Consider the following 55,406-nt stretch of genomic DNA (forward strand, 5'->3'; position numbering starts at 1 on the left):
GAGACCCTGCTCGTCGAGGACGACCACGGGCATCGCATCGTCGACCTGCCCCTGCATCCGCTGGCGGGCGTGACCCGGCACTGGGCGTTCCTGCGCTCGGTCGCCAAGGCGTACGGGCCCGATCTGCGGCTTGCCGTGCTCACCGGGGACCCCGTCACCCTGGACCGTGTCCAGGGGCGGCAGCGGCTGGGGCCGGGATGGGTGAGCCGGCTGTTGCAACGAGCCGTTGCCGGGCTGCTGGCCGAAGGCGCGGTGGACGCGCGGACCGTGGCCGCGGCCTACGGGCGACGGCGGGACGCGTTGATCGGGGCGCTCGCGGAGCGGGGCGTCGAGGCGTACGGGCGCAGTGGGATGAACGTGTGGGTGCCCGTGCCGGACGAGACCGGGGCCGTCGCGCGGCTGCTGCACGCGGGTTGGGCCGTCGCACCGGGGGCCCGCTTCCGGATGAACGCGCCACCGGGGCTGCGCATCACCGTCTCGACCCTCGCGCCGGACGAGTTCGAGGTGGTGGCGGACGCGGTCGCCGCGGCGGTCGGGCCGGCACCCGAGCGGCGCTACGTCTGAGTCCGGGACGCGGTGACGTGGTGACCAGGTGGCCTGGTGACGGGTGGCCTGGTGGCGGGGTGAAGGGGTCGCGCGGTGGGCTCAGGGCTTGGTCTGGATGGACCGGGACCGAGTCGGCCTGGCCTTGGTGGGCCGGGACTGGGTGAGTGCCGCGCCCGCCAGCACGATGACCGCGCCCACCGGTGTCGACCAGGCCAGCGACTCGCCGAGGATCGCGACGCCCGCGGCGGTGGCGATGACCGGGATGAAGTACGTGACCATCTGGGCCGTCGTCGGGCCGACCTCGGCGACCAGGCCGTACTGGATGAGAAGGGCGAGGCCCGTACCGAGCGTGCCCAGCGCGATGATCGCGAGCAGCGGTATGAGCGGGAAGTGGGTCGGCAGTGTCGTGAACAGCGGGGTGACGACTGCCAGTTGGGCCGTCGCGAGCAGCAGTTGTGCACCGGTCAGCGAGAGGTTGGAGTGGCTGGAGCCGGCCAGCGTGCGGCGGATGTAGATCCAGCCGATCGGGTAACTCAGCGATGCCAGCAGGGCCATCGTGGTGCCCGCTGCGTCCAGACCGTGGAAGCCCTGCCAGGCGCCGAGCACCGTCAGTACGCCGAGGAAACCGATGCCTAGGCCCGCGACCCGGCGACGGGTGGGCCGGTCCTCGGAGAGCGCGACCATCGACAGGGCCATGCCCCACAGAGGTGAGGTCGCGTTGCAGATGCCCGCCAGCGTGGACGGAATCGTCAGCTCGGAGTACGCGAACAGCGAGAACGGCAGCGCGTTGAGGAGCAGCGCCGAGACCGCCAAGTGCCCCCAGGTGCGCGCTCCGCGTGGCAGCCGGTCCCGCTTCCAGGCGATTGCGACCGAGAGCACCAACGTGCCGAACAGCAGGCGGCCGAAAGTCACTTGGAAGGGTGCGTAGCCATTCGTGCCGACCTTGATGAGGAGGAAGCTGAAACCCCAGACCAGCGACAGAACGGCGAAGCGGAGGCGCCAGTCGAGGGCTCGGCGGGGGCGGGAAGGGGTGGTGCGGAGCGAGCCCGGAGGTGCGGTGGACAAGGGGGCGGGAGATGTCTGGGGCTCGGTCGCGGCGCTCATGCCGACCACGATGACGGATCACGATCTCGTAGCACAAGCGAGATTTTTCTCGTGGTACCTCGTAGTATTGCTTACATGTTGAACCTGGAGCGCCTGCGTACCCTCGACGCCCTGGCCCGGCACGGCTCGGTCAGTGGCGCGGCCGAGGGGCTGCATGTGACGACCTCGGCGGTGTCCCAGCAGATGTCCAAGCTGGAGCGGGAGGTGGGGCAGCAACTGCTCGCCAAGAACGGGCGGGGGGTGCGGCTCACCGACGCGGGGCGGCTGCTCGCCGACCATGCCGCGCGCATCCTGTCCCAGGTCGAGCTCGCGCAGTCCGATCTGGAGGCGCAGCGCGGGCAGGTGGTGGGGGAGTTGAGACTCGCCGCGTTCCCCACGGCGGCGCGCGGGCTGTTCCCCACGGCTCTTGCCGCGCTGCGTGCCGAGCATCCCGGGCTCCGGGTTCGCTCGCGTGAGCTGGAGCCGGAGATCGGGGTCGCCTGGGTGACACGCGGCGATCTCGATCTGGCGGTCGTTCTCGACTGGTACAACAAGCCGTTGCCGCTGCCGGACGGTCTGGTCAAGGCCTCGCTCCTCGACGACCCCACCGATCTGGCGCTGCCCGTGGGGCATCGCCTCGCCGATCGCTCCGAGGTGGACCTTGAGGACTTCGTCGACGACGAGTGGATCGCCTGGGACGAGGGGGAGTTCTGCCACGAGTGGCTGCTCTTCACGTTGCGCGGCAAGGGGATCGAGCCGGTCATCGCGCATCGGGCGGAGGAGCATCACACGCAGCTCGCGATGGTCGCGGCGGGGCTCGGGGTGTGCGTGGCGCCCCGCCTCGGGCGGGATCCTGTTCCGGTGGGTGTGCGGACCGTGCCGGTTCGGCCGCGTGTCACGCGGCACGTGTATGCGGTGTGGAGGGCGGATGCGGATCGGCGGCCGGCGATCCGGGCCGCCGTGGATGCGTTGCGCTCCGCGGGGGTGCGGGTTTCTTAGGCCGGTTCGTTGGGTGCGGGTTGGTTGTGGCTGGTCGCGCAGTTCCCCGCGCCCCTTAAGGGCGCGGCCCCGCCCTCGCCAAACGGCGCCCGCGCCCCTTACGGGGCCAAGCCCCTGCCTCAGCCTGCGGCCAGTTTTCGGAAGTCCCATGAGGTTGTTGCTGTTGGGGTCAGGCGGAGCCAGGCGTGTCTGCCGTCGTGGGGCATTTCGGGGAGGTTGAAGTTCTTGCGGGCGAACAGGGGCTCCACGGAGTCGAGTTCGGGGTGGGGCTCGCCCGTGCGGGGGGCCTCGCCGATGAACTCGACGGTGCCTGAGAGTTCGACGCCCCGCAGTTCGTCGTACTCCTCGCCCGTGTCGACGACCACGGCGACGCGGGGGTCGCGGCGCAGGTCGGCCCATCGCTTGCTGCGTGTGATCGAGTACAGCCAGAGGGACTTGCCGTCCCAGGCGAACCAGAGCGTGCTGACGTGCGGCGCGCCGTCGGCCGACACGGTCGCCACCCGGCAGGTGCGCTGGGTGGTCAGGAACTCGTCCAGCTCGCCGGGTGTCATCATGATCCTTCGGCCCCGGCGCTGAGTGACGGCCATACGGTTCCCTCATTTCTGACGTGACGTCAGAAAAGCATGGGCCGTCTTCCGTCCGTACGCAATGGTGGCTACGCTCGCCCGCCACCGCAGACCAGGTCGACCGGACCGCACCGGGCCCGGGGACCACCCGTGACAGGGGGAGCCCATGCCGTCGTACGAGCAGCTCAGCGAACTCCTCGACCCCGCGACCACGGTCCTGCTGACCGTCGAGTGCCAGCAGGGTGTCGTCGGACCGGACAGCGCGCTGCCCGAACTGGCCAAGGAGTTCCGTGCCTCGGGCGCGCTGGCCCAGGTCGCCCGGCTGGTCGCGGCGGCCCACGAGAGCGGGGTACAGGTCATGCACGCGATCGCGGAGCGCCGCCCCGACGGACGGGGGGCCAACCACAACGCCCGGCTGTTCCGCGCGGCCGAGCGCCTGCCGGTACGGCAGTTGTCGGGAACCACCGCGGTACGTGTCGCGCCGCCCATCGAGGTCGCCGAGGAGGACCTCGTCGTACGCCGGCTGCACGGTCTGTCGCCGCTCGCCGGTACCGACGTCGACGCGCTGCTGCGCAACCTCGGCTGCCGGGCGCTGATCGTGACCGGCGTGTCCGCCAACGTGGCCGTGCCCAACGCCGTGTTCGACGCGGTGAACCGCGGCTACACCGTCGTCGTCCCCAGCGACGCCATCGCGGGGGTGCCTGCCGACTACACCCCCGCGATGATCCGCAACACGCTCGCCCTGGTGGCCACCGTCGCCACCACGGACGAGGTACTGGCCTGTCTCAAGCGACCTCGCAGGGTCAGCCGAGCGTGATCGAGTCCCCGCTCACGGTGATCTTGGCGGCGGTGAGGCCACTGGTCGCGGGCCCCTTCTTGACGCTGCCGTCCGCGGCGTTGAACTGGCTGCCGTGGGCGGGGCAGGTGATGGTGCCGTCGGCGACGCTGTTCACCCGCTGTTTCTGGTGCGGGCACACCGTCGAGTAGGCCTTGAACTCACCGGCCGTCGGCTGTGTGACGACCACACCCTCGTCGGCGAACACCTTGCCGCCGCCCTCCGGGATGTCGGTGGTCTTGGCCAGCGCCGCACCTCCGCCGGAGCCCGACGACTTGGAGGCGTCGGAGGAGCCGGACGAACTGTCGTCGGAGCCTCCGCAGGCGGTCAGCGTGGCGGCGATGCCCGCCCCGCCTAGCGCCGCCAGGAGGGTGCGACGACAGAGCGCCGGCGCAGGCTTGAGCGATTCGCTGGACATAGTGGCGGTCCCTTCCACAGATGTGCAGATGCGCGTTTGTAAAGTTGTGTGTTGATCCAACAGGGGGTACGGGTACGTCACCCGCGCAGTTCAGGCGGTTCAGGAATTGAGCGACTTCTTGATGAAATCGAGATCCAGCCTGAGCAGGGTGTCTATCACGCCCTCCTGTGTCACCAGGTGGGTGGCTCCCGGCAGCGGAAGCACTGTGTGCGGCCGGCCGGCGGCGAGCAGCGCCGCCGAGAACCGCAGCATGTGTGCGGGCGCCACATTGTCGTCGGCCATCCCATGGACGAGCATCAAGGGGCGCGTGAGCTTGTGTGCGTGTGCCACCAGGGAGCAGCGTTCGTAGTTCTCCGGCTGGACGTCCGGGTGGCCCATGAACCGCTCCTTCCAGTGCGTGTCGTACAGCCGCAGATCGGTCGGGGCCGCGCCCGCGACCGCCGCGTGGAACATGTCCGGCCGGTGCAGCACGGCCCCCGCCGCCAGATAGCCGCCGAAGGACCAGCCCCGGATGGCCACGCGTCCCGTGTCCAGTTCGGGGAAGAGCTCCGCGGCCGCGCGTACGGCGTCCGCCTGGTCCTCGATCACGGGCATGAGCTGGTCCCCGTGGATGGCGGTCTCCCAGGCCCGGTCGCGCCCCGGGGTGCCCCGTCCGTCGACGCACAGCACCGCGAAGCCCTGGTCGGCGAACCACTGGTTCACGGCGTGGTGCCAGGCGGCGGCCCTCACGACCTTCTGTGCGCCGGGCCCCGAGTACGAGTGCACGATCACGGGCAGTCGGCCCGCCCCCGGTTCGTACGACGTCGGCAGGTACAGCGCCGCCCGCAGCTCGCGCTCGCCGAGGGTCAGGAAGCGGGGGCGCGGTTCGGTCATGGGCCGCTCGGCCAGCACCCGGATCCGCCCGGCCGGTCCGCCGTCCCGCAGCACCTTCACCGTCTGCCCGTCGAGGGTCGTGCTGTCCAGGACGACGGTGTCGCCCCCGACGGTGGCCCTGTGCACACCCGGTTCGTCGGTCAGCCGCTCGAAGCCCTTCTCTGGGCCGTACGACCAGACGTGCACCTCCGTCGGCTCCTCGGACGCCGTGAAGTAGAGCCGGTCGCCCTCCACGGCGAGCAGTTCGTGGACGTACATGCCCTCAGGGGTGCGCACCCCGGTCCCGGTCATCAGCAGTCCGCGCGAACCCTCCTGCGTGGTGAGGACGAGACCGGCGGTGGCGGTGGTGGCAGGCGTTCCGGGTATGAACTCCAGCCAGGCGGCGTCCCGGAGATGGTGGAGCGTCGTGGTCAGGCCCGTGGAGGAACCGATCCCGAGCAGGTATGCCGAGCGCTGGTCCCTGGTCTGCACGACGGCGGTGGGTCCGGCGCCGTCCCAGGCCGCGTGCACGACGTACTCGAAGGACGGGTCGGTCCACTCACCCGCCGGATGCGGCTCGGCGGCCTCCTTGGGGAGCCGTGCCTCGACGCGCTCGCCGTCGAGGCCCACCACGTGCAGCGACAGCTCGGCGTTGGCGGTGCCCGCGGCCGGGTAGCGGATCGCGCGCGACGGACGCGAGGGCTCGGCCGGATCGCTGATGTACCACTGCTGGACCGGCGAGTTGTCGACCCGTACCACCAACAGCGCGTCCCCGTCCGGCGACCACCAGAACGACCGCGTACGGTCCAGCGACTCGGACGAGACGTGGTCGGAGAGCCCGTACGTCACCTCCGGGCCCTCCGGCCTGGCCAGCGCGCGGTCGGCGGTGCCGTCGATGCGTACGACGCGGAGGGCGCCGTCACTCACGTACGCGATGCGGGAGCCGTCGGGGCTCGGGCGCGGGGCGACGACCGGGCCCGCCGTGGGGATCCGGCGCAGGACGCCCTCGTCCGTGCGTACGGCCCACAGGGCGCCCGAGAGGGCGAACACGACCAGACGGACGGCCGCGTCGGTGGCGTACGAGACGATGCCCGCGCCCGTCTCGCGCGCCCGCTCGCGGCGGATCCGCTCGGCTTCCGGGACCTCCCCGCCGTCGCCGAGCGCGAGCGGGTCGGCGAGCAGCCGCTCCTCGCCGTTCTCGTGCAGCCAGAGCAGGCCCGTCGTGGAGCGGCCGTTCTTGGTGCGCAGGAAGACGACGCGGTCGCCGTCCGGCGAGACGGTGAAGCCGCGCGGCACCCCGAGGGAGAAGCGTTTCGTGCGGGCGTACTGCAGGGGCAGGTCTTCGGCAGTCACAGGTGATCCCTTCGTGCGAGTGGACGGGGAACGCCCCAGTAACCTGGGGCGATGCTCAAGGAAGTCAGCGCGACCCGCTTTGTCACGCCGTTGCGTGAGGGAGGCTCGCTGCCGGGGCTCGTCGAGGCCGACGATCTCGGGACGTACGTCATGAAGTTCACCGGTGCCGGACAGGGGCGGAAGACCCTCGTCGCGGAGGTCGTCTGTGGTGAACTCGCCCGTCGCCTGGGCCTGCGCGTACCCGGCCTGGTCACGATCGGACTCGATCCGGTCATAGGGCTCGGTGAACCGGACCAGGAAGTGCAGGAGTTGCTCAAGTCGAGCGGCGGGCTGAATCTGGGGATGGATTTTCTCTCCCGGGCGATCGGCTTCGACGCCCTCGCGCACCAGGTGAGCCCGGAAGAAGCCGGGAAAATCGTCTGGTTCGACGCGCTGGTCAACAATGTCGACCGATCGTGGCGGAACCCTAACATGCTGGTCCGGCACGGCGATCTGTGGCTCATCGACCACGGCGCCACCATGATCTGGCACCACAACTGGCCCGGCGCGGCGGCCTCCGCGGCCAAGCCGTACGACGCCTCCGACCACGCGCTCGCGCCGTTCGGCCCCGACATCGCCTCCGCCGCCGCGGAGTTGGCGCCCCGGGTCACCGAGGAACTGCTCGCCGAGGTGACCGCGGCGATCCCGGAGGAGTGGCTGCGGGACGAGCCGGGGTTCGAGTCGACGGACGCGCTCAGACGCGCGTACGCGGAGCCGCTCCTCGCCCGCGCCGCCACCATCCACGAGCGCGTCCGGACGAGCCAGGAGGGCACGAAGTGAGCGAGCGCGACGGCCGTGACGTCTACGAGTACGCACTGCTGCGCGTGGTGCCACGGGTCGAGCGGGGGGAGTACTTCAACGCGGGCGTGCTCGTGTACTGCCGCGCGAAGTCCTTCGTGGCCGCCCACACCCATCTCGACGAGAACAAGCTGCGGGCCCTCGATCCGGAGGCGGACGCGCCCGGGGTCCGCGCGGCCTTGCGGGCCGTCGAGGGCGTCTGCGCCGGGGGAGCGGCGGCGGGTCAGGCCGCGCGCGACGACGCCGGGCGGCGCTTCCGCTGGCTGATCGCGCCCCGCTCCACGGTCGTCCAGCCGGGGCCCGTGCACACCGGTCTCACGGCGGATCCCGCCGCCGAGGCGGTGCGGCTGCTCGACCTGCTGGTCAGGTAATGGATCACACCGGCCGAGCAGGCCGTTGACACTGGGTGCCAAGGCTTCTAGCGTCACGTCTGCTGAAGGTACTAAGCGGTCGCTCACCAAAGGGGCGTACCGTGAGAGCCGCAGGTTTGGTCTTTCAAGGGCTTCCCAAGGGCGAGGAGAACCAGCAATGTCCACCTCAGAGCAGCGCGTCGCCGTAGTCACCGGTGCAGCGCGCGGCATCGGCGCCGCGACCGCCGTACGACTGGCCGCCGAGGGCCGTGCCGTCGCGGTGATCGACCTCGACGAGGCCGCGTGCAAGGACACCGTGGAGAAGATCACCGCCGCCGGCGGCAGGGCGATCGCGGTGGGCGCCGACGTCTCCGACGAGGCGCAGGTCGAGGCCGCCGTGGCACGCGTCGCCGAGGAGCTCGGGGCGCCGACGATCCTGGTGAACAACGCGGGCGTGCTCCGCGACAACCTGCTGTTCAAGATGAGCGTGTCGGACTGGGACACGGTCCTGAACGTGCACCTGCGCGGCTCCTTCCTGATGACGCGGGCCGTCCAGAAGTACATGGTGGACGCCAAGTTCGGCCGTGTCGTCAACCTCTCCTCCTCCTCTGCGCTCGGCAACCGCGGCCAGGTCAACTACTCCGCCGCCAAGGCCGGTCTGCAGGGCTTCACCAAGACCCTCGCCTTCGAGCTCGGCAAGTTCGGTGTCACCGCGAACGCCGTCGCGCCCGGCTTCATCGTCACCGACATGACCGCCGCCACCGCCGAGCGGGTCGGCATGGGCTTCGAGGAGTTCCAGGCCGCGGCCGCCACCCAGATCCCGGTCCAGCGCGTCGGCAACCCGGACGACATCGCCAACGCGATCGCCTTCTTCACGGGCGACGCGGCCGGCTTCGTCTCCGGCCAGGTGCTGTACGTGGCCGGCGGACCGCTCAACTAGGGCCGGGGGACAGGAATATGACCACTGTGGAACTCTCGGGCAAGGTAGCCCTCATCACCGGCGCGAGCCGCGGTATCGGCTACGGCGTCGCCGAGGCGCTGCTCGCCCGCGGCGACCGGGTGTGCATCACCGGCCGCAACGAGGACGCGCTCAAGGAGGCCGTCGAGCAGCTCGGCGCGGACCGTGTCATCGGCGTCGCGGGCAAGGCCCACGACGAGGCCCACCAGGCCATCGCCGTAGAACGCACCATGGAGGCGTTCGGCCGAGTCGACTTCCTCATCAACAACGCCGGTACGAACCCGGTGTTCGGGCCGATCGCCGACCTCGACCTCAACGTGGCACGCAAGGTGTTCGAGACCAACGTCGTCTCCGCGCTCGGCTTCGCCCAGCGGACGTGGAAGGCGTGGCAGAGCGAGAACGGCGGCGCGATCGTCAACATCTCCTCGCTCGCGGGCGTCCAGGCCTCGCCGTTCATCGGGGCGTACGGCATCAGCAAGGCCGCGATGATCAACCTGACCCTTCAGCTGGCGCACGAGTTCGCACCCAGGGTGCGGGTCAACTCCATCGCGCCCGCGGTCGTCAAGACGCAGTTCGCCAAGGCCCTCTACGAGGGCCGCGAGGAGGAGGCGGCCGCGGGCTACCCCCTCGGCAGGCTCGGCGTTCCGTCGGACATCGGCGGCACCGCAGCGTTCCTGACCTCGGAACAGTCGGACTGGATCACCGGGCAGACGCTGGTGGTCGACGGCGGGAAGTTCCTCAACGCCGGAGTCTGACAACGGATCTCGATCGTGGACGCCCGGGCGGCTTGGCCGAAAATCGCCCGGGCGTCCACCTGTCCAGGGTGCTACCAGGAAAGAGATCGTTCCGATACGTTCCGCGATATCTGCTGATCAAGGGCCCTGCCAGTGTGAAGGCCCATGCGGCCTGGCGCTGCGGTATCGTGCGCCCACCCTTGTGGTATGGCCGATCGAGGAGCGTGCGCGTGTTCAAGCGGGACAGATACCTGCGTCAGATGGGGGCGATCACGTCCATATCCCTGGTCGCCGGATGCGGCGTATTCTCCTCGGACTCTTCGGACGAGGGGAAGTCGATCCTCGTCGGGACGACGAGTGAGCCCAGCACACTGGATCCGGCGGCCTCCTGGGACAACTCGTGGGAGTTGTTCCGCAACGTTCACCAGGCCCTCCTGAACTTCCCCGCCGGCGCGTCCGAGCCCGAACCCGACGCCGCCGAGAGCTGCCGGTTCACCGACGGCGCGAGCACCGTGTACAGCTGCAAGCTGCGCGAGGGGCTCAAGTTCTCCAACGGCCACACGCTGGACGCGAAAGCCGTCAAGTACTCCATCGACCGCATCAAGAAGATCAACGTCAACGGCGGCCCCGCCGGTCTGCTGAACAGCCTCTCCCGGGTCGAGGCGAAGGGCGACCAGGAGGTCGTCTTCCATCTGAACCAGCCCGACGCGACGTTTCCCTTCGTGCTCTCCACGCCCGCCATGTCGATCGTGGACCCCGAGGAGTACCCCGCGAACGCGCTCCGCAAGGACGGCAAGGTCACCGGCTCGGGGCCGTACAACCTGGAGTCCTACGAAGAGGGCAAGCAGGCGGTCCTCGTCAAGAACGGCAACTACAAGGGCATCGCCGACCGGAAGAACAGCGCCGTCACCATTCGCTACTTCCGGGAGTCGGCCGCGATGGCCGACGCCCTCAGGGACAAGCAGATCGATGTCGTCTACCGCGGTCTGCGCGCCTCGGACATCGTGGACATCCAGGACAACAGTGGGGACGAGGGTCTCCAGCTCGTCGAGAACCCCACCACCGAGATCAGCTACCTGGTGTTCAACCCCAAGGACCCGTGGGCCAAGAAGGTCTCGGTCCGCAAGGCCATCGCGCAGATCGTCGACCGGCCCGCGCTCGCCCACAACATCTACAAGGACACCGTCGAGCCGCTGTACTCGATGATCCCCAAGGGCCTGGTCGGCCACACCACGGGCTTCTTCGACGACTTCGGGAACCCCAGCGCCGCAAAGGCCAAGCAGATCCTGGCGGCCGACGGCATCACCGAGCCCGTCCCGCTCACCCTCTGGTACACGACCGACCGCTACGGCTCCCAGACCAAGCCGGCCTTCGAGGAACTGAAGCGCCAGCTGGAGGCCTCCGACCTGTTCAAGGTCACGCTCAAGAGCCGCCCCTGGAAGACGTACGTCTCGGGTTACCAGAAGGGCGAGTACCCGGTCTTCGGGCGCGGCTGGTTCCCCGACTTCCCGGACGCCGACAACTTCATCGCCCCCTTCGTGGGCGAGCAGAACGCGCTCGGCACGCCGTACGACACCCCTGAGATCACCGGCAAGCTGATCCCCGATTCGCGCCGGGAGAGCGACCGGGGGGCGGTGGCCGCGGAGTTCGAGAAGGCCCAGCAGATCCTTCTCGACGACGCTCGTCTGCTGCCCCTGTGGCAGGGCAAGCAGCACGTCGCCGCGAACGAGGAGATCGGCGGCGCCGAGAACGCCATCGACCCGGCGACGATGATGGCGATGTGGGAGCTGTACTGGAAGACCAGCTGGTAGCGCGGGCAGTTGGGCACTCGGGCCCGATTGTCAGTGGGCGCCTGTAGGTTCTGTGCTCTGACGGTGGCCGCGCCTCGCGCGGCCACCCACGGCCGTGTGTTCCGCGGCCGTGAAGTGAGCGCACACCGGAGGAAGTTGACGTGACCGACACCGCCATGCTGCCCGAGTCCTGGCGCGGCGTCCTGGGCGAAGAGCTCCAGAAGCCCTACTTCAAGGAGCTCACCGAGTTCGTCGAGGAGGAGCGCGAGAAGGGTCCCGTCTACCCGCCGCGCGACGAGGTCTTCGCCGCGCTCGACGCGACGCCGTACGAGAGCGTGAAGGTGCTCGTCCTCGGCCAGGACCCGTACCACGGCGAGGGCCAGGGCCACGGCCTGTGCTTCTCGGTCCGTCCGGGTGTGAAGACCCCGCCCTCGCTGCGCAACATCTACAAGGAGATGCAGGCGGAGCTGGGCACGCCGATCCCGGACAACGGCTATCTGATGCCGTGGGCCGAGCAGGGCGTCCTGCTGCTCAACGCGGTGCTGACGGTCCGCTCCGGCGAGGCCAACTCGCACAAGGGGAAGGGCTGGGAGAAGTTCACGGACGCGGTGATCAGGGCCGTGGCCGACCGGCCCGACCCGGCCGTCTTCGTCCTGTGGGGCAACTACGCGCAGAAGAAGCTCCCGCTCATCGACGAGGAGCGGCACATCGTGGTGAAGGGCGCGCACCCCTCGCCGCTGTCCGCGAAGAAGTTCTTCGGCTCGCATCCGTTCACGCAGATCAACGAGGCGGTCGCGAAGCAGGGGCACGAGCCGATCGACTGGCGGATCCCCGACCTCGGCTGACATCACGTCACCACGTCGTCCCCGTCGCCCAACCGTCACCACGGCGTGCGCCACGAGCCGCCGTCACGACCTGCCGCTACGAGTACCCGGTCCGGCCGCACGCCGGGCCGGGTTCGTCACCGTCCTGGCCCAGTGGCGCGCGGGGCCCCCGGGGCTGCCTGAGCTCGATTGTCAGTGTCTGCCGTTAGCGTCGGGAGAGGTGACGGAACGACCGGCGCGGGCGCTGCGGCCGGCGGACGAGCGTGGAGGACGATCCGGTGGCGGAGCAACAGGAACAGGCGGCGGCGGACGCGATGATGACCAGGATCGGGCAGGTCGCCATGCTCCTCCACGGCGGTGACCGCGAGGAGGCCCGGGGCCGCTTCCTGGACCTGTGGGCCGAGATCGGCGAGGACGGCGACGCGCTGCACCGCTGCACACTCGCGCACTACATGGCCGACGCCCAGGACGACCCCTCGGACGAACTGGCCTGGGACCTGCGGGCCTTGTCGGCGGCTGACACCCTCACGGACACACTCACGGACACGCGGATCGCGGAGCACCAGCAGTCGCTCGCGGTGCGGGCCTTCTACCCCTCCCTGCATCTGAGCCTTGCCGTCGACTACGCGAACCTCGGCCGCTCCGAGGCCGCCCGCAGCCATCTGCGCCGGGCCCGCGACACCGTGGGCGTCCTCGGCGACGACGCGTACGGGGACGGTGTGCGGGCGGGCATCGGCCGCCTGGAGCTGAGGCTCGAAGAGGAGGGGCCGTCGGGCGGGGCGCCCGAACCGACACCGGGTCAGACGCCGGGGCAGGGGAGAGGGCCCGGTGGCGAGACGCTGGGGCCGCCGCGGCAGCGGCCCTAGGTGCCGTCGCGCGGTCGATTCGGGCTTGTACGTCGCCCCGGTCCGGGCCTGTACGCCGCCAGCCGCCTTCGTGGATCACCGCCCCCGTGACTGACCGCCCTCGTGGATGACCGCCCCGTGGATCGCCGCTCCCGTAGATCCGCGCCCGGGTCGGTCAACGTCCGTACACGTCCTTGCAGATGGTCGCCTGCGGGCTGTCCGGGTTCCAGCCGCCGTACTGCCTGCCCAAGGCACACACGTCCGCGGTCACCGGAGCCGTCGCCCTGGGCTGACGGGGAACCGCGGGGCGCTCCGGCCGCTGGGGCTCCGGGCGCCGCGGCGGATCGGCGGCGGCACGACGGGGAGGGGCCGCCGGGGCCGCGGCGGGTGCCGAGGGCGCCGTACGGCGGGGCGTGGACGCGGGTGCCGACGGGCGCCGGGACGGGCCGATCATCTCCAGGGCCTCCCGGGCCGGCGCCTGCACGATCTGGGGCTCGGCCCTGCCCGCCGGGTGGGGCTCCGAGGCCGGAGCGGGCCCGGACGGGGCGCCGGGAGCGAGCGGTCGCTGGACGGTCATGCAGCCGGAGACGGCCGAGACAGCCACGGTGACCAGGAGCGTTGCGGTGGTCGCGGTTCGATGCACCCGCGCAACTCTGCTGTGTCGGCCCCCATTTGGGGAGCTGACAAGCGGAGGATGCCCCGCATGGGTGAACGACCGGCGCGCGAGCCCGCGGCGGCCCGGGGAGGGTTGTGCGTCGTCTGCGGGTCGGTGGGGGTCGGTCGCGCAGTTCCCCGCGCCCCTGAAGGGGCGCCCTGGTTGCCGGCTGCCTTGCCCCCGGCCACGCGCCTCAGTCGCCCGTGCCCCCGTCGATCCGCTCGCGGATCAGGTCGGCGTGGCCGTTGTGGCGCGCGTACTCCTCGATCATGTGGGTGTAGATCCAGCGCAGGTTGAAGGGCTTGTCGGTGGACCTGCTCCTGCCCGCGGACAGGTCGTCGAGTGCGAGGCGCGCCGCGTTCCGCCGGGCGACCTCGATCTCCTGCTGCCAGGTGGCGTGCGCCTCCTCCCAGGTGTCCTCCTCGGTGAGGTGGAACTCGCCGTCGCGGTCCTCGTCGCTGTAGTAGATCGGGCCGGCATCGTCGCCCACCAGCACCCTGCGGAACCAACTGCGCTCCACCTCCGCCATGTGCCGGACGAGCCCCATCAGGGAGAGTTCGGACGGCGGTACCGAGGCGGTCCTGAGCTGGGCGTCGTCCAGGTCCTGGCACTTCCAGGCAAGGGTCTGGCGGTGGTAGTCGAGCCAGCCCTCCAGCATGGCTCGCTCGTCGGCGTCGATCGCGGGTTCGCTGCGTTCAATCGTCATGCCCGCATCATCGCCGAGCACCTGCCCGCCTTCCACGCCGGGCGGGTCGCGGTCATCGGAGACGCGGCACACGCCATGCCGCCGACCCTGGGGCAGCGGGCCCGCCCCCTTCCTGCGGAGTTTCGACGGGATCGCCGACTGGGGGCCGCCGCGGTCGCCGTATGCTTCCGAGGAGACACGGGTGAGTGCGCCCTGGACATGTCGGTTCCCCGGAGGAGACCCCTGTGAAGGTCGGCTGCATCGGACTCGGAGACATCGCGCAGAAGGCCTATCTGCCGGTGCTCACCACCCGGCCGGGGCTCGAACTGCATCTGCACACGCGGACGCCCGCCACCCTCACCAGGGTCGCCGACAGCCTCCACCTGCCGGCCGGGCAGCGTCACACCGACCTCTCCGAGCTGCTCGCGCAGAACCTCGACGCGGCGTTCGTGCACGCGCCCACCCACGCGCACCCCGAGATCGTGACCCGTCTCCTCGAAGCGGGCGTGGCCACATATGTCGACAAGCCGATCGCGTACGAACTCGCCGACTCCGAACGCCTGGTGAAGCTCGCCGAGGAGCGGAACACCAGCCTGGCCGTCGGCTTCAACCGGCGCTACGCACCCGGGTACGCGCAGTGCGCCGATCACCCGCGCGAGCTGATCCTGATGCAGAAGAACCGCGTCGGCCTGCCGGAACAGCCCCGCACGATGATCCTCGACGACTTCATCCACGTCGTGGACACCCTGCGGTTCCTGGCGCCGGGGCCGGTCGACGACGTGACCGTGCGGGCCCGGGTCGAGAACGGACTGCTGCACCACGTCGTGCTCCAGCTCGCCGGGGACGGGTTCACGGCACTCGGTGTGATGAACCGGCTGAGCGGCTCGAACGAGGAGATCCTCGAAGTCTCCGGGCAGGACACCAAGCGTCAGGTCGTCAACCTCGCCGAGGTCATCGACCACAAGGGCCAGCCGACGATACGCCGGCGCGGCGACTGGGTGCCGGTGGCCAGGCAGCGCGGGATCGAGCAGGTCGTGCTCGCGTTCCTCGACGCGGTGCGCGCGGGCAAGGTGCTCAGCGCCCGGGACGCGCTGGCGACCCATGAGCTGTGCGAGCGGGTGGTACGCGCGGTGACGGACCGGCCCGCCTGACCCGCAACGACCGGGCACCCTCCGTGGCGCCCAGGGCGGCCAGGATCAGCAGCGCCGCGTACACCGGCCACTCGCCGAACCGCGCGTACGGGGTGACACCGTGTGCCAGCGGAACGTCGTACACCTCGGAGGCACTGGCATCGGTGCCCAGCCAGGAGCCGACGCGCTCACCGCTCGGGCCGTAGACCGCGGAGACGCCGGTGAGCGTCGCGTGCACCATCGGCCGGCCCGTCTCGGCGGCCCGCAGCGCCGCCAGCGAGGCGTGCTGCTCGGGCGCCCAGCTCTGCTGGAACGACGAGGTCGCCGACTGCGCGAGCAGCAACTCGGCGCCGTCCCGGGCGAGATGACGGCTCATGTCGGGGAACGCCGACTCGAAGCACACCATCGGGCCGACCCGCAGCCCGCCCCCGACGTTCATCACCACCTGCTTCGAGCCGCGCATACGGTCCTCGCCCGCCGCCTTGCCCACGGACGTGGCCCAGCCGAGGAGGGAACGGGCCGGAACGTACTCGCCGAACGGCACCAGCCGCATCTTGTCGTAGCGGTCACCGGTCGGACCCTCGGGCCCCACGAGCACCGAACTCTTGTATATGCCGGGCCGGTCGGAGCGGCGCGCGTCCACGTTGACCAGGATGTCCGCGTCCACTTGGCGCGACAGCGCGGCGAGCCGGTCCGCGAGGTCGGGCCGCTCGGCGAGGTCGAAGCCGACACTGCTCTCGCCCCACACCACGAGGTCCACGTCCTGCCCGGCCAGCTGTCCGGTCAGCGTCTCCTCGCGTGCGAAACGCTTCCCCGGGCTGCCGATTCCATCGATGACACCGGGCTGCACGACGGCGATCCGGACGCGGCCGTCGACGTCCGGCCGCGGGGACCACACCCAGGCCGCCGAGGTGGCCGCCGCCGTCGCGACCAGCCCGGCGACCGCGGGGACACGGGACTGCCGTACGGCGACGAGAACGGCGACCGCGACGTTCACGGCGACGAGCAGGAAGCTCAGCAGCCATACTCCGCCCACCGAGGCCAGCCGCAGCGCGGGCTCCACGTCCCACTGACTCGAACCGAGCAGCCCCCAGGGACCGCCCAACCCCTCCCAGGAGCGTACGAGTTCGACCATCAGCCAGGCGGAGGGCAGCACGAACAGGGCGGCGACGACCTGGCCCGCCGAGGGAACACCGGCCAGGAACCTTCGTGTCAGCCAGCCCCACGGTGCCCAGAGCACGCCGAGCAGCGCCGCTATCACGAGCGTGAAGACATGCAGGCTCGGCAGCAGCCAGTGGTGCACGGCCAGCATGAAACCGAGCCCGCCGAGCCAGCCGTCGTACGCCGCCCGCCGCCCCGTCGGGGCCGAGCGGACGAGCAGGATCCACGGCACCAGCGCGACATACGCGAACCACCACAGGGACGGCGCCGGGAAGCTCAGCATCGGCAGCGCACCGGCGAGCACGGCCGCGATGCCGCGCCACCAGGGGGAGCCGAGGCGTCGGCGCCAGTCAGCGGCGGACAGCTTCATGCAGCGCCTCCCTCGACCCCCGAAGCACGGTGCGTGACTCCAGTGTGCGCGCACCGGGACGATCTACGTAAGGGGGTATCCACTCAGGTGGCACGCGCGAACAGGCCGACCGTGGGCTCAATGGGCGGCGGGTTCCTGCCGCGCCTGCGTGGCCCGGCGCCACTTCTCGTGGACGACCACCTCACGCAGCCGCCAGCCGTTGTACGTACGCACCAGACCGAAGTCGTACCGGCCGCCGCACACGAAGTCGGGCTCCGTGGATCCGCCGTCGTGTCCCGAGAACCGCATCGGATTGACGTAGTCCGCCTGGATCCGGGCCGTGTCGCCCGTGTCCTGCTCCAGAGCCCCGAACCGCACCCGCCGGTTCACGATCAGATGCTGCCGCATGGGGAACAGCTCCATGGTCTGCGCGAGCCATCCGGCGATCTGCCCCGCGTCCCCCTCGATACCGCCCGCCGACCGGTAGTCCGCCCGCCCGTCCGGCGCGAACAGTCCGCGGTACGCCTCCCAGTCCCCGTCGTCGACCGCCACCGCGTACTCGGTGACCAGTCCGTCGACCGCGAGCCGGTCCATTACCGTAGCCAGTTCCACGCGCTGCGTCATCGGCTCAGTGTTGGCCACGGGGAGGTCCGAGCCAAGGGGCGTGCAGTGATATTCACCGGTCGTGCGCCGTATGGACGTACGAACCCGGTCAGGAACCATGGATCAGTGATCACGGATCACGGATCACGAAGGAGCGCGCATGTCTCGTCCCGTCACGGTCGTCACGGGTGGCAGCCGGGGGATCGGTGCCGCGACCTGCCTGCGGCTAGCGTCGGACGGCCACGACCTGGTGGTCGGGTACGCACGCGACGACGAGGCCGCGGAGCGCACCGCGGACGCCGTGCGCGAGGCCGGGGCGCGGTGCGTGACCGTACGCGCGGACACCTCCGACGAGGCGGACGTCGAGCGGCTCTTCGACACGGCGGCGGAGCGGCTCGGGGCGGTGACGGGCCTGGTGAACAACGCCGGCGTGACCGGCCCGCTCGGTCGGCTCGCCGACACTGACACCGCCGAGCTGCGCCGGGTCGTGGAGGTCAACCTCCTGGGCACGCTGCTGTGTTCGCGCCGGGCCGCGCGGGACATGGCACTCCGGGGCGCAGGCGTCATCGTGAACGTCTCGTCGGCGGCGGCCACGCTCGGCAGTCCCGGGGAGTACGTCCACTACGCGGCCACCAAGGCGGCGGTCGACGCGCTGACGGTGGGTCTCTCGAAGGAACTCGGCCCCGACGGCATCCGCGTCAACGCCGTCGCCCCGGGCCTCATCGACACGGAGATGCATGCGGCGATGGGGGATCCGGACCGCCCGGCCCGGCTGGCGCCGTCGATTCCGCTGGGGCGGCCGGGGGATCCCGCGGAGGTCGCGGCGGCCGTGGCGTGGCTGCTGTCACCGGATTCGTCGTACGCGACGGGAGCGGTGCTGCGGGTGGCAGGGGGCCGGTGAGGCGAGGCGGCTCCGGCCGGGTGGCCGGCCCGCACGCTCAGGAAGTCCTCACTCCACGGACGCCACTCCACGGACGTCACTTCGCGGTCGTCACGCCGCCTCGATGACCTCGTGACGTATCGCCGCGGCCCACTGCACGACCAGCAGTTCGTACTCGGTCCTCTCCTGGGCCGACAGGGAACCGCCGGCGCGTATCCATAACGCGCGGATCTGCTCATTCAGCACGGCAGCAGACCGCGCGGAACCAGGGCTCACGGAATTGGGGGACATGCGCACAAGCGTAGGGCCAAGGACTGACAGTGCGCTACCAAACGGCTACCCATGCAGTATGTGGTTGGTCACGCCAAAAACGTTTGAGGGTCGACAGGTTGGGAAAAGGGGCTGGCCGCCGTTCCGCATCACCGCTGTTCGGCCCAGGTGCGGGACCAGTCGAGCAGGGGCCCCATCGCCGTCACGAGGTCCTCGCCGAGAGGAGTGAGGCGCCACGTCGTCTCGTCAGTGGGCGCCGCGATGCCCGCCTCGCGGAGGTCGGTGAGGCGGGCGGACAGGACGCTGGACGACATGGCGTCGCAGCGGCGCTGGAGATCGCGGAAGCCGATCGGCGCACCGCTCCGGTGGAGCTCCCAGATCACGCGGAGCGTCCAGCGGCGGCCCAGGAGGTCCAGGGCGGCCATGACGGGACGGCCGGTGGCCGAACCGCGCACGGGCCGACCGGGGCGGGGTGCGGTGCCCAAGATGCCTTCCCTCCTCGTCGGTTTCCTGACAACTGCCGATGCTTTCCTTTGCGTTCCCACCCTTGCGCTTCGATTTCAGAAGCGCAAGAGTCGGAAGGCATGAAGCAACGCATCGAGGGCGTCACGCCGCCCTATGACCCCGAATCCGAACGCGAGTTGCGCCGCTGGATGCCGCCCGGCGTCACCCACGAACCCCTGATGCTCTTCAAGGTCCTGCAACGCCACCCCGACCTCGCCTCCCGTATGCGCACCCTAGGCGCGGGCCTGCTCGTCCACGGCCGGCTCTCCGACGCCGACCGCGAGTTGGTCATCGCCAGGGTGGCGGCCCGCTGCGGCTGCGCGTACGAGTGGGGCGTCCACATGGTCGCGTACGCCGAAGCCTCGGGTCTGGGGCAGGAGCGGATTCCCCTGACGGTGACCGGGACTCCGGCCGACCCGGCCTGGACGCCACGCCAGGGCGCCCTGCTCACGGCCGTGGACGAACTCCACGACACGGCCCGTCTGTCGGACGACGGCTGGACCGCTCTCCGCGCCCATCTCGACGAACTCGAGGCCCTGGAGTTCCTGGTCCTGGCGGGTTGGTACCGCACCATCGCGTACGTGGCCAACGGGCTGGAGATCGAACAGGAGCCGTGGGCGCGGGCGTTCCCGGAGGAATGAGCCGGACCGGGGCCGCGATCCCCGCGGATGGCCGTAGAACCTCGCGGACAGCCGTAGAGCCCCGCGAATAATCGAGTGCCCCCAAGAACCCGCCCCGCTACGGTGGTTCACGTCCGGGTGCGAAGGCAGCGGCTACTTCTCCTCTCAAGAGAGAGACGCGGGTTCGAATCCCGTCGCCGGCGCGAGCCGGTGTCGTCCAGCGGCCGAGGACACTTACGTCGCCGCCGCCGAGTCCGATCTCCGGACACCGAGCACGGGCCGCCCGCCACGGGGGAAATCAGGCGGGCGGCTTCGTCATGTCGGGAGCGTCTGTGCGGGCGGCGGTCGTCAGCCCGCCGACTCGGCCGCGTGCGGGCTCAGCGCGCCGATGCTGACCAGCACGATGATCAGGATGCCGAGCAGGATGCGGTAGTAGACGAACGGCATGAAGCTCTTGGTCGTGATGAACTTCATGAACCAGGCGATAACGGCGTAACCCACAAGGAAAGCGACGATCGTCGCGAAGACCGTGGGGCCCCAGGAGACATGGCCGCCCTCGCTCGCGTCCTTGAGCTCGAAGGCGCCGGACGCGAGAACCGCCGGGATGGCGAGCAGGAACGAGTAGCGGGCCGCGGCCTCGCGCGTGTAGCCCATGAGGAGGCCGCCGCTGATGGTGGCCCCGGAGCGCGAGACGCCCGGGACGAGGGCCATGGCCTGGCAGACGCCGTAGATCAGGCCGTCCTTCACGCTCAGGTCCTGGAGCGACTTGCGCTCCTTCGCGGCCCGGTGCTTCCCGCCCGTCTCGTCGCGCGCCGCGAGGCGGTCGGCGATGCCGAGGATGATGCCCATCACGATCAATGTCGTCGCGGTGATGCGCAGATCGCGGAACGGCCCCTCGATCTGGTCCTTGAGGGTGACGCCCAGCACGCCGATCGGGATCGAGCCGATGATCACGAGCCAGCCCATCTGCGCGTCGTGATCACTCCGCATCGCCTTGTTCGTGAGCGAGCGGAACCACGCCGAGATGATCCGGGCGATGTCCTTGCGGAAATAGATCAGTACCGCCGTCTCCGTACCGATCTGGGTGATCGCGGTGAAGGCCGCTCCCGGGTCCTCCCAGCCCGCGAACGCCGCGGTCAGCCGCAGGTGCGCGCTGGAGGAGACGGGAAGGAACTCGGTCAGCCCCTGGACGAGTCCGAGGATGAGGGATTCAAACCAAGACATGAAGTTACGTGATCCAAGTGCTGATGGCGGGAGCGGAGCGAATGGCCGGACGGACGTGCCGTGTTGTCGTCTGCGGTGATCAGGCGCGCCGGGGGCAGCGTAGCGCCCCTTGGGGAGCGCCTGACGACAGGGCCTCCCCGTCGGAGACCTCGCCACGGTGACCAGGGTGTTGACCCGCCGCGATGCCGACGCTTACGTTTCCGCGAGGAGTGAAAGCGCTTGCTGTTCGGCGATGGCCATCTCGTGGCCACCGAGGAGGGCAGGCGTCCGCCAGAACCGCTGTCACGTCCGATGGAGTGCTGATCACGTCCATGCGTACCTCACGCGACGCCACCACCAGCAAGACGACCGAGCACGAGGACATCGAGCACCCGAGCAACCAGTACGAGAGCACCGAGCGCGAGACCCTGCCGGCCGTTCCGCTCGACGGCCGCCGGATCAAGGCCGCCGTCATCGGCACCGGAGCCATCGCGTCCGGCAGTCATCTGCCCGCACTCGCCGCGCTCGCCGCGGAAGGCGAGGTGGAGATCGTCGCCGCGGTCGACATCGATGCCGACGCGGTGAAGCGCTTCTGTGCGGACGGCGGTGTTCCGCACGGCTACACCGATCTCGACCGGATGCTGGCGGAACAGCGCCCGGACCTCGTCTCCATCTGCACCCCGCCGACCCTCCACCGGGACCAGACCGTTGCCGCCCTGCGCGCCGGCGCCTGGGTGTGGTGCGAGAAGCCGCCCGTGCCGACCCTCTCCGACTTCGACGCCGTGGAGGCTGAGGAGGGCACCGAGGGCGGTCCGTACGCCTCCATCGTCTTCCAGCACCGGTTCGGCTCGGGAGCCCGGCACGTACGGCGTCTGATCGCCGACGGGGCCATGGGGCGGCCTCTCGTGGCGCACTGCCAGACCACCTGGTACCGCAACGCCGCGTACTACGCCGTGCCCTGGCGCGGGAAGTGGGAGACCGAGGGCGGCGGGCCCGCCATGGGACACGGCATCCACCAGATGGACCTGCTGCTCGACCTGCTCGGGCCGTGGAGCGAGGTGCGGGCCATGGCCGGGCGCCTGGTGCACGACGTGCAGACGGAGGACGTCTCGACCGCGCTCGTACGCTTCGAGAGCGGCGCGCTCGCGACCGTGGTCAACAGCGTGCTCAGCCCGGACGAGGTCAGCCGGATCCGCATCGACTGCGAGCACGCGACGGTCGAACTCACCCATCTCTACGGGCACAGCAACGACAACTGGCGCATCACCCCGGCACCGGACGCGCCCGTCGAGGCCGTGGCGGCCTGGCAGGACTTCGGCGCCGACGTGCCGAGCTCGCACCTGGCCCAGCTGCGTGACCTGGTCGCGAGCATGCGCGCGGGCGAGCGGCCGCGCAGCAGCGGCGCCGACGGGCGCACCAGCCTGGAGCTGATCACCGCGCTCTACAAGTCGGCGTTCACGGACGTCACCGTCCGCGCCGGTGAGATCGGGCCCGGCGACCCCTACTACACCGCCCTGCACGGCGGCGCGCCCGGCTGGGCACCCACGACGCACGAGGAGGCATCGGCATGACCGCACACGACGGCCTGCGCATCGTCCACGCCCACGGCGACCGCATCACGATCACCGAACCCACCACCGGTGTCGACCTGTTGAGCTACGTGTACGGCCCCGAGGCGGCCTGGGAGGCCCCGAAGCCGTATCTGCACCCGCTCAGGACGCTCGCGGGCAACGTTGTCACGGACTACCGGCCCAACGACCACCGCTGGCACAAGGGTCTGCAGATGACCGCCTCGCATCTGTCGGGGGCGAACCTGTGGGGCGGCAACACATACGTTCACGGAGAGGGATATCTCGAACTCCCTGAGCGTGTCGGGTCGATGACGCACGTCTCGTTCGACGAGGTGCGCGCCGACAGCGACCGTGTGGTCATCGCCGAGCGGCTCACCTGGCACCCGTACGACGGCTCGCTCTGGGCGGACGAGGAGCGCCGCGTCGAGGTCCACGACGTGGACCCGGTGTCCGGATCCTGGGCGCTGACCTTCTCGACCTCCGTCACCAACCGCCGTGACGAACCCCTGCGGTTCGGCAGCCCCACGACGGCCGGGCGGGAGATGGCCGGCTACACGGGCCTGTTCTGGCGCGGTCCCCGCGGCTTCCGGGACGGCAGGATCATCGGGCCCGACGGCGAGGGTCCCGACCTGATGGGTGAGCAGGCGCCCTGGCTCGCGTACTCCGCGGAGCACGACGTCGCCGACGGGTACGCGACGCTCGTCTTCGCGCACGCCCCCGAGAACGACCACACGGGCGAGGGCGGTGCCCATCCGGCCCACTGGTTCGTCCGCAACGAGCCGTTCGCGGCCGTCGCCCCCTCCTTCGCCTTCTTCGACGAGCTGGAGCTCGCCCCCGGCGAGACCCTCTCCCGCCGTTACCGCGTCGTCGTCGCCGACGGTGCCTGGGAGCGCGAGGAGATCGCCAAGTATCTGGCGGTGCACCCGTGGTGAGCGCGGCCGAGGGCTTCGCCGGGCTCCCCGGTGGCGTCGCCGTCTCGCATCTGTCGGTCTACGACTGGCCCGCCGACGACGGGGTGTGCGGCGGAACTCCCCATCTGCACCTGACCTGTTCGGAGGCGTACGTCGTCACCGGCGGGCGGGGCGCGGTGCAGACCCTGACCACGTCCGGGTACGAGGTCACGCCGCTCGCGCCCGGCACGGTCGCCTGGTTCACGCCCGGCACGATCCACCGGCTGGTCAACGAGGACGAACTGCGCATCACCGTCCTCATGCAGAACAGCGGGCTTCCGGAAGCCGGGGACGCGGTGCTCACCCTGCCGCCGAAGTACCTGACCGACCCGGAGACGTACGCCGCCGCGACCGTCATTCCGGCCGACGCGCCCGAAGAGGAGAAGGAGCGGTTCGCCCGTGCCCGGCGGGACCTCGCCCTGGAGGGCTACCGGGCGCTGCGCGAGGCGGACGGGCCCGAGCCGCTCGCCGCCTTCCAGCGGGCCGCCGCCGAGCTCGTACGCCCCCGGCTCGGGGAGTGGCGCGAGCGGTGGCGGCGGGGTGCCGAGGCGGCGGCCGCGGCCACCGGGGAACAGCTCGACCGGCTGGAGCGGGGGGACGTGTCCCACCTCGCCGACGCCGTCGTACGGGCCGAACAGCCGTCCGCGTACGGGAAGTTCGGGATGTGCGGGCGGCTCGACGTGTACCGGGGGGCGTAGCACCGGCTCCGGCGGGAATGTGCCTCCGGCTCCGGCGGGGAACCTGAGCGTCGGCGTTCGGGCTACGCCGCCGCGGGGCCCGTCGCCGTCCAGCCCGGGGTCTGCGGGTGGGCCGTCAGGTCGTCGTGCCGGACCGCCTCGCCGCACTCGGCGCAGGTGACGACCGGGACCAGTTCGTGGCCGCCCGCGTGGCCGGGGCCGCCGACGTGTTCGAGCACCATGGGGCGATCGCCGTCGTTGAGATGGCGGTCGCCCCACGCCATGAGCGTGAGGAGCACGGGCTCCAGCTCCAGACCGGCCCGCGTGGGCCGGTACTCGAATCGTGGCGGCTTCTCGCTGTACGCGACCTTCTCCAGCACACCGGCGTCCACCAGCCGCTTCAGGCGGCTCGTCAGCACGTCGCGCGGGGCGCCGATGTTGCGGACCAGCTGGTCGAACCGCGTGGCGCCCAGAGTCACCTCGCGCAGGACGAGCAGGGAGTACTTCTCGCCGACGAGCGCGAGGGCGTCGGCGACCGAGCAGGGGCGGGCGTCCTTCATGCGATCCAGTCTATGGGGGTGGGTTGGTTCTTCCAACCCACTGGGTTACCGTGGAGTCACATGGTGGGTTTGGAAAGCAAACCCTGTGACTTCGAGGGGCCGGACCATGCGTGACGCAGTCATCGTCGAAGCCGTACGCACTCCGATGGGCAGGGGCAGGCCGAACGGCTCGCTCGCCCACGTCCATCCCGTGGAACTCCTCGCCCACACCCTCCGTACGCTCGTCGAGCGCTCCGGGGTCGATCCCGCGCTGATCGACGACGTGATCGGTGGGACGGTCGACCAGGTCGGCGAGCAGGCCATGAACACCACGCGGTACGCGGTCCTCTCGGCCGGCTTCCCGGAGTCGGTGCCCGCGACGACGGTCGACCGCCAGTGCGGCTCCTCCCAGCAGGCGGTGCACTTCGCGGCGCAGGGCGTCATCTCGGGGGCGTACGACCTGGTCGTGGCCTGTGGTGTGGAGTCCATGAGCCGTGTCCCGATGTGGTCGAACGTGCCGGAGGGCAAGGATCCCTTCGGGCCCGGAGTCGCCGAGCGCTACCCCGAAGGGCTGATTCCGCAGGGGATCAGTGCCGAGCTGATCGCGGCCAAGTGGTCGATCTCGCGCGAGGAGATGGACGCCTTCGCGGTGGAGTCGCACCGCAGGGCCGCCGAGGCGTGGGAGAGCGGGCTGTTCGCCGACGAGGTCGCGCCTCTCGACGGTGTGACGCGGGACGAGTGCGTCCGGCCCGGCAGCAGCACGGAGGTCCTGGCCGGTCTGAAGCCCGCCTACTACGACCCGGCCTTCGGCGAGCGCTTCCCGCAGATCGACTGGAACGTCACCGCGGGCAACGCCAGCCCCGTCAACGACGGCGCCTCCGCCGTGCTCATCACGTCCAGTGAGACCGCTGCCCGGCTCGGTCTGCGACCCCTTGCGCGGCTGCACAGCTTCGCCGTCACCGGGTCCGACCCGCTGCTGATGCTCACCGGTGTCGTTCCCGCCACGGAGAAGGTGCTTCGCAGGGCCTCGCTCACCCTCGACGACATCGACCTCTTCGAGGTCAACGAGGCCTTCTCCAGCGTCGTCCTCGCCTGGCGGCAGGAGACGGGCGCCGACCTCTCCAAGGTCAACGTCCACGGCGGGGCGATCGCCATCGGCCACCCGCTCGGCGCGAGCGGCGCACGGCTCACGACCACGCTCGTGCACGCGATGAGGGCGCGCGGCGCCCGCTACGCCCTCCAGACGATGTGCGAGGCGGGCGGCCTGGCGAACGCGATGGTGCTGGAGGGGCTGTAGGAGGGGCCCGTAGGCGCGAGGTCGGCCCACTGCGGGAGGCTGCTCACCCGCGCCCGACGACGGTGCCTGCCGGGTTGTCACACGGTTGCGGACGTCCCTCGGGCAGATCCCAAGGGGCAGATCCCAAGAGGCCGACCCCGAGGAACCCGACTCAGCGGTCCCGGAAGTGGTGGCGTTTGCGCCAGGCGATGATCGCTCCCGCGAGGGCGGGGAGGGCGATGAAGGCCATGGCGATCAGAAAGGCGGGGGACGTCGGGGTCGAGGCGCGGGCCCCGGCGACGACGTACGCGGCGGTGTTGGGGATCGAGCCGAGGCCCGTGGCGAGGAGGAAGGGGAACCAGCCCATGCGGGAGACGGACGCGCAGTAGTTCGCGGCCCAGAACGGCACTCCGGGGAAGAGTCGGGCCGCCATCATCGAGCGGAAGCCGTGGCGGCTGAGCTGGCCGTCCGCCGCCTTCAGCCAGCGGCCCCGGAGCAGTGGCCGCAGCGCGTCCTGCCCGAGTATCCGGCCGAGCCCGAAGGCGATCCCGGCCCCGAGCACCGTACCCGCGAGCGAGGCCCCGAGCCCGAGCTGTGAACCGAACAGGGCGCCCGCCGCCAGATTGAGGAGCGGCCGGGGCACGAACGCGACCGTGCACAGCCCGTACGCCACCGCGAAGACCACGGACGCGGCCGCGCCGTTCAGCTGGGGCGGCCAGCCGTCGGCCAGCAGCTTCTGGGGCTCGAACAGCAGCACCGTCGCGCCCGCGGACACCAGCAGCGACACCAGCAGAGAGAGCCGGGACCACGGAGAGAGCAGTGCTCTCGTGCAGCGGGCGGCCAGACCTCTCGGTGCGGTGGCGAACTCGGTGGTGAACTCGGTGGGGACGAGTTCCGTTGCGGGGACCGGGGGAACGGCCGTAGCGGTGCCCCCAGAGCGGGTGGTGGCATCGAGCATCCGGTGACACTAACTGACCAATGTGTGTGATCGCCGTATGGTTCGTCTCATGGGCGTCACAGCTTCCGGAACGTCAGATGGCCAGTTGGAGCTGCCGCGCAGCGCCCTCGCGGACACCGTGCTGGAGCGGCTCACCGCCACCTACGCCGCGGCGGCCGATCCGCGGCGGGCCGGCGAGATGCGCGCGTACATGAAGGACATCGCCCCTTTCCTGGGCCTGACCACGCCCGATCGCCGCGCGCTCTCCCGGACCGTCCTCGACGGAACACCCCGTCCGGACGAGGCCGACTGCACGGCGGTGGCACTGCGCTGCTGGCGGCTTCCGGAGCGCGAGTACCAGTACTTCGCCGTCGACTATCTGCGCCGGCATGTGAGGCGTCTCTCGTCCGGCTTCCTGCCCGTGACACGTCATCTCGTCTCCACGGTCCCTTGGTGGGACACCGTCGACGCACTCGCCGCCCATGTGGTCGGAGGCCTCGTGGCGGCCGACCCGAAGCTGAAGTCCGACATGGACGGGTGGATCGAGGACGACGACCTGTGGGTCGCCCGGACCGCCCTCCTCCACCAGCTCCGCCACAAGGACGCCACCGACACCGAACGCCTCTTCGGATACTGCGTCCGCCAGTCCGGGCACCCCGACTTCTTCATCCGTAAGGCGATCGGCTGGTGTCTGCGCGAGTACGCCAAGACGGATCCGCAGGCGGTACGGGACTTCGTCGCCGGCGAGCGGGACCGGCTCTCACCGCTGTCCGTGCGCGAGGCGCTCAAGAACGTCGGCCCCTGACACGCCGGATCACCGGGACCTCCGACACCGGAACGTCCGCACCTCACGCAGAGGATCACCGGCACCTCACGCACCAGCGGAAACACCCGACTCTGCGCGGCTCACGGCCGCGAAAAACCATTCGACGGGGCCATGTGCGTCGGCGATGATCTCCTCATGTTCCGGTACGCCTTCCACCTCGCAGCATCCGCAGTCGCGGATGTGCCGAAGGCTGCCGTCCTGATCAACCTGGCCGCCGCAGACGGCGCCCGAAGCTGACCCTTCCCGGATCGTCCGGCGGACCCCGCAGGGGGAGGGTCGGCAAGTCCTTGGGGTCCCTGTCCCGGCCGCTCAGCCGCCGGGGCCATCACTCAGCTCCGCTGACACCGAAGAGGCTTCGAGGTACTGCCATGCCCAAGACGGCTTACGTGCGCACCAAACCGCATCTGAACATCGGCACCATGGGTCATGTCGACCACGGCAAGACCACCCTGACCGCCGCCATCACCAAGGTCCTCGCCGAGCGCGGCTCCGGCACGTTCGTTCCCTTCGACCGGATCGACCGTGCCCCGGAGGAGGCCGCGCGCGGCATCACCATCAACATCGCGCACGTCGAGTACGAGACCGACACCCGGCACTACGCGCACGTGGACATGCCGGGCCACGCCGACTACGTCAAGAACATGGTCACCGGTGCCGCGCAGCTCGACGGGGCGATCCTCGTCGTCTCCGCGCTCGACGGGATCATGCCGCAGACCGCCGAACACGTGCTGCTCGCCCGGCAGGTGGGCGTGAACCACATCGTGGTGGCGCTCAACAAGGCCGACGCCGTCGACGACGGCGAGGACACTGTGCTCACCGACCTCGTCGAGCTGGAGGTCCGCGAGCTGCTCTCCGCGCACGGCTACGGGGGCGACTCCGTACCGGTCGTACGGGTCTCCGGACTCAGGGCGCTGGAGGGCGACCCCCGGTGGACCGAGGCGATCGGCGCGCTGCTCGACGCCGTGGACACGTATGTGCCCATGCCCGAGCGGTACCTGGACGCTCCGTTCCTGTTGCCGGTGGAGAACGTGCTCACCATCACCGGCCGGGGCACGGTCGTCACGGGAGCCGTCGAGCGCGGCACCATTCGCGTGGGCGACCGTGTCGAAGTGCTCGGCGCCGCCGTGGACACGGTGGTCACCGGCCTGGAGACCTTCGGCAAGCCCATGGACGAGGCGCAGGCCGGCGACAACGTGGCGTTGCTGCTGCGCGGCGTGCCACGTGACGCGGTGCGCCGCGGACACATCGTCGCGGCGCCCGACAGCGTCGTACCGAGTCGTCGCTTCTCCGCGCAGGTGTACGTCCTGTCGGCGCGCGAGGGCGGTCGTACGACTCCGGTGTCCACCGGCTACCGGCCGCAGTTCTACATCCGCACCGCGGACGTCGTCGGCGATGTCGACCTCGGCGAGCGGGCGGTCGCGCGGCCCGGCGACACCGTCACCATGACGGTCGAGCTGGGGCGCGAGGTGCCGCTGGAGCCGGGCCTCGGCTTCGCGATCCGTGAGGGCGGCCGCACGGTCGGCGCCGGAACGGTGACCGCTGTCGGCTGACTCCGGCGCGGGTGCCCGCCTTTCGTTCCGTACGGGAGGCGGGCACCGGTGTGTCCGAGGGCACCGGCACGTCGGCGAAACGCGGGTGCGCCCGTGCCGGGCCGCGGCCGAGGATGGGGAACATGACGACCCAGAAGCCCCGCCGAAGAGCCGAGACATTCGCCGCCGCCGAGGACGACGACCGTCGCTTCAGCACCTCCGCCACCGCCGACGAACGCACCCTCCTCGTCGACATCCTGGGTGCCCAGCGGGCGACTCTGGAGATGAAGTGCGCTGGTCTGACAGGTGAGTTGGCCCGGCGGTCCGTGGAGCCCTCCACGCTCTCGCTGCTCGGTATCGTCCGGCATCTCGCCGACATGGAGCGCCGCTGGTTCCGGCGGGCACTGGCCCGGCAGGACGCGCCCCCGCTCTTCTCCTCGGAGGCGTGCCCGGACGACGATTTCGACGGGGCGTCCGCCGACCCCGCCGTGATCGCCGAGGCCTGGAGGGTCTGGCGCGCCGAAGTGACCTTCTCCGACGGCTTCGTCGCCGACGCGCCCGGTCTCGACCTTGCGGGCGAGGACCCCTGGCGCGGGCCCGTGTCGCTGCGCTGGGTCCTCGTCCACATGGTCGAGGAGTACGCGCGCCACAACGGTCACGCCGACCTGCTCCGCGAGCGCATCGACGGTGCGATCGGCGTGTGAGGCGGGCGATGCGGGGCGAGTGGTGCCGGGCGGGGATCGGCCACGACCGGGCCCGGTCGTGCCCGTACGGGCACAATGGACGCGTGGACGAGCCGATACCCGTGACGCGAGCCGTGGATCACGGGACCGCCAAGCTGATGCCGGACGTCGACCGGAAGCGGGCGTGGCTCCTGACGGTCGACGGGGCACCCCAGTCGTACGTGGATCTCGACGCGCCGACGCACCTGGAGTTCGAGTACGCGCGACGACTCGGGCACGTCCTGGACACCCTCGCGGAACCGGGGCGGGCGCTGGACGTGCTGCACCTCGGCGGCGGTGCGCTCACCCTGCCCCGCTATCTCGCGGCGACCCGGCCGGGGTCCCGGCAGGACGTGGTCGAGGCCGACAGCGGACTGCTCGACCTCGTCGTAGAGCATCTGCCCGTCCCCGACGACGCGGGCATCACCGTGCACGGCGCGGACGCCCGCGCCTGGCTCGAATCCGCGCCCACCGACTCCGCCGACGTCCTGATCGCCGACGTCTTCGGCGGTTCGCGGGTCCCCGCCCACCTGACCTCGGTGGCGTACGCCCGTGAGGCCGAGCGGGTCCTGCGCGCCGAAGGCGTCTACCTGGCCAACCTCGCCGACGCCACGCCCTTCGCCTTCCTGCGCTCCCAACTGGCCACGTTCTCCACGGTCTTCGACGAGCTGGCGCTGATCGCCGAGCCGGGCGTGCTGCGTGGCCGCCGCTTCGGCAACGCGGTGCTCGTCGCCTCGCACCGCCTGCTCGACACCCCCGCCCTCACCCGCCGCACGGCCGCCGACGCCTTTCCGGCCCGGGTCGAGTACGGAGACACACTCCGCGTCTTCATGGGCGACGCGCGGCCCGTACGGGACGAGGACGCGGTGCCGTCCCCCGAGCCGCCCGACGGGGCGTTCAGCATCGGCTGAGGACCGACCGATACGCGCGGTGGCCGGCTCCGGCCACCGCGCGTCCGATGTCACGTGTCCGTGGGTGCGGCCTCGGTGAGGCGGACGGTGCTGAGGATCTTCTGGACGGTCGCCTCGGGGATCTCGTCGCCGACACCCTTGGCGCCGTACAGGTTCCAGGTGACGAAGTCGCCCGCGCCGTTCTTGAACGCGAAGGTGATGGCCTTGCCCTCGCTGTCGCACTTGCCGTTCTGCGGCGTGTTCTTCGAGTACGCGGTGGCGATGCTGCCTTCGAGGCCAGACTTCGTCGTGTACGCCTTGGCCTTGTCGAACTTCACGCTCTTCTTGTCCGGCTGCGTGTAGCCGCCGAAGATCCACCACGGGACACGGGTCTCGGCCGCCTCGGCCGAGTCCTTGGCGCCGTTCTCGCCGCGCGTTCCGGCGGTGGCCAGCGCGGTGTCCTCGTCGCGGCCGTCCTTGTCGCTGTCCGTGGTGCACCACTTGGACTTGAGGTAGGCGGGGGCGGTGACCGTGGTGCGGTCGGTCTTGCCCTTCTCCTCCCACTCGAAGCCCACACTCGTGTCGGTGCTCTCGATCTCCCAGTCGGAGGGCACGTCGAACATCGTGCCGAAGCGGGGGTTGATGACGACCTTCCAGCCCGCGATGGTCGCCTTCTCGCCGTCGGTTCCGCGCGGGTTGTCCTCGCCGGTGGAAGGGGAGGCGCTCGGGTCCTTCGACGCGCTCGACGACGGTGACTGCTTCGTCTTGCCGTCCTTGTCGCCGCCGGCCTCGTCGTCCTTGTCGCCGCCCAGGACCAGGAAGCCCGTCACACCCGCCGCGACCACGACGGCCGTGGCCGCCACGATGGCGACGAGCTTCGTCCTGTTCCCGTCACCGCCGCCGCCCTGCGGCGGCTGCGGGGTCTGCGGCACACCGGGCGCACTCCAACCGGGCTGCCCCGGCTGCGTGTACGGGTTCGGCGTCTGGGGTCCGGCCTGTTGGAATCCGGGTTGCTGATACGGATTCGGCTGCTGGTACCCCGGCTGCTGGTACGGGTTCTGGTTCTGGTCCTGCGGGTTCTGCTCGCCCCCGGGCGGCTGGTTTCCTGGCCACATGGGCAGTAACCCTAGTGCCGCCCCGGACACGGTTGGGTCACCGCCCTTCGTCAGGGGCGTACCGGATCGGGGCCCAGATGGGTCCTTATGGAGACGTACTGTACGAACGAAGCCCCTCCGGTGTTCTCGAAAGCGAACATCCGCGCCCTGTGGGCGAGTTCCCCGGTGTTCCCGACGATCACTTTTCGCCACTGGCCACGGCTGGCTACTCGCGGGTAACGTGCCCGCCATGAGCGCAGACCAGATGTCGATCGGCGAGATGCTCGCCGCCACGGTTCCGATGGTGCGGACCCTGAAGCTGGAGTATCTCGAGACCACTCCGGAGAAGGCCGTCCTCTCGCTGCCCGACCAGAGCGAGTACCACAACCATGTGGGCGGGCCGCATGCCGGCGCGATGTTCACGCTGGGGGAGTCGGCGAGCGGTGCCGTCGTACTGGCCGCGTTCGGGGACCAGCTCGCACGGGCAGTGCCGCTGCCCGTGACCGCCGAGATCGCGTTCAAGAAGCTGGCCAGGGGGCCTGTCACGGCCACCGCCACACTGGGGCGCTCCATCGAGGACGTCGTCGCCGAACTCGACGCCGGGGAGCGGCCGGAGTTCCCCGTGGCCGTCGTCATCCAGCGCGAGGACGGTGCCGTGACCGGTGAGATGACGGTCATCTGGACGCTGCGGCCCAACGGCTGAGGACCTTGCCCGGGGCGTCACCACCGGGCCTCTGAAGGAGCCCGGGGCGTCGTGCGTACAGCGGCGGGGCGCGGGCTGGGTGGACCGGGCGTCCTCGTCCGTAACCGCCGGGAGGGTGGACCCGTCGTGCGGGGCCACCCTCCAGAGTGTTCTCCGGTCCGGTCAGCTGTAGAAGGCCGGCCGCTCTACGAGTTCGACCTCGATCCGGCCGCCCTCGTTCTGGGCGCGGACGCCAGCCTCGCAGACCGCGGCCGTGGCGTAGCCGTCCCAGGCGCTGGGCCCGGTGACCTCGCCGCGGCGGGTGGCGTCGACCCAGGCCTGCACCTGGCGGTCGTACGCGTCCTCGAAGCGCTCCACGAAGTCCTGGGCGATGGTGCCGCCCCAGCGGCCCGCCTGGTTGGTGACCAGGGCGTGGCCGTCACCGATGCGGGCCGTGCCGCGTTCGCAGACCACCTCGGCCTGTACCTGGTACCCGAAGCCGCAATTGACGTTGATCTCGACGTCGACGATCGCGCCGCCCGCGGTCTCGAACACGACGAACTGCGGATCCTGCAGGCCCTCCGGGGCGTTGCCGGACGGCGTCGGCTTCAGCACGGTGACCGCGGTGATCTCCTGGTCGAGCAGCCAGCGCGTGATGTCCATCTCGTGCACGACGGAGTCGTTGATGAGCATCTCGCTGGTGAAGCCGGGCGGGGTCGCGACATTGCGGTGCCGGTTGTGCAGCATCAGCGGCCGGCCCAACTGCCCGGTGTTCAGCAGCGCCTTGAGCTTCGCGTACTCGGTGTCGTACCGGCGCATGAAGCCCACCTGCACCAGGCGGTGCCCGACCTTCTGCTCGGCCTCCAGGACCCGCAGCGCCGACTCGGAGCCCGGGGTGAGCGGCTTCTCGCACAGGACGGGCAGATCGTGCTCGAAGGCCGTGAGAAGCGCCGCCTCGTGGGCGGGGCCCGGGGAGGCGATCAGTACGGCGTCGACGCCGTCCGAGGCCATCGCGGCGGCCGCGTCGGTGTGGGCCGTGCAGCCCTCGATACCGTCGGCGATCCGCTTGACCCGTTCCGCGTCGACGTCCACGACCGCGGCGACGCGTGCCCCGTTGGTCACTTGGTCGAGGCGCCGCACATGATCGGCGCCCATCTTTCCGGTGCCGATGACGGCCACGCCGAGCGTTCCGCGCTGAGCCATGGTCGGTTGATCCCTTCTCAGGCGCCGCAGGAGCGCAGGAACTGGCGGGTGCGCACCGCGATGGGCAGGGGCTTGTCCGGCGGACAGGGGTACATGTCCTGCTCGACGATGGCGAACAGGTCGACGCCGAGGCGCTGCGCGGCGTCCAGCACCGGCTCCAGGGCGGGCACGCCGGTGGGCGGCTCGCACATCACACCGCGCTGGACGGCGGGGCCGAACGGGACCTCGTTCTTGACGACATCGGCGAGGATCTCCGGGTCGACCTGCTTCAGGTGCAGATAGCCGATGCGCTCGCCGTACGTCTCGATCAGCTTGACGTTGTCGCCGCCGCAGTAGGCGTAGTGCCCGGTGTCCAGGCAGAGGCTGACCAGGCCCGAGTCCGTCGAGTCGAGGAAGCGCTCGACGTGCTCCTCGGTGTCGATGTGCGTGTCGGCGTGCGGGTGCACCACGATGTCGAGACCGAAGCGCTCCTTCACCTCGTGGCCGAGGCGCTCCATGCCCTTGGCGAGGTACGACCATTGACGGACCGTCAGCTCCGACGGCTCGATCAGCGCGGCGGTCTTGTCGTCCCGCCAGAAGGACGGGATGACCACCAGGTGCTTCGCGCCCATCGCCCGGGTCAGCTCGGCGACCTGGCTGACGTGCTCCCAGGTGGCGTCCCAGACGTCGGGGCCGCGGTGCAGCGCGGTGAAGACCGTACCGGCCGACACCTTGAGATCCCGCTTGTTCACCTCGTCGGTGAGCTTGGCCGGGTCGGTCGGCAGATAGCCGTACGGGCCGAGCTCGATCCAGGAGTAACCGGCCTCGGAGACCTCGTCCAGGAAGCGTTCCCAGGGCACCTGCTGGGGGTCGTCGGGGAACCAGACGCCCCACGAGTCCGGCGCGGAGCCGACGCGGATGCGGTCGAGCGCGTTGGCCATCAGGAGGCCTTTCCTTCCGAGGAGGAGGCGGCGGTGGGTGCCTTGAGGTCTTCGGCTTCGGGGAGTTCTTCGACGTCGACGCCACGGACCTGGGCCAACTCGTGTTTGAGTGCGGCGAGTTCGGCGCCGCCTGCCATGTGGTTGGTGAGTTCTTCGAGGCTGACGTCGGCGCGGGCGGCGGAGAGTTCCATGGTGCCCAGGCGCAGGACGCTGAAGTGGTCGCCGACCATGTAGGCGTGGTGGGGGTTGTGGGTGATGAAGATGACGCCCAGTCCGCGGTCACGGGCCGCGGCGATGTACTTCAGCACGACGCCGGACTGTTTGACGCCCAGGGCTGCGGTGGGTTCGTCGAGGATGAGGACGCGGGCGCCGAAGTAGACGGCGCGGGCGATGGCCACGGACTGGCGCTGGCCGCCGGAGAGGGTGCCGATGGGCTGGTCGAGGTCGTCGAGGATGATGCCCATGTGGCGCAGTTCCTGGTCCGCGGTCGCCTTCATCCTCGCGATGTCCAGGCGGCGGACGGGCCAGGGGCCCTTGGTCATCTCGGAGCCGAGGAAGAAGTTCCGCCACACCGGCATCAGGGGGACGGTGGCGAGGTCCTGGTAGACGGTGGCGATGCCCTTGTCGAGGGCCTCGCGCGGGTTGCTGAGCTGGACGGCCTGGCCGTCGATGAGGAATGCGCCCTCGGTGTGCTGGTGCAGCCCGGAGATGATTTTGATGAGGGTGGACTTGCCGGCGCCGTTGTCCCCGAGCACGCAGGTGACCTGGCTGGGATATACGGCGAGGTCGACGCCGTGCAGGGCGCGGACGTTGCCGTAGGCCTTGCCTGCGGCCTTGAGTTCGACGATCGGCTCGGTGGTGTCGGGCTTGTCCTTGACCGCTGCGCCGTTGGGGGAGGTGGGGTTGGTGGTCATGGGCTTTACCTCCGGGTGGCCTGGCGGCGGACCCACAGATTGACGAGGGCGGCGAGCAGGAGCATGACGCCGAGGAAGGCCTTGAACCAGTCGGGGTTCCAGTTGGCGTAGACGATGCCCTGGGAGACCATGCCGAAGATGAAGGCGCCGATGACCGGGCCGATCGCGGAGCCGTAGCCGCCGGTGAGCAGGCAGCCGCCGATCACCGCGGCGATGATGTACAGGAACTCGTTGCCCACGCCCTCGCCGGACTGGACGGTGTTGAACGAGAACAGGATGTGCATCCCGACGAACCAGGCACCCGCACCCACCCCCATGAAGAGGGCGATCTTGGTGAAGGTGACCGGGACGCCGACCGCGCGGGCCGATTCCTTGTTGCCGCCGGTGGCGAAGATCCAGTTGCCGAACTTGGTGCGCAGCAGCAGCCAGGTCGCCGCCGCGGCGAAGACCAGCCAGTAGAAGACGGTGATCTTCACGTCGACGCCGCCGATGCTGATCTCCGAGGCGAAGATCTTCTTGGCCTGGTCGAAGCCGTCCATGTCACTGATCGAGTCGGTCGCGACGTTCCCGGTGAAGATCTTTGTGATGGCGAGGTTGGCGCCCTGCAGGATCAGGAACGACCCCAGCGTGATCAGGAACGACGGCAGCCCGGTGCGTACCAGCATGTAGCCGTTGAAGGCGCCAATGGCCAGGGAGACCAGCAACGCGACGATGACGCCGGTCCATACATTCATGGAGAGCTGGAAGCTCCACATGCTCGCCGTCAGCGCCGAGGTCGTCACGGCCACACCGGCGGACAGGTCGAACTCCCCGCCGATCATCAGCAGCGCCACCGGCAGCGCCATGATGCCCATCACCGACGACTCGTAGAGCACGTTGGCCAGCGACCCCGCCTCCCGGAACGGGGAGGCCACCGCAAAGAAGAACACGTACACGGCGATCGCCGCGATCAGCGCGCCGATCTCGGGGCGGGCCGCCAGCCTGCGGGTCAGGGAGCGTTGCGAGGTCCGGCCGTCCTTGGGGGCGGCCGGCGGAGCCGGCGACGAGGAACCCGTCGCCGGTGCCGTTGCCTGGGACATGGAAATCACCGAGTGCCCTTCGCGGCGAACTTCGCGATGGCCTCGACGTTGGACTTGTCGACGAACGCCGGACCGGTGAGGACCGCTTCCTGGCCGCCACCGCTGAAGTTGCCGTTGGTCTTGTAGAGCCACAACGAGTCGACCGAGAGGTAGCCCTGCAGGTAGGGCTGCTGGTCGACCGCGAACTCGACGTCGCCGTCCTCGATGGCGCTGACCATCTCCTTGTTGAGGTCGAAGGTCGCGACCTTGGCCTTGCTGCCCGCGTCGTCCACGGACTGCACGGCGGTCAGCGCGAACGGGGCACCCAGGGTGACCACGTAGTCGATCGCCGAGTCCTGCTTCAGCTTTGCGGTGATCGTCGACTTCACGGCCGGCATGTTCGTGCCGTTCACGTACAGGTTCGTGGTCTTGCCCTTGAAGGTCTTCTTCACACCCGCGCAGCGCGCCTCAAGAGCGACGTGACCCTGCTCCTGGATGACGCAGATGTTGTTCTTCGCGCCGAGTTCGTTGAGCTTCTCGCCGAAGGCCTCACCGGCGACGGACTCGTCCTGGCCGAAGTACTCCAGCAGGCCCTGCTCCTTCCAGTCGTCGATGCCTCCGTTGAGGCCGACGACCGGGATGCCCGCCGCCTTGGCCTTGGCGACCGCGGACTTCATGGCGTCGGGCTTGGCCAGAGTGACCGCGATGCCGTCGACCTTCTGGTCGATCGCGTTCTGGACGAGGTTGGCCTGCTTGGCCGAGTCCGGGTTGCTGGAGTACACCAGCTCGACGTTGTCCTTGGCGGCGGCGGTCTCCGCTCCCTTGCGGATGAGGTCCCAGAAGGTGTCGCCGGGAGCCGCGTGGGTGATCATCGCGACCTTCATGCGGGGGGTGTCGGCCTTGCCGGCAGACGCGTTGCCCGTGTCCTCCTCGGCCTTCTTGCCGCCGGAGTCGCTGGAACAACCGGTGACTATCAGGGCCGCCGCGGCGGCCGCGGCGACGAGGGCGAATCTGCGGGAACGGGTGCGAAACGTGCGGTCCATCTTTCCGGCACCTCACTGTGCGACAGGGGAAAGGGAGCAGGGGCAGCGGTCCGGGCGGGTGCCCGGTCCTTCGGCCCGTACGGAAGGAGACCGCAGGGCCACGTACCGACAAACTCGGCTGTGCTGTTGGGAGGGGATGTAAGTCCCTGACAGACCCCGCTGTCAATACTTTGTTAAGACATCATTTCAGGATCACGTGAGAATGTAAGTACAAAGTCTTGACATGGCTCGGCCTCGGTCTTACACCTAGGACACACCGGTCCCCTGCATCCCGCACCCCCGGAAGCCCGCAGCCACACGAGGAGCGACGCGTATGACCGAGTCCTTCGACCTGATCACCATGGGTCGCATCGGGGTCGATCTCTACCCTCTGCAGACCGGAGTGCCGCTCGCGCGCGTCGAAACCTTCGGTAAATTCCTCGGTGGCTCGGCGGCCAACGTGGCGGTCGCCGCGGCCCGTCTCGGCCGGTCCACGGCGATCGTCACCCGAACCGGCGATGATCCCTTCGGAGCCTATCTGCACCAGGCTCTCAAGGAGTTCGGGGTCGACGATCGCTGGGTCACCCCCGTCGAGGCGTATCCGACGCCGGTCACTTTCTGTGAGATCTTCCCGCCCGACGACTTCCCGCTGTACTTCTACCGGCAGCCCAAGGCGCCCGATCTGGAGATCCGCACCGACGAGCTGGACTTCTTCGCCGTCCGGGCCGCGAAGATCTTCTGGATCACCGGCACGGGTCTGAGCGAGGAGCCCAGCCGCTCCGCCACGCTCGCGGCCCTCAAGGCGCGCGCCAAGGCCGGCACCACCGTCTTCGACCTCGACTGGCGCCCCATGTTCTGGAAGAACCCCGACGAGGCCCGCCCGTACTACGCCGAGGCCCTGCGGCACGTCACCGTCGCCGTCGGCAACCTCGACGAGTGCGAGGTCGCCACCGGCGTCCGCGAGCCGCGCGCCTGCGCCGAGGCACTCCTCGAAGCGGGCGTGGAACTGGCCGTCGTCAAGCAGGGCCCCAAGGGCGTCCTCGCCGTCCACCGCGACGGCACCACCGCCGAAGTGCCGCCCGTACCCGTCGAGGTGGTCAACGGCCTCGGCGCGGGCGACGCGTTCGGCGGCTCGCTCTGCCACGGGCTGCTGGCCGGCTGGGAGCTGGAGAAGACGATGCGGTACGCCAACGCGGCCGGCGCCCTGGTCGCCTCCCGCCTCGCCTGCTCCTCCGCGATGCCCACCGCCGCCGAGGTCGAGGATCTCGTCGCCTCCCGCGCCTGACGCCGTCACCCCTTGAACGGAGCCAACCCTTGAGCATCACCATCCCCGACCTCGTCAGGGTGCGCGCCCGGCACCCGGAGGCGGTGGCCGAAGCGGCCGCCCGCCGGACCCGGCGTCCCCTGGTCGGCGACAGCGGCCGCCTCATGATCGTGGCGGCCGACCACCCGGCACGCGGCGCGCTCGGAGTGGGCGATCGCAGGCTGGCGATGGCCAACCGCGCCGACCTGCTGGAGCGTCTGTGCATCGCGCTGTCGCGGCCGGGCGTGGACGGGGTGCTCGCCACCGCCGACATCCTGGACGACCTGCTCCTGCTCGGCGCGCTGGAGAACAAGGTCGTCATGGGCTCCATGAACCGCGGCGGCCTGGCCGGTGCCGTCTTCGAGATGGACGACCGGTTCACCGGACACCGGGCCGAGGACATAGCCCGGCTGAACTTCGACGCGGGCAAGCTGCTGCTGCGCATCGACTACGACGACCCCGGCTCGCTGACCACGCTGGAGTCGACGGCCCGCGCGATCGACGACATGGCCGGGCACCGGCTTCCCGTGTTCGTCGAGCCGTTCATCTCCCGCCGCGTCGAGGGAACCGTCCGCAACGACCTCACCGCCGAGGCCGTCACCCGCTCCATCGCCATCGCCTCCGGGCTCGGCGGCACCTCCGCCTACACCTGGCTGAAACTGCCCGTCACCAGCGACCCGGACGACATGGCCGCCGTGCTGGAGACCTCGACCCTGCCCGCCGTCCTGCTCGGCGGCGAGGTCGGCAGGGACCAGGAGGGCGCGTACGAGAGATGGCGCAAGGCCCTGCGACTGCCCACCGTCCAGGGCCTGGTCGTCGGCCGGTCCCTGCTCTATCCCGCCGAGGGCAGTGTGGAGACCGCGGTGGACACCGCGGTCGGCCTGCTCTGACCGGAAGGACCCACTTTTCATGACCAGCGCACACCACCTGCCCGCGGGCAAGGCCGCGAGCGGTCCGTACGCCGTGGACGTCACCCCGGAGAGCGCCGGCTGGGACCACTCCAGCCTGCGCGTCCTCGAACTGGCGCCCGGCGGCACGCACTTGTTCACCGCCGGGGACAGCGAGTGGATCGTGACCTCGCTCAGCGGCGGCTGCGCCGTCACGGTCGGCGACGACTTCGGCCGCGACGAGTTCGAACTGCGCGGCCGCGCGAGCGTGTTCAGCGGCGCCAGCGACTTCGTATACGTGCCGCGTGACGCGACCGCGACGCTCACCTCGGCCGACGGCGGGCGCTTCGCGCTCACCGGGGCCCGCTGCTCCCGGCGCCTGCCGGCCCGCCACGGGCCCGCCGAGTCCGTCCCGGTCGAGCTGCGCGGCACCGGAAACTGCTCCCGCATGGTCCGCAACTTCGGCGCGGCCGGGGTCTTCGAGTGCGACAAGCTCATCGCGGTCGAGGTGATCACCCCGGGCGGCAACTGGTCCTCGTACCCGCCGCACAAGCACGACGAGAACCGGCCCGGCGAGGAGTCCGAGCTGGAGGAGATCTACTACTTCGAGATCGCCGACCACGAGGGCACACCCGGCCTCGGCTACCAGCGGGTCTCCCCATCCGGCCACGGCAGCGGCACCGACGTGCTCGCCGAGGTGCGCGGCGGCGACGTCGTCCTGATCCCGGACGGCTGGCACGGCCCCTCCATCGCCGCGCCCGGCCACGACATGTACTACCTCAACGTCATGGCGGGTCCCGGCGAAGACCGGGCCTGGCTGATCTGCGACCACCCCGACCACGCCTGGATCCGCGACACCTGGCCGAGCCAGCCCGTCGACCCCCGGCTGACCCGAACCACCCAGTGAGGAACCGATGAGCCGCTCCACCCTTCGCCTGACCGTCGCCCAGGCACTGGTGCGTTTCCTGGCCGCGCAGTACACCGAACGCGACGGCGTACGGCACCGGCTGATCGCCGGGACCTGGGGGATCTTCGGCCATGGCAACGTCGCCGGTATCGGCCAGGCGCTCCTGGAGGCCGGCGAGGACACCATGCCGTTCCACCAGGGACGCAACGAACAGGCCATGGTGCACGCCGCGGTCGGCCACGCCCGCCAGCTGAACCGGCTCTCCGCGCAGGCGGTCACCACCTCCATCGGCCCGGGCGCCACCAACCTGGTCACCGGCGCGGCCCTGGCCACGGTCAACCGCCTTCCGGTGCTGCTCCTGCCCGGCGACTACTTCGCGACGCGCGCCGCCGACCCGCTGCTCCAGCAGCTGGAGCACCCCGTCGAGGCGGACCTGTCGGTCAACGACACCCTGCGTCCGGTCTCCCGCTACTTCGACCGGATCACCCGCCCCGAGGCGCTGATCCCCTCCGCCCTGAACGCGATGCGCGTGCTCGCCGACCCCGTCGAGACCGGCGCCGTCACCCTCGCCCTGCCGCAGGACGTGCAGGCCGAGGCGTACGACTGGCCCGAGGAGTTCTTCGCCGACCGGATCTGGCACGTACGCCGCCCGGCCCCCGAACCGGCCGAGCTCGCGGCAGCCGCGGAAGCCGTACGAGGCTCCCGGCGCCCCCTGATCGTCGCGGGCGGCGGCATCCACCACAGCGAGGCCGAGCCGGCCCTCAAGGCGTTCGTGGAGGCCACCGGCATCCCGGTCGCGTCCACCCAGGCCGGCAAGGGCTCCCTGCGGTACGACCACCCGGCGGACGTCGGCGGCGTCGGCCACACCGGCACCGCCGTCGCCGACGAACTGGCCCGCACCGCCGACCTGGTCATCGGCGTCGGCACCCGCTACACGGACTTCACCACCGCCTCCGCCACGCTCTTCCAGGAGCCGGGCGTGCGGTTCGTGAACCTCAACGTGGCCGCCTTCGACGCGCACAAGCTGAGCGCCCGCACCCTGGTCGCCGACGCCCGCGCCGGTCTGGAGGCCCTCACCGAGGCGCTGTCCGGCCACCGCGTGGACGCGGCGTACGAGGCCGAGTACCGCGCGGGCAAGGAGCGCTGGGAGGAGGTCGTGGACGCCGTCTACCGGGCGGACGACGAGCACGCCGTCCCCACCCAGACCCAGGTCCTGGGCGCCCTGGACGCCGTGGTCGGCGACGACGACGTCGTCATCAACGCGGCCGGCTCGCTCCCCGGCGACCTGCACAAGCTCTGGCGTGCGCGGAGCCCGCGCCAGTACCACCTGGAGTACGGCTACTCCTGCATGGGCTACGAGATCCCGGCGGGCATCGGCGTCCAGCAGGCCGCCCCCGGCACCCCCGTCTGGTCACTCGTCGGCGACGGCACGTACCTGATGATGCCCACCGAGATCGTCACCGCCGTCCAGGAGGGCCTGCCCGTCAACCTGGTGCTCATCCAGAACCACGGGTACGCCTCCATCGGCGGCCTCTCCGCGGAGACGGGCGGCGAGCGCTTCGGCACCGCCTACCGCTACCGGGCCGCCGACGGCAGCTTCACCGGCGCCCCGCTGCCCGTGGACCTGGCCGCCAACGCGGCCAGCCTCGGCATGGACGTCCTGCGCGCCAAGACCGTCCGCGAACTGCGCGACGCCCTGGCCACGGCCCGCGCCTCGGACCGGCCGACGTGTGTGTACGTCGAGACCGACCCGACGCCCACCGCCCCCGCCGCAGAGGCCTGGTGGGACGTACCGGTCGCCGAGGTCGCCACCCGCGACGCCGCCTCCCGCGCCCGCGAGAGGTACGACCGGCGTGTCGTCGACCGCCGCCGCCACCTCTGACCTCCCCCCGCTCACGAAAAGGATCCACACCATGCAGAACATCAACCACTGGATCGGGGGGAAGCCCGTCGAGGGCGCCTCCGGCCGCTTCGGCCCCGTCTACAACCCCGCCACGGGCGCCCAGGAGAAGCAGGTGCCCTTCGCCTCCGTGGACGAGGTGGACGCCGCCGTCGCCTCCGCGCGGGCCGCCTTCGAGAGCTGGGGGACCGCCTCGCTGGCCAAGCGCACGACCGTCCTCTTCAAGTACCGCGAGCTGCTCGACGCGCACCGCGACGAGATCGCCGAGCTGATCACCGCCGAGCACGGCAAGGTGCACTCGGACGCGCTCGGTGAGATCGCCCGCGGCATGGAGATCGTCGAACTCGCCTGTTCCGTACCGCAGTTGGTGAAGGGTGAGCTTTCCACGCAGGTCTCCACGCGCGTCGACGTGGCCGCGATCCGCCAGCCGCTCGGTGTCGTCGCGGGCATCACGCCCTTCAACTTCCCGGCCATGGTGCCGATGTGGATGTTCCCGCTCGCCATCGCCTGCGGCAACACCTTCGTGCTCAAGCCGAGCGAGAAGGACCCCTCCGCCTCCTACCGGCTGGCCGAACTCGCCTCCGAGGCGGGCCTCCCCGACGGCGTGCTCAACATCGTGCAGGGCGACAAGGTCGCCGTGGACCGCCTCCTGGAGCACCCCGACATCACGGCCGTCTCCTTCGTCGGCTCCACGCCCATCGCCAAGTACATCCAGCTCAAGGGCATCGAGCACGGCAAGCGCGTACAGGCTCTCGGCGGCGCCAAGAACCACATGCTCGTACTGCCCGACGCCGACCTGGACTTCGCCGCCGACCAGGCCATCAACGCCGCCTACGGCTCGGCCGGCGAGCGCTGCATGGCCGTCTCGGTCGTCGTCGCCGTCGGCGACACCGGCGACGAGCTGGTCGACAAGATCGCCGAGCGGGCCAAGGGCCTGAAGATCGGCCCCGGCAACGACGCGGCCAGCGAGATGGGCCCGCTCATCACCCGCGAGCACCGCGACAAGGTCGCCTCGTACGTCGCGGGCGCGGCCGCCCAGGGCGCCGAGGTCGTCGTGGACGGAACCGGATTCACCGTCCCGGGCCACGAGGACGGCTTCTTCATCGGCGTCTCGCTCCTCGACAAGGTGCCGGTCACCGCGGACGCGTACAAGGACGAGATCTTCGGCCCGGTGCTCTGCGTGGTCCGCGCCGAGACCTACGACGAGGCCATCGCGCTGATCAACAGCTCCCGCTGGGGAAACGGCACCGCGATCTTCACCCGGGACGGCGGCGCCGCCCGCCGCTTCCAGCTGGAGGTCCAGGCCGGCATGGTCGGCGTGAACGTGCCGATCCCCGTGCCCGTCGGCTACCACTCGTTCGGCGGCTGGAAGGACTCCCTCTTCGGGGACCACCACATCTACGGCAACGACGGCATCGCCTTCTACACGCAGGGCAAGGTCATCACCACCCGCTGGCCCGACCCGGCCGACAGCGGCGGCATCAACCTCGGCTTCCCCAGCCACTCCTGACGGAAGCCACATCCGAAGGAGGCCGTGCCCGACCCGGGTACGGCCTCACCGAAGCGGTACACGGCACCGGCACGACCTGACCGGGCGCCACGCACCGACGGACATGTGAAGGGAGAGGGTTCCGTGGCAGAGACCGAGACCGTACGTCAGGCGAACGCCGCCGCGTTCGACAGCCTGGAGGTCGCCCTGGACCGGGGCAGCCCGATCCCGCTCTACTACCAGCTCGCCCAGCAACTGGAGTCCGCGATCGAGCACGGGGCGCTCGCCCCGGGCAACCTGCTGGGCAACGAGGTGGACATCGCCGCCCGGCTCGGCCTGTCCCGGCCGACCGTCCGCCAGGCCATCCAGTCCCTGGTGGACAAGGGCCTGCTGGTGCGCCGCCGCGGCATCGGCACCCAGGTGGTGCACAGCCAGGTCAGGCGTTCGCTGGAACTGAGCAGCCTCTACGACGACCTGGCGGCCGCCGGACAGAGCCCCGCCACCCGGGTGCTGCGCAACGAGATCCAGTCGGCCTCGCCCGAGGTCGCCGCGGCTCTGGGCATCCCCGAGGGCCGGGACGTCATCGTGCTCGAACGGCTGCGCTCCACCCACGGCGAATCCGTGGCCCACCTGACCAACTACCTGCCCGCCACGCTTCTCGACCTGGACACCGAACGGCTGGAGGCGACCGGCCTCTACCGGATGATGCGGGCCGCCGGAATCACCCTGCACAGCGCCCGCCAGACCGTGGGCGCCCGCTGCGCCACCGCCGACGAGGGGACCCTGCTCGACGAGCCGGAGGGAGCCGCGCTGCTCACCATGTGCCGCACGGCCTACGACGACACCGGGCGGGCCGTAGAGTACGGGACCCACGTCTACCGCGCCGCGCGCTACACGTTCGACTTCCAGCTGCTCGTACGGCCCTGATCGGGTGCGGCTGCCGGGGTCGGAAGGCGGCCGCGGCGGTACGTTGGGCCCGTATCGCGCGGGTGCACGGAGCGTGGCGTACGGGATCGGACCACTCCCCGGGACGGAGGGGACAAGAGTGGCTACGAGCGAGGAGAGCGGCGTGGCGCGGCGGCGGTTCGACATGGCGGACGCCGCGGTGGTGCTGCTGGACGCCCGCATGGCGGTGGCCGGCTGGACCGGCGACGCCGAGCGGCTGTTCGGCTATCGCCGGGCCGAGGTCGTCGGCCGGGCCGCGGCCGAGCTGCTGATGCCCGAGGACGCCGAGCGCCTGCCCGACCTGACCCGCCGCTGCGGCCGCAACGGCGGCTGGACCGGACTCCTCGCGGTGCGCCACCGCGACGGGCACCCCGTCGTCACCACGCTGCGGGTCGTCCCGGCCGTGGAGGCCGCCGAGGGGCCGCCGCGCTGGGTGGTGCTTGCCGCCGACTCGACCGGCGCCGCGGGCTGGGACATGAGCCGCTCGGTGCTGGAGCGGCTGGCCTCGCACTCACCCATCGGCATAGCGATCGTCGACGCGGACCTGCGGTACGTGTGGTCGAACGCGGCGCTGGAGCAGTTCGGCGGCGGACCCGCGCACCAGCGGATCGGGAAACGGCTCGCGGACATCCAGCCGGGTCTGAACGCGCAGGCCCTGGAGGCGGTGATGCGCCAGGTCCTGGAGACCGGTGAGGCCGTCGTCGGCTACGAACACGTCGGTACGGTCCGCTCGGCGCCGCACCGGGACACGGCCCACGCGATGTCGTTCACCCGGCTCGACGACGACCACGGCAACCCGATCGGCGTGTACTACACCGTCGTGGACGTCACCGAGCGCTACCGGGCCCGCCAACGCCTCACCCTCCTGGACCAGGCCGGCAAGCGCCTCGGCCGAACCCTGGACGTCATGCGGACCGCCCAGGAGCTGGCCGACGTGGCGGTGCCGGGACTCGCCGACTTCGTCACCGTCGATCTGCTGGAGACCGTCCTCGAAGGCGGCGAGCCCGTCTCCGGGCCCCTGAGCGGGACGGACGCGGTGCCGCTGCGCCGGGCCGGCCACCAGTCGGTGAACGAGGGCGTCCCCGAGGCCGTGGTCGAGATCGGTGAAGTGGCCGCCTACGTGGCCGAAGCACCCCCGATCCGCGCGCTGACCGGCGGCACGTCCTGGATCGAGGAGCGGCTCGACCCGCTGGCCCCGGAATGGGCCACGGACATCGCGGGCGACCGGGCCGCCACCTTCCTCGACCTCGGACTGCACACCGCGATGATCGTGCCGGTGCGGGCCCGCGGCACCATGCTCGGGATCACCACGTTCTTCCGGCGCCACCGGCAGGACCCCTTCGACCAGGACGACCTGGGCCTGGCCGAGGAGGTCGTCGGCCGCGCGGCGCTGTCCCTCGACAACGCCCGCCGCTACACCCGGGAGCGCGACGCGGCCCTCGTGCTGCAGCGCCATCTGCTGCCGCACCGGCTCCCCGAGCAGGACGCGATGGAGGTCGCCGCCTGCTACCGGCCGGCCGACGAGCTGACCGGACTCGGCGGCGACTGGTTCGACGTCATCCCGCTGTCGGGCGCGCGGGTCGCCCTGGTGGTGGGCGACGTCGTGGGCCACGGCATCGAGGCCGCCGCGGCCATGGGCCGGCTGAGAGCCGCCGTACAGACCCTCGCCGACCTGGACCTGCCGCCCGAGGAGGTGCTCGCCCACCTCGACGACCTGGTCGACCGGGCCGGATACGAGGACGACTCCGCGGCCCCGCGCGCCGACGGCGTACGGGCGAAGGGCGCCAGCTGTCTGTACGCGGTGTACGACCCGGTCGGCGGCCGGTGCTCCATGGCCGCCGCGGGCCACGGTCTGCCCGCGATCGTCGCCCCCGACGGCACGGTCGACTTCCCCGAGCTGCCGCCCGGACCCGCGCTCGGTGTGAGCGGCCCGCCCTTCGAGTCGGTCGAACTGCCGCTCGCGGAAGGCAGCGTGCTCGCCCTGTGCACCGACGGCCTGCTCGCCGCCGAGGGGCCCGCGCCGCAGCGGGACGCCGCCGCCGACCGGGAGCGGCTGCGCCGGGTGCTCGAACGGCGGGCGCCCAGCCTCGACGACCGCTGCCAGGCCGTGGTGGAGGCACTGGTCCCGGCCCGCCCGCCGGACGACGTGGTGCTGCTGATGGCCCGCGCCCGCCGCCTCGACGCGCAACGGACGGTGTCCTGGGAACTGCCCAGCGACCCGGCGGCCGTCGCCGACGTACGCAAGCGGACGTCACGGCAGCTGTGCGAGTGGGGCCTGGACGAGCTGACCTTCACCACCGAACTCGTCGTCAGCGAACTCGTCACCAACGCCATCCGGCACGCCTCCGGGCCGATAAGACTGCGGCTGATCATGTCGCGGACCCTGGTCTGCGAGGTCTGGGACGCCAGCCCCACCGCCCCGCACCTGCGTCACCCGAAGACGACCGACGAGGGCGGCCGCGGCCTGTTCCTGGTCTCCCAGTTCACCCAGCGCTGGGGCACCCGCTACACCCAGGACGGCAAGATCATCTGGACCGAGCAGTCACTCACGGGCCCGGAGATCTGAGCGGCCGAGGGCTCTGAGCGGCCGAGGGCTCTGAGCGGGCCGAGGGTTCTGAGCGGGCCGGGGGCTCTGAGCGGGTCGGCGTGGTGGCGCGACACGGTGGCGAGGCACCTCGGTGCGACACGTTTCCGCCCTCCCCGTTGTGCCTAACGGTGTATTAAGTCACTTTTGTCGCATAGTGCGTCCGGAGGTCTACCCCGGACCGGCCGCCCGCGCGCCCCCGCGGTTCACCTCCTCGTGCCCGTACCCAACGAGGAGTGACGCCTCATGTCCGACACCGTGTCCCGGCGGTCCGTCCTGCGCCTGCTGGGCGGCGCGACCGCCGTCGCCCTGGCCGCGACCGCGGGGCCCCCGTCCCTCGCGCACGCGGCCGCCGCCCGGCGACAACCGGCCGCGGGCCCCCGCGTCGAGGGACTGCTCACCAAGCTCACCCTGGACGAGAAGCTCTCCCTGCTGCACGGCGCCACCGACCCCAAGGCCCTCGGCCAGGCCGGTTACGTGCCCGGCGTGGAACGGCTCGGCATCCCGCCGCTGCGCCTCGCCGACGGCCCCGCCGGAGTCCGCGTCAAGCAGCACGCCACCGCCCTGCCCGCGCCCGTCCTGCTCGCCGCCGCCTTCGATCCCGGTCTCGCCCGCCGCTACGGCCAGGTCATCGGCCGCGAGGGCCGAGCCCTCGGCCAGGACGTGCTGCTCTCCCCGATGGTCAACCTCATCCGCACCCCGTACGCGGGCCGCAATTTCGAGACGTTCAGCGAGGACCCGCTGCTCTCCGCCGACCTCGTGGCCGAGGAGATCAAGGGCATCCAGGGCGAGGGCCTCATCGCGACCGTGAAGCACTACGCGATGAACAACCAGGAGAAGGACCGCGACTCCATCGACGTACGGGTCGACGAGCAGACCCTCAACGAGGTCGAGCTGCGCGCCTTCGAGGCCGCCGTCGGTGCCGGCGCCCGCGCGGTCATGGGCGCCTACAACAAGGTCAACGGCACCTACGCCTGCGAGAGCAAGGAACTGCTCACCGGCATCCTCCGCGACCGCTGGGGCTTCGAGGGCTGGGTGATGACCGACTGGCACGCGGCCCACAGCACGGTCGCCTCGCTCACCGCGGGCCTCGACATGGAGATGCCGAACGGCAAGTACTTCGGGGCCGCGCTGAAGACGGCCGTCCAGAACGGAAGCGTCTCCGAGGAGTACGTCGACCGGGCCGTGCGTCGCATCCTCACCACCATGGACGACTTCGGGATGCTCGACGGCAGTGCCCCGCCCCGCCCGGCACGCAACCCTTCGGCGGGCGCGGCGGTCGCCCTGGAGGTCGCCAAGGCGGGTGCCACCCTCCTGCACAACAGGAGCGGCATGCTGCCCCTGACCGGCGAGGCGGCCCGCAGCATCGCCGTCGTCGGCCCCACCGGCTCGCTGCCCTTCGTCAGTGGCGGCGGCAGCGCCCACGTCGTCCCCGACCACGCCGAGCGACCCCTGGACGCCATCAAGTCCCGCGCGGGACAAGGCGCCCAGGTGTCCTACGCGCTCGGCGAGGACCTCTTCGGCAAGCCCCTGCCCGAGGACGCGCTCACCGAGGGCATCGACCCGGAGGGCCAGCGGGTCGCCGCCGGGAAGACCTGGACGTACAAGGGGACGCTCACCGTCGAGGACGACGACGAGTGGACCTTCGTCGTCCACTACTCCGGCACACGGCCCAAGGTGCTCCTCGACGGCGTCGACCTCTTCCCGGTGGCGACCGGGCTCGCGGAGTACTTCGCGGGCGGTCTGGTGTCGGCCGCGCCCGACGGCCTCGCGGTGCGCCGCAGGACGCTCGGTCTCGCCCCCGGAGAGCACCGGGTCGAGATCACCGCGAAGGGCGGCGCCCAGGGACAGACGTTCCGGCTGCGGCACGTCACCGGCGCCACCCGCGCCCAGGACGTCGCCGAGGCGGTCAAGGCGGCCCGGGCCGCGGAGAGCGTCGTGCTCTTCGCGTACGAGGACGCCACCGAGAACCAGGACCGCACGACCCTCGCGCTCCCCGGCCACCAGGTCGGGCTGATCGAGGCGGTGACGGCGGTGAACCCCCGTACGACCGTCGTCCTCAACACCTCCTCCTCGACGTCGATGCCGTGGCTGGAGCGCACCGCCGCCGTGCTGCAGATGTACTACCCGGGCCAGGAGGGCGCGGCCGCCACCGCCGCCGTCCTGTTCGGCGACTGCGACCCCGGCGGACGGCTCACCCAGACCTTCCCGGTGGACGACGACCACCACCCGGTCGCGGGCGACACACGCCGCTACCCGGGTGTGAACGGCGTCGAGGAGTACTCGGAGGGCGTCCACGTCGGCCACCGCTGGTACGACGCCGAGGACGTGCGGCCGCTGTTCCCGTTCGGGCACGGACTCTCGTACACCTCCTTCGTGTACGAGGACCTGGGACTGGAGCGGACCGGGGACGGGCTTGAGGTGGCGTTCACCGTGCGGAACACGGGACGGCGGGCCGGGGTCGACATCCCGCAGGTCTATGTGGGCCCTTCGCCGGACCTCCGACTCGACAGGGCCGAAAAGGTGTTGGGCGGCTATCAGCGGCTCACGCTGGCGGCGGGGGAGTCGCGCAGGGTCACCGTGCGCATCGAGGAGCGCACGCTCTCCTCGTGGAACGCCGAGCGGCACGGCTGGGTGCTCGGCACCGGGACGCGGACCGTCTGGGTGGGGGCCTCGGCGGGTGAACCGCGCCTCAGCGGGAGGGTGCGGGTGTGAGGCCCAGGGGACACAGTGACGTCCAAGTGACCGGGTAGGCTGCCCGGCGTGCGCTCGGCCCCGAGCGCACGCCGGGCCAGGTCCGGCTCACGGTGAATCGGGAGGAACCGGCGTTGCACGTCCAGGAGTGGCTAGAGACCGTGCCTGCGGTCAGCATCTACGCGCTGGTGGGCGTGGTCATCGGCCTGGAGAGCCTGGGCATTCCGCTGCCGGGCGAGATCATCCTCGTCTCCGCGGCGCTGCTCGCCTCCCAGCACGGTGACATCAACCCCGTCGTCCTCGGCGCCTGCGCCGTCGCCGGCGCGATCATCGGTGACTCCATCGGCTACGCCATCGGCCGCAAGGGCGGACGCCCACTGCTTGCATGGCTCGGCGCGAAATTCCCGAGGCACTTCAGCGAGGGCCATATCGCCACCGCCGAGAAGTCCTTCGAGAAGTGGGGCATGTGGGCCGTGTTCTTCGGCCGCTTCGTCGCCCTGCTGCGGATCTTCGCGGGCCCGCTCGCGGGTGTGCTGCGCATGCCGTACTGGAAGTTCCTGACCGCCAACGTCCTCGGCGGCATCCTCTGGGCCGGCGGCACCACCGCGGTCATCTACTACGTCGGCGTCGTCGCCGAGTCCTGGCTCAAGCGCTTCTCCTGGCTCGGCCTGGTCCTGGCCCTCCTCATCGGCCTCACCTCGATGCTGGTCCTCAAGCGCAAGGCGAAGAAGGTCTCGGCAGAGCGAGAGGCAGAGCGGCCGGCGGCCGAGCGCGAGCCGATCCCGGCGACGGACTAGGGGACAAGGGGGCCGCGCCCGGCAAAGGGCGTAGCCCTTTCAGGGGCGCGGGGAACTGCGCGGCCAGCCACAGACGGCCCGCAGCCCGCAACGAGCACTCAGCCCCCGTGCGCTTCCCGGTGCGCCTTCGCAAGCTCCACATACAACGTCCCGTTCAGCGAAACACCCTCCCGCTCCTCCTTCGTGAGCTCCCGCTTCACCTTGGCGGGCACACCCGCGACGAGCGACCCCGGCGGCACCCGCATCCCCTGCGGGACAAGCGCCTGCGCGGCAACCAGCGACCCCGCCCCGATCACCGCCCCGTTGAGAATCGTCGCCCCCATCCCGACCAGACAGTCGTCCTCGACAGTGGCACCGTGCACCACGGCGTTGTGCCCGATCGACACCCGCTCCCCGACGGTCACGGGGAACCCGGGGTCGACATGCAGCGTGCAGTTGTCCTGCACGTTGCTGTCCGCGCCGATGACAATGGGCCCGCACTCGGCCCGCAGCACCGCCCCGTACCAGACGCTCGCGCCCGGGTGCAGCGTCACCTCGCCGAGCACCACGGACATCGGGGCGACGAACGCCTCCTGATCCACCTTCGGATCCTTGCCGCCCACGCCCGCGATCAGCGCCTCGTGCGTCATCGCCGTCTCCTCGTTCTCGTTGGTACCGGCACCGTAAGGGATGCGGCCACCCCACGGTGGGGCGAAGATCACAGGCTGCCGAGCTCATGGGCGGACGTCACGCTGAGTACGGTGAGCGGGTGCCCAAGCGCAAGAACACGTTCTCATCCCGGCGGCGCCGACTCGTCCAGCGAGCCGTCCACGCGGGCTGGTCCTGGGTGCAACGAACGGGCGCGGTGACCGCCGAGCGGCCCGGCCGACTGCACTTCGGGGCGATGGGAACAGGTACCAGGCTGGCCTTCCCGCAGGGCACCGTCTTCGGTGAGCCGTGGATCCATCTCGGCGACCACTGCATCATCGCCGAACAGGTCACTCTGACCGCCGGGCTGATGCCCGACCTCGATCTCGGCCCGGACCCCATCCTCCGCATCGGCGACGGTGTCGTCCTCGGCCGGGGCAGCCATGTCATCGCCGACACGACGGTCACGATCGGCAGCGACTGCTACTTCGGTCCGTACGTCTACGTGACGTCCACCAACCACTCGTACGACGATCCCCACGAGCCCATCGGCAAGCAGTGGCCGCGGATGGAGCCGGTGGAGATCGGCCCGGGCTGCTGGATCGGCACGGGCGCGGTGATCCTGCCCGGCGCGCGCATCGGGCGGAACGTCGTGGTGGCGGCCGGCGCGGTCGTACGCGGAGTCGTGCCCGACCACGCGGTGGTGGCCGGGGCGCCGGCCAGGGTCGTACGCCGCTGGACCCCGAGCGACGGCTGGCAGCCGCCGCTGCGCACGCCCGCGCCGGTGCCGATTCCCGACGGGGTCACCCCGGAGCAGCTGCTCGCTCTGGCGGAGCTGGACGCGGAGAGCATCGCCGGGCTGCGGGCCGTCGAGGACGCCCACGAGGACGTCCGAGCCGAGTCCTGACCGGCCGGGATCCGGTCCGAGACGCTGCTGCCCGAGGCCGGTCGACAAGCGGCGCGGCACCTCGAAACCGCGCCCGGTCGTGGCTCAGCCCGTGGCGAGCAGCACTGTGCCCACCAGTGCCAGGCCCGCGCCCGCCGCCTGGATCCCGCGCAGCCGCTCGCTGAGGAAGCCGCGCGCGGCGAGGGCCGTCACGACCGGGCAGAGCGAGGCGAGGACGGCGGCCACGGTGACCGGTCCGTGCTGGGCGGCCAGTGAGTACGTCCCGTTGGCGGCCACGTCCGCGAGGCCGACGAACGCCAGGGCCGGAACGGACTCCCACGCGATCCTGGGGGGAGGCACGCTGCCGCGCCGGACGGCGACGTACAGGGCCGTGCCTCCCGTGACCACGTTCGTGACGCGCTGTACGAACAGGGCGAGGAAGAGGCCGGTGAGGGTGGACGACGCCTCGGCGATCAGGGCCATCACCGCGCCGAACCCGAACGCCGCGACCAGGGTGAGCAGCACGGCCTGCCGCTGCACGGGGGCGCCCCTGAAGTGCGGTCCGCCCGCGAGGACGACCCCTACGACGGCGACCGCGATGCCCGCGAACTGCACCAGGCCCGGGCGCTCGCCGAGAACGAGGCCGACCGCCACGGGGACGGCGATGCTGAGCGAGGCGAGCGGCGAGACGACGCCCATCGGGCCGAGCGCGAGCGCCTTGTAGAAGGCCAGCATCCCGACGGGCCCGACGAGCCCCGCCGCCACCGCGAACCACAGCCGCGGTCCCGCCTCGCTCCAGGCGCCGGTCACTAGGACGATCGCGCCGAGTACGACGGCGGCGATCGACTGGGAGACGACCACGACCGTCAGCGCGGGCGTACGTCGTGCCAGCAACCCTCCGCCGAAGTCGGCCAGCCCCCACAGGAGGCTTGTGGCCAGGGCGAAGAGCGCTGTCATCGGATGCCTCGCAGTACAGTTCGATGAACGATTCGGTGCACCACACCGTAGTTCAGTTCATTGAACTCTGTCATCCAGAATATTGAACGATCTCATGGGAGTCGAGCCTCATGAGAACCACGAGAACAATTGGACGGAAAGTGTCGGACCTCGACCTGCTGACCCAGTCCCTGGCGCGCAACGTCAAGCGCTGGCGCACCGAGCGCAACTTCACCCTGGACGCGCTCGCCGCCCGCGCGGGGGTCAGTCGCGGCATGCTCATCCAGATCGAGCAGGCCCGGACCAACCCCAGCCTCGGCACCGTCGTCAAGATCGGTGACGCGCTCGGCATCAGCATCACCACACTGCTCGACTACGAGCAGGGCCCGAAGGTCAGGATCGTCCCGGCCGACCAGGCCGTGCGGCTCTGGCACACCGACGCGGGCAGCTACAACCGGCTCCTCGCGGGCACCGAGGCACCCGGCCCGCTGGAGATGTGGGACTGGCTGCTCATGCCGGGCGAGGGCAGCCCCTCCGACCCCCACCCCGCGGGCACGGTCGAGCTCCTCCATGTCACGAAGGGCGAGCTGACGCTGACCGTCGACGGCACGGAGTACCGCGTCCCCGCGGGCGCGAGCGTCTCCTTCGAGGCCAACACCCCTCACACGTACGCCAATTCGGGCGACGAACCGCTGGAGATGGTCATGGCCGTGTCGGTCCCGGGCGTGCACTGAGGCCCTCGTCCGGTGCCGTGCGCACGGCTGTTAGCGTGCCGTCATGCGCGCACCCATCGGACAGTTCGACGACGCCACCCCCGCTCCCGACTGCCTCGACACACTGACCCGCCCGGTCGCCGACGCCGTACGCCAGTGGCACGGCAGCGTTCCCGCCGACCAGATCGTGTACGTCGACACCGAGCCGGAGTGGGCCGACACCGCCACCTTCGTCGAGCACTACGGCAAGGAGCTCCTCGACCGGTCGGCCAACTGCGTGGTCGTCGCGGGCAAGCGAGGCGGGGAGAGCACGCTGGCCGCGTGTGTCGTGCTCTCGACCACCCGCGTCGACGTGAACGGCGCCGTGCGCCGCCAACTCGGCGCGCGCAAGGCCTCGTTCGCCTCGATGGACACGGCGACCGGCGAGACCGGCATGGAGTACGGCGGCATCACCCCGATCGGGCTGCCCGCCGACTGGCCGGTGTTGGTGGACTCGGCGGTGGTCGACCTCCCGTACGTGCTGGTCGGCAGCGGTCGCCGCCGGGGGAAGCTGCTCGTTCCGGGCAAGGCGTTCGCGGAACTGCCGAACGCCGTGGTGCTGGAGGGACTCGGGGTCGCCTGACCCGTTCCGTCAGTCGGCCGTGTGGTGGGCCAGCGCCAGGTGGGGGTCCGTCTCGCCCGGCGCCGGTGACGGGTCCGCGTGGACCAGGGCCGCGGTCAGCCCCGGGACGGCGTGCAGCAGGGCGTGCTCGGCCTCGACCGCGATGCCGTGGGCCTGCCGTACGCTCGCCTCGCCGTCGACGACCACCGCCACCTCGGCCCGCAGGCGGTGGCCGATCCAGCGCAGCCGCAGCTCACCCACCGCCTGCACGCCCGGC

Annotated in this window: 56 protein-coding genes, 1 tRNA gene and 1 pseudogene (2 of these 58 cut by a window edge); 36 read left to right on the top strand and 22 right to left on the bottom strand. The window is 70.8% G+C overall.

From position 1 onward, the window contains the following. Window positions 1-564: the 3' portion of an aminotransferase class I/II-fold pyridoxal phosphate-dependent enzyme gene (locus JEQ17_RS39085; RefSeq protein WP_200399645.1), read on the top strand. It extends 768 nt beyond the left edge of the window; only the last 564 of its 1,332 coding nucleotides appear in the window; its start codon lies beyond the left edge, outside the window; the stop codon is at window positions 562-564. A gap of 81 nt (window positions 565-645) precedes the next feature. On the opposite strand, the gene JEQ17_RS39090 is transcribed toward JEQ17_RS39085, so the two are convergent. Then, window positions 646-1,650, bottom strand: coding sequence for a DMT family transporter (locus JEQ17_RS39090; RefSeq protein WP_200399646.1), 1,005 nt, complete (start codon window positions 1,648-1,650; stop codon window positions 646-648). Between the two features lie 75 nt (window positions 1,651-1,725). On the opposite strand from JEQ17_RS39090, the gene JEQ17_RS39095 reads away from it, so the two are divergent. Further along, window positions 1,726-2,628: a LysR family transcriptional regulator gene (locus JEQ17_RS39095; RefSeq protein ID WP_200399647.1), complete on the top strand. Its 903-nt coding sequence runs from the start codon at window positions 1,726-1,728 to the stop codon at window positions 2,626-2,628. Window positions 2,629-2,747: 119 nt separating this feature from the next. Here the strand turns inward: JEQ17_RS39095 and JEQ17_RS39100 are convergent, their stop codons facing one another. Continuing rightward, window positions 2,748-3,215: a pyridoxamine 5'-phosphate oxidase family protein gene (locus JEQ17_RS39100; protein ID WP_200399648.1), complete on the bottom strand. Its 468-nt coding sequence runs from the start codon at window positions 3,213-3,215 to the stop codon at window positions 2,748-2,750. 145 nt (window positions 3,216-3,360) lie between these two features. Here JEQ17_RS39100 and JEQ17_RS39105 point away from each other — a divergent pair, with 145 nt between their 5' ends. Next, a complete protein-coding gene (locus JEQ17_RS39105) occupies window positions 3,361-4,011 on the top strand; it encodes a cysteine hydrolase (protein ID WP_200399649.1) in 651 nt (216 codons plus the stop codon). On the opposite strand, the gene JEQ17_RS39110 is transcribed toward JEQ17_RS39105, so the two are convergent. Together JEQ17_RS39110 and JEQ17_RS39115 are read right to left on the bottom strand one after the other, a co-directional pair. Beyond that, window positions 3,998-4,447 carry a Rieske (2Fe-2S) protein gene (locus JEQ17_RS39110; protein ID WP_200399650.1) on the bottom strand — a complete coding sequence of 150 codons (450 nt, stop codon included), beginning with the start codon at window positions 4,445-4,447 and terminating at the stop codon, window positions 3,998-4,000. The genes JEQ17_RS39105 and JEQ17_RS39110 overlap by 14 nt on opposite strands. Window positions 4,448-4,546: 99 nt before the next feature. Then, the gene (locus tag JEQ17_RS39115) at window positions 4,547-6,652 is read right to left on the bottom strand and encodes a S9 family peptidase (protein ID WP_200399651.1); all 2,106 of its coding nucleotides are present in this window, start codon (window positions 6,650-6,652) and stop codon (window positions 4,547-4,549) included. Between the two features lie 51 nt (window positions 6,653-6,703). Here JEQ17_RS39115 and JEQ17_RS39120 point away from each other — a divergent pair, with 51 nt between their 5' ends. The 7 genes from JEQ17_RS39120 (at window position 6,704) to JEQ17_RS39150 (ending at window position 13,011) form a co-directional block, all read left to right on the top strand. After that, complete coding sequence (locus tag JEQ17_RS39120) at window positions 6,704-7,471, top strand: HipA family kinase (protein WP_200399652.1); 768 nt, start codon at window positions 6,704-6,706, stop codon at window positions 7,469-7,471. Further along, a complete protein-coding gene (locus JEQ17_RS39125) occupies window positions 7,468-7,860 on the top strand; it encodes a DUF3037 domain-containing protein (RefSeq protein ID WP_200399653.1) in 393 nt (130 codons plus the stop codon). Before JEQ17_RS39120 ends, JEQ17_RS39125 begins: the two co-directional genes overlap by 4 nt. A gap of 157 nt (window positions 7,861-8,017) precedes the next feature. Further along, entirely contained in the window at window positions 8,018-8,779 is a 762-nt protein-coding gene (gene fabG / locus JEQ17_RS39130) for a 3-oxoacyl-ACP reductase FabG (RefSeq protein ID WP_055618474.1), read from the top strand. A gap of 17 nt (window positions 8,780-8,796) precedes the next feature. Continuing rightward, on the top strand, window positions 8,797-9,552 hold the full coding sequence (locus JEQ17_RS39135) for an SDR family oxidoreductase (protein ID WP_200399654.1): 756 nt from the start codon (window positions 8,797-8,799) through the stop codon (window positions 9,550-9,552). A gap of 209 nt (window positions 9,553-9,761) precedes the next feature. Further along, entirely contained in the window at window positions 9,762-11,342 is a 1,581-nt protein-coding gene (locus tag JEQ17_RS39140; RefSeq protein WP_200399655.1) for an ABC transporter substrate-binding protein, read from the top strand. 140 nt (window positions 11,343-11,482) lie between these two features. Further along, complete coding sequence (locus tag JEQ17_RS39145) at window positions 11,483-12,166, top strand: uracil-DNA glycosylase (protein WP_200399656.1); 684 nt, start codon at window positions 11,483-11,485, stop codon at window positions 12,164-12,166. A gap of 257 nt (window positions 12,167-12,423) precedes the next feature. After that, window positions 12,424-13,011: a hypothetical protein gene (locus tag JEQ17_RS39150; RefSeq protein WP_200399657.1), complete on the top strand. Its 588-nt coding sequence runs from the start codon at window positions 12,424-12,426 to the stop codon at window positions 13,009-13,011. Between the two features lie 154 nt (window positions 13,012-13,165). Here JEQ17_RS39150 and JEQ17_RS39155 read toward each other — a convergent pair whose 3' ends face one another. Both JEQ17_RS39155 and JEQ17_RS39160 read right to left on the bottom strand, forming a co-directional pair. Beyond that, window positions 13,166-13,633, bottom strand: coding sequence for a hypothetical protein (locus JEQ17_RS39155; RefSeq protein ID WP_200399658.1), 468 nt, complete (start codon window positions 13,631-13,633; stop codon window positions 13,166-13,168). Between the two features lie 205 nt (window positions 13,634-13,838). Next, a complete protein-coding gene (locus JEQ17_RS39160) occupies window positions 13,839-14,351 on the bottom strand; it encodes a DinB family protein (RefSeq protein WP_200399659.1) in 513 nt (170 codons plus the stop codon). A gap of 9 nt (window positions 14,352-14,360) precedes the next feature. On the opposite strand from JEQ17_RS39160, the pseudogene JEQ17_RS50260 reads away from it, so the two are divergent. Together JEQ17_RS50260 and JEQ17_RS39165 are read left to right on the top strand one after the other, a co-directional pair. Then, window positions 14,361-14,535, top strand: a pseudogene (locus tag JEQ17_RS50260) (FAD-dependent monooxygenase); the annotation flags it as partial. A gap of 40 nt (window positions 14,536-14,575) precedes the next feature. Further along, window positions 14,576-15,481, top strand: coding sequence for a Gfo/Idh/MocA family protein (locus tag JEQ17_RS39165; protein ID WP_200401947.1), 906 nt, complete (start codon window positions 14,576-14,578; stop codon window positions 15,479-15,481). Here the strand turns inward: JEQ17_RS39165 and lnt are convergent. Then, a complete protein-coding gene (gene lnt / locus JEQ17_RS39170) occupies window positions 15,405-16,991 on the bottom strand; it encodes an apolipoprotein N-acyltransferase (protein WP_200399660.1) in 1,587 nt (528 codons plus the stop codon). The genes JEQ17_RS39165 and lnt overlap by 77 nt on opposite strands. Window positions 16,992-17,108: 117 nt before the next feature. Then, entirely contained in the window at window positions 17,109-17,594 is a 486-nt protein-coding gene (locus JEQ17_RS39175) for a nuclear transport factor 2 family protein (RefSeq protein WP_200399661.1), read from the bottom strand. Window positions 17,595-17,733: 139 nt separating this feature from the next. On the opposite strand from JEQ17_RS39175, the gene JEQ17_RS39180 reads away from it, so the two are divergent. Beyond that, window positions 17,734-18,474 (top strand): SDR family NAD(P)-dependent oxidoreductase, encoded by a 741-nt coding sequence (locus tag JEQ17_RS39180; protein ID WP_200399662.1) that lies wholly within the window; start codon window positions 17,734-17,736, stop codon window positions 18,472-18,474. A gap of 90 nt (window positions 18,475-18,564) precedes the next feature. Here the strand turns inward: JEQ17_RS39180 and JEQ17_RS39185 are convergent, their stop codons facing one another. Next, window positions 18,565-18,744, bottom strand: a complete 180-nt coding sequence (locus JEQ17_RS39185; protein WP_200399663.1) for a hypothetical protein — start codon at window positions 18,742-18,744, stop codon at window positions 18,565-18,567. 128 nt (window positions 18,745-18,872) lie between these two features. Further along, a complete protein-coding gene (locus JEQ17_RS39190) occupies window positions 18,873-19,211 on the bottom strand; it encodes a winged helix-turn-helix transcriptional regulator (RefSeq protein WP_383388721.1) in 339 nt (112 codons plus the stop codon). 96 nt (window positions 19,212-19,307) lie between these two features. Between JEQ17_RS39190 and JEQ17_RS39195 the strand changes: the two genes are divergently transcribed. Both JEQ17_RS39195 and JEQ17_RS39200 read left to right on the top strand, forming a co-directional pair. Continuing rightward, entirely contained in the window at window positions 19,308-19,868 is a 561-nt protein-coding gene (locus JEQ17_RS39195; protein WP_200399664.1) for a carboxymuconolactone decarboxylase family protein, read from the top strand. A gap of 119 nt (window positions 19,869-19,987) precedes the next feature. Then, window positions 19,988-20,047, top strand: a tRNA-OTHER gene (locus tag JEQ17_RS39200). A 148-nt stretch (window positions 20,048-20,195) separates the two neighbouring features. On the opposite strand, the gene JEQ17_RS39205 is transcribed toward JEQ17_RS39200, so the two are convergent. Further along, window positions 20,196-21,071, bottom strand: coding sequence for an undecaprenyl-diphosphate phosphatase (locus tag JEQ17_RS39205; RefSeq protein WP_200399665.1), 876 nt, complete (start codon window positions 21,069-21,071; stop codon window positions 20,196-20,198). Window positions 21,072-21,367: 296 nt separating this feature from the next. Here JEQ17_RS39205 and JEQ17_RS39210 point away from each other — a divergent pair, with 296 nt between their 5' ends. The 3 genes from JEQ17_RS39210 to JEQ17_RS39220 are packed head-to-tail and all read left to right on the top strand — an operon-like array spanning window position 21,368 to window position 24,269. Continuing rightward, window positions 21,368-22,621 carry a Gfo/Idh/MocA family protein gene (locus tag JEQ17_RS39210; RefSeq protein ID WP_407700118.1) on the top strand — a complete coding sequence of 418 codons (1,254 nt, stop codon included), beginning with the start codon at window positions 21,368-21,370 and terminating at the stop codon, window positions 22,619-22,621. Further along, on the top strand, window positions 22,618-23,553 hold the full coding sequence (locus JEQ17_RS39215) for a DUF6807 domain-containing protein (RefSeq protein ID WP_200399667.1): 936 nt from the start codon (window positions 22,618-22,620) through the stop codon (window positions 23,551-23,553). Before JEQ17_RS39210 ends, JEQ17_RS39215 begins: the two co-directional genes overlap by 4 nt. Further along, entirely contained in the window at window positions 23,550-24,269 is a 720-nt protein-coding gene (locus JEQ17_RS39220) for a cupin domain-containing protein (protein ID WP_200399668.1), read from the top strand. The genes JEQ17_RS39215 and JEQ17_RS39220 overlap by 4 nt, the downstream gene beginning before the upstream one ends. Window positions 24,270-24,331: 62 nt before the next feature. Here the strand turns inward: JEQ17_RS39220 and JEQ17_RS39225 are convergent, their stop codons facing one another. Further along, window positions 24,332-24,808 (bottom strand): winged helix-turn-helix transcriptional regulator, encoded by a 477-nt coding sequence (locus JEQ17_RS39225; RefSeq protein ID WP_407700119.1) that lies wholly within the window; start codon window positions 24,806-24,808, stop codon window positions 24,332-24,334. Between the two features lie 106 nt (window positions 24,809-24,914). Here JEQ17_RS39225 and JEQ17_RS39230 point away from each other — a divergent pair, with 106 nt between their 5' ends. Beyond that, window positions 24,915-26,084: a thiolase family protein gene (locus JEQ17_RS39230; protein WP_200399669.1), complete on the top strand. Its 1,170-nt coding sequence runs from the start codon at window positions 24,915-24,917 to the stop codon at window positions 26,082-26,084. 151 nt (window positions 26,085-26,235) lie between these two features. Here JEQ17_RS39230 and JEQ17_RS39235 read toward each other — a convergent pair whose 3' ends face one another. After that, entirely contained in the window at window positions 26,236-27,021 is a 786-nt protein-coding gene (locus JEQ17_RS39235) for a TVP38/TMEM64 family protein (protein ID WP_200399670.1), read from the bottom strand. Between the two features lie 49 nt (window positions 27,022-27,070). On the opposite strand from JEQ17_RS39235, the gene JEQ17_RS39240 reads away from it, so the two are divergent. From JEQ17_RS39240 to JEQ17_RS39255, 4 genes are all read left to right on the top strand, one after another. Then, complete coding sequence (locus JEQ17_RS39240) at window positions 27,071-27,805, top strand: DNA alkylation repair protein (RefSeq protein ID WP_200399671.1); 735 nt, start codon at window positions 27,071-27,073, stop codon at window positions 27,803-27,805. Window positions 27,806-28,194: 389 nt separating this feature from the next. Then, window positions 28,195-29,376 carry an elongation factor Tu gene (gene tuf, locus JEQ17_RS39245; protein ID WP_200399672.1) on the top strand — a complete coding sequence of 394 codons (1,182 nt, stop codon included), beginning with the start codon at window positions 28,195-28,197 and terminating at the stop codon, window positions 29,374-29,376. Window positions 29,377-29,498: 122 nt separating this feature from the next. After that, window positions 29,499-30,059, top strand: a complete 561-nt coding sequence (locus JEQ17_RS39250; protein ID WP_200399673.1) for a DinB family protein — start codon at window positions 29,499-29,501, stop codon at window positions 30,057-30,059. An 83-nt stretch (window positions 30,060-30,142) separates the two neighbouring features. Continuing rightward, window positions 30,143-30,988, top strand: coding sequence for a spermidine synthase (locus JEQ17_RS39255; protein ID WP_200399674.1), 846 nt, complete (start codon window positions 30,143-30,145; stop codon window positions 30,986-30,988). Between the two features lie 50 nt (window positions 30,989-31,038). Here the strand turns inward: JEQ17_RS39255 and JEQ17_RS39260 are convergent, their stop codons facing one another. Continuing rightward, window positions 31,039-32,082 (bottom strand): proline-rich domain-containing protein, encoded by a 1,044-nt coding sequence (locus JEQ17_RS39260; RefSeq protein WP_200399675.1) that lies wholly within the window; start codon window positions 32,080-32,082, stop codon window positions 31,039-31,041. A gap of 244 nt (window positions 32,083-32,326) precedes the next feature. Between JEQ17_RS39260 and JEQ17_RS39265 the strand changes: the two genes are divergently transcribed. Continuing rightward, complete coding sequence (locus JEQ17_RS39265) at window positions 32,327-32,764, top strand: DUF4442 domain-containing protein (RefSeq protein WP_200401950.1); 438 nt, start codon at window positions 32,327-32,329, stop codon at window positions 32,762-32,764. Window positions 32,765-32,926: 162 nt separating this feature from the next. Here JEQ17_RS39265 and JEQ17_RS39270 read toward each other — a convergent pair whose 3' ends face one another. From JEQ17_RS39270 to JEQ17_RS39290, 5 genes are read right to left on the bottom strand one after another with little or no spacing between them, the layout of a single operon-like run. Next, window positions 32,927-33,946: a Gfo/Idh/MocA family protein gene (locus tag JEQ17_RS39270; RefSeq protein ID WP_200399676.1), complete on the bottom strand. Its 1,020-nt coding sequence runs from the start codon at window positions 33,944-33,946 to the stop codon at window positions 32,927-32,929. Between the two features lie 17 nt (window positions 33,947-33,963). Then, window positions 33,964-34,866 carry a sugar phosphate isomerase/epimerase family protein gene (locus JEQ17_RS39275; protein ID WP_200399677.1) on the bottom strand — a complete coding sequence of 301 codons (903 nt, stop codon included), beginning with the start codon at window positions 34,864-34,866 and terminating at the stop codon, window positions 33,964-33,966. Then, complete coding sequence (locus tag JEQ17_RS39280) at window positions 34,866-35,780, bottom strand: ATP-binding cassette domain-containing protein (protein WP_200399678.1); 915 nt, start codon at window positions 35,778-35,780, stop codon at window positions 34,866-34,868. Before JEQ17_RS39280 ends, JEQ17_RS39275 begins: the two co-directional genes overlap by 1 nt. 5 nt (window positions 35,781-35,785) lie before the next feature. Then, window positions 35,786-36,859, bottom strand: coding sequence for an ABC transporter permease (locus JEQ17_RS39285; protein WP_200399679.1), 1,074 nt, complete (start codon window positions 36,857-36,859; stop codon window positions 35,786-35,788). A gap of 5 nt (window positions 36,860-36,864) precedes the next feature. Continuing rightward, complete coding sequence (locus JEQ17_RS39290; RefSeq protein ID WP_200399680.1) at window positions 36,865-37,881, bottom strand: sugar ABC transporter substrate-binding protein; 1,017 nt, start codon at window positions 37,879-37,881, stop codon at window positions 36,865-36,867. 313 nt (window positions 37,882-38,194) lie between these two features. Between JEQ17_RS39290 and iolC the strand changes: the two genes are divergently transcribed. The 9 genes from iolC to JEQ17_RS39335 all read left to right on the top strand — a co-directional run bounded on the left by iolC (window position 38,195) and on the right by JEQ17_RS39335 (window position 51,366). Beyond that, window positions 38,195-39,145 carry a 5-dehydro-2-deoxygluconokinase gene (gene iolC, locus JEQ17_RS39295; RefSeq protein WP_200399681.1) on the top strand — a complete coding sequence of 317 codons (951 nt, stop codon included), beginning with the start codon at window positions 38,195-38,197 and terminating at the stop codon, window positions 39,143-39,145. A 29-nt stretch (window positions 39,146-39,174) separates the two neighbouring features. Next, window positions 39,175-40,053 carry a Cgl0159 family (beta/alpha)8-fold protein gene (locus JEQ17_RS39300; RefSeq protein WP_200399682.1) on the top strand — a complete coding sequence of 293 codons (879 nt, stop codon included), beginning with the start codon at window positions 39,175-39,177 and terminating at the stop codon, window positions 40,051-40,053. Between the two features lie 19 nt (window positions 40,054-40,072). After that, window positions 40,073-40,957 carry a 5-deoxy-glucuronate isomerase gene (gene iolB / locus JEQ17_RS39305; protein ID WP_200399683.1) on the top strand — a complete coding sequence of 295 codons (885 nt, stop codon included), beginning with the start codon at window positions 40,073-40,075 and terminating at the stop codon, window positions 40,955-40,957. 7 nt (window positions 40,958-40,964) lie between these two features. Beyond that, complete coding sequence (iolD, locus tag JEQ17_RS39310; RefSeq protein WP_200399684.1) at window positions 40,965-42,839, top strand: 3D-(3,5/4)-trihydroxycyclohexane-1,2-dione acylhydrolase (decyclizing); 1,875 nt, start codon at window positions 40,965-40,967, stop codon at window positions 42,837-42,839. A gap of 31 nt (window positions 42,840-42,870) precedes the next feature. Beyond that, window positions 42,871-44,367, top strand: a complete 1,497-nt coding sequence (locus JEQ17_RS39315; RefSeq protein WP_200399685.1) for a CoA-acylating methylmalonate-semialdehyde dehydrogenase — start codon at window positions 42,871-42,873, stop codon at window positions 44,365-44,367. 123 nt (window positions 44,368-44,490) lie between these two features. Beyond that, window positions 44,491-45,273 (top strand): GntR family transcriptional regulator, encoded by a 783-nt coding sequence (locus tag JEQ17_RS39320; protein WP_200399686.1) that lies wholly within the window; start codon window positions 44,491-44,493, stop codon window positions 45,271-45,273. A gap of 118 nt (window positions 45,274-45,391) precedes the next feature. Beyond that, complete coding sequence (locus JEQ17_RS39325; protein WP_200399687.1) at window positions 45,392-47,857, top strand: SpoIIE family protein phosphatase; 2,466 nt, start codon at window positions 45,392-45,394, stop codon at window positions 47,855-47,857. Window positions 47,858-48,121: 264 nt separating this feature from the next. After that, on the top strand, window positions 48,122-50,590 hold the full coding sequence (locus tag JEQ17_RS39330; RefSeq protein WP_200399688.1) for a beta-glucosidase family protein: 2,469 nt from the start codon (window positions 48,122-48,124) through the stop codon (window positions 50,588-50,590). 113 nt (window positions 50,591-50,703) lie between these two features. Further along, window positions 50,704-51,366 (top strand): DedA family protein, encoded by a 663-nt coding sequence (locus JEQ17_RS39335; RefSeq protein ID WP_200399689.1) that lies wholly within the window; start codon window positions 50,704-50,706, stop codon window positions 51,364-51,366. Between the two features lie 98 nt (window positions 51,367-51,464). On the opposite strand, the gene JEQ17_RS39340 is transcribed toward JEQ17_RS39335, so the two are convergent. Continuing rightward, window positions 51,465-51,995, bottom strand: coding sequence for a gamma carbonic anhydrase family protein (locus JEQ17_RS39340; protein WP_200399690.1), 531 nt, complete (start codon window positions 51,993-51,995; stop codon window positions 51,465-51,467). An 86-nt stretch (window positions 51,996-52,081) separates the two neighbouring features. Here JEQ17_RS39340 and JEQ17_RS39345 point away from each other — a divergent pair, with 86 nt between their 5' ends. After that, the gene (locus JEQ17_RS39345; RefSeq protein WP_200399691.1) at window positions 52,082-52,900 is read left to right on the top strand and encodes an acyltransferase; all 819 of its coding nucleotides are present in this window, start codon (window positions 52,082-52,084) and stop codon (window positions 52,898-52,900) included. 84 nt (window positions 52,901-52,984) lie between these two features. On the opposite strand, the gene JEQ17_RS39350 is transcribed toward JEQ17_RS39345, so the two are convergent. Continuing rightward, window positions 52,985-53,836, bottom strand: a complete 852-nt coding sequence (locus tag JEQ17_RS39350; protein WP_200399692.1) for an EamA family transporter — start codon at window positions 53,834-53,836, stop codon at window positions 52,985-52,987. Between the two features lie 140 nt (window positions 53,837-53,976). On the opposite strand from JEQ17_RS39350, the gene JEQ17_RS39355 reads away from it, so the two are divergent. Continuing rightward, window positions 53,977-54,549 (top strand): helix-turn-helix domain-containing protein, encoded by a 573-nt coding sequence (locus tag JEQ17_RS39355; protein WP_200399693.1) that lies wholly within the window; start codon window positions 53,977-53,979, stop codon window positions 54,547-54,549. A gap of 43 nt (window positions 54,550-54,592) precedes the next feature. Further along, a complete protein-coding gene (locus tag JEQ17_RS39360) occupies window positions 54,593-55,150 on the top strand; it encodes a YbaK/EbsC family protein (protein ID WP_200399694.1) in 558 nt (185 codons plus the stop codon). A 9-nt stretch (window positions 55,151-55,159) separates the two neighbouring features. On the opposite strand, the gene JEQ17_RS39365 is transcribed toward JEQ17_RS39360, so the two are convergent. Next, a protein-coding gene (locus tag JEQ17_RS39365; protein ID WP_200401951.1) for a cation diffusion facilitator family transporter crosses the window boundary here: on the bottom strand, window positions 55,160-55,406 show its 3' portion. 890 nt of this gene lie beyond the right edge of the window; the window shows 247 of its 1,137 coding nt (coding positions 891-1,137); its start codon lies beyond the right edge, outside the window; the stop codon is at window positions 55,160-55,162.

Source organism: Streptomyces liliifuscus (genome assembly GCF_016598615.1).
GTDB lineage: Bacteria > Actinomycetota > Actinomycetes > Streptomycetales > Streptomycetaceae > Streptomyces > Streptomyces liliifuscus.

Bases quoted from the DNA above. Each gene is read 5' to 3' on its own strand.
- JEQ17_RS39175 (WP_200399661.1), bottom strand. From the start codon at position 17,594: ATGACGCAGCGCGTGGAACTGGCTACGGTAATGGACCGGCTCGCGGTC.
- JEQ17_RS39135 (WP_200399654.1), top strand. From the start codon at position 8,797: ATGACCACTGTGGAACTCTCGGGCAAGGTAGCCCTCATCACCGGCGCG.
- JEQ17_RS39230 (WP_200399669.1), top strand. From the start codon at position 24,915: ATGCGTGACGCAGTCATCGTCGAAGCCGTACGCACTCCGATGGGCAGG.
- JEQ17_RS39215 (WP_200399667.1), top strand. From the start codon at position 22,618: ATGACCGCACACGACGGCCTGCGCATCGTCCACGCCCACGGCGACCGC.
- lnt (WP_200399660.1), bottom strand. From the start codon at position 16,991: ATGAAGCTGTCCGCCGCTGACTGGCGCCGACGCCTCGGCTCCCCCTGG.
- JEQ17_RS39250 (WP_200399673.1), top strand. From the start codon at position 29,499: ATGACGACCCAGAAGCCCCGCCGAAGAGCCGAGACATTCGCCGCCGCC.
- JEQ17_RS39090 (WP_200399646.1), bottom strand. From the start codon at position 1,650: ATGAGCGCCGCGACCGAGCCCCAGACATCTCCCGCCCCCTTGTCCACC.
- JEQ17_RS39330 (WP_200399688.1), top strand. From the start codon at position 48,122: ATGTCCGACACCGTGTCCCGGCGGTCCGTCCTGCGCCTGCTGGGCGGC.
- JEQ17_RS39315 (WP_200399685.1), top strand. From the start codon at position 42,871: ATGCAGAACATCAACCACTGGATCGGGGGGAAGCCCGTCGAGGGCGCC.
- JEQ17_RS39100 (WP_200399648.1), bottom strand. From the start codon at position 3,215: ATGGCCGTCACTCAGCGCCGGGGCCGAAGGATCATGATGACACCCGGC.
- JEQ17_RS39185 (WP_200399663.1), bottom strand. From the start codon at position 18,744: ATGTCCCCCAATTCCGTGAGCCCTGGTTCCGCGCGGTCTGCTGCCGTG.
- JEQ17_RS39275 (WP_200399677.1), bottom strand. From the start codon at position 34,866: ATGGCCAACGCGCTCGACCGCATCCGCGTCGGCTCCGCGCCGGACTCG.
- JEQ17_RS39290 (WP_200399680.1), bottom strand. From the start codon at position 37,881: ATGGACCGCACGTTTCGCACCCGTTCCCGCAGATTCGCCCTCGTCGCC.
- JEQ17_RS39110 (WP_200399650.1), bottom strand. From the start codon at position 4,447: ATGTCCAGCGAATCGCTCAAGCCTGCGCCGGCGCTCTGTCGTCGCACC.
- JEQ17_RS39340 (WP_200399690.1), bottom strand. From the start codon at position 51,995: ATGACGCACGAGGCGCTGATCGCGGGCGTGGGCGGCAAGGATCCGAAG.
- JEQ17_RS39345 (WP_200399691.1), top strand. From the start codon at position 52,082: ATGGGCGGACGTCACGCTGAGTACGGTGAGCGGGTGCCCAAGCGCAAG.
- JEQ17_RS39260 (WP_200399675.1), bottom strand. From the start codon at position 32,082: ATGTGGCCAGGAAACCAGCCGCCCGGGGGCGAGCAGAACCCGCAGGAC.
- JEQ17_RS39235 (WP_200399670.1), bottom strand. From the start codon at position 27,021: ATGCTCGATGCCACCACCCGCTCTGGGGGCACCGCTACGGCCGTTCCC.
- JEQ17_RS39285 (WP_200399679.1), bottom strand. From the start codon at position 36,859: ATGTCCCAGGCAACGGCACCGGCGACGGGTTCCTCGTCGCCGGCTCCG.
- iolB (WP_200399683.1), top strand. From the start codon at position 40,073: ATGACCAGCGCACACCACCTGCCCGCGGGCAAGGCCGCGAGCGGTCCG.
- JEQ17_RS39095 (WP_200399647.1), top strand. From the start codon at position 1,726: ATGTTGAACCTGGAGCGCCTGCGTACCCTCGACGCCCTGGCCCGGCAC.
- JEQ17_RS39120 (WP_200399652.1), top strand. From the start codon at position 6,704: ATGCTCAAGGAAGTCAGCGCGACCCGCTTTGTCACGCCGTTGCGTGAG.
- fabG (WP_055618474.1), top strand. From the start codon at position 8,018: ATGTCCACCTCAGAGCAGCGCGTCGCCGTAGTCACCGGTGCAGCGCGC.
- iolC (WP_200399681.1), top strand. From the start codon at position 38,195: ATGACCGAGTCCTTCGACCTGATCACCATGGGTCGCATCGGGGTCGAT.
- JEQ17_RS39195 (WP_200399664.1), top strand. From the start codon at position 19,308: ATGAAGCAACGCATCGAGGGCGTCACGCCGCCCTATGACCCCGAATCC.
- JEQ17_RS39240 (WP_200399671.1), top strand. From the start codon at position 27,071: ATGGGCGTCACAGCTTCCGGAACGTCAGATGGCCAGTTGGAGCTGCCG.
- JEQ17_RS39280 (WP_200399678.1), bottom strand. From the start codon at position 35,780: ATGACCACCAACCCCACCTCCCCCAACGGCGCAGCGGTCAAGGACAAG.
- JEQ17_RS39270 (WP_200399676.1), bottom strand. From the start codon at position 33,946: ATGGCTCAGCGCGGAACGCTCGGCGTGGCCGTCATCGGCACCGGAAAG.
- JEQ17_RS39105 (WP_200399649.1), top strand. From the start codon at position 3,361: ATGCCGTCGTACGAGCAGCTCAGCGAACTCCTCGACCCCGCGACCACG.
- JEQ17_RS39225 (WP_407700119.1), bottom strand. From the start codon at position 24,808: ATGAAGGACGCCCGCCCCTGCTCGGTCGCCGACGCCCTCGCGCTCGTC.
- JEQ17_RS39160 (WP_200399659.1), bottom strand. From the start codon at position 14,351: ATGACGATTGAACGCAGCGAACCCGCGATCGACGCCGACGAGCGAGCC.
- JEQ17_RS39265 (WP_200401950.1), top strand. From the start codon at position 32,327: ATGTCGATCGGCGAGATGCTCGCCGCCACGGTTCCGATGGTGCGGACC.
- JEQ17_RS39205 (WP_200399665.1), bottom strand. From the start codon at position 21,071: ATGTCTTGGTTTGAATCCCTCATCCTCGGACTCGTCCAGGGGCTGACC.
- iolD (WP_200399684.1), top strand. From the start codon at position 40,965: ATGAGCCGCTCCACCCTTCGCCTGACCGTCGCCCAGGCACTGGTGCGT.
- JEQ17_RS39180 (WP_200399662.1), top strand. From the start codon at position 17,734: ATGTCTCGTCCCGTCACGGTCGTCACGGGTGGCAGCCGGGGGATCGGT.
- tuf (WP_200399672.1), top strand. From the start codon at position 28,195: ATGCCCAAGACGGCTTACGTGCGCACCAAACCGCATCTGAACATCGGC.
- JEQ17_RS39350 (WP_200399692.1), bottom strand. From the start codon at position 53,836: ATGACAGCGCTCTTCGCCCTGGCCACAAGCCTCCTGTGGGGGCTGGCC.
- JEQ17_RS39360 (WP_200399694.1), top strand. From the start codon at position 54,593: ATGCGCGCACCCATCGGACAGTTCGACGACGCCACCCCCGCTCCCGAC.